The organism is Mycobacterium sp. E3251 (assembly GCF_001666835.1).
GTDB lineage: Bacteria > Actinomycetota > Actinomycetes > Mycobacteriales > Mycobacteriaceae > Mycobacterium.
In genome coordinates, this window is record NZ_LZJF01000064.1 from 56,217 (window position 1) to 113,025 (window position 56,809).

Sequence of the window (56,809 nt, forward strand, 5' to 3'; positions counted from 1 at the left end):
AGCCCAGGGACTGCGCGCGCAGGTATCGCAACGCGTCGGCGGGCGTCAATTCGCCGTCGGGCGAACGGTTATGGGCCGGGATCCACACGACGCCACCCGACACCGCGGTGGTCCCCCCGACGGTCGGCGCCTTCTCGAAGACCTCCACCGAGGCCCCGGATGCGGCGGCGGCGAGGGCGGCGGTGAGCCCGGCGCCGCCACTGCCGAGCACGACGACGTCGACTTGCGTGTCCCACGACATTGATCGTTATCCCTTCAGCCCAGCAGCTCGGACAACTGCTTCGCGGCTTTGACGACCGCATCTTTTCCACGCATCACGACGTCTTCCCGGTGGGAGATGAGGTTGATGCACGTGGGTGGGGAGGGCGGGTGGCGGCGCACCGCCACGGCCAGGCCATAGGTGTTCGGCTCGATCTCCCCGTACGTGCTCACCCAGCCGCTCTCGCGAGCGCGGGTGACCAGGTCTCGTTCCCCGGGGCGCGGCGGCATGCTCGCGAGCAAGGCGATTCCGGCCGCACCCCGTTCGAGCGGGTACCGACTTCCTTCGTGGAAGGACAGTTGGTAGGCGACATGGCTCGGCACGATGACCGCGATCGCAACCTGCTGGTCGCCCTCGGCGATGAGCAACGACACCGTGGTGCCGAGCTCGTCGGCCAGCGCGCGCAGGATCGGCAGGCTGACCTGGCGCACATTGCGGTCGAACGATGCGCCGAGAACGGCGAGCCCGGAAGCCGGCCGGTAGCGCCCGTCCTCTCCCTTTGCCACCAAACGGAATTCGGCCAGCGTGGAAAGCAGCCGATAGGCGATGGTGCGATGCACCCCGACCTGTTCGGCGAGCTGTTGCACGGTGAGCCCACTGGGGGAGTCCGCCACCATCTGCAGCGCGGTCAGCCCCCGGGCCAGCGTCTGTGAACCTGTCACCGAACCTGCCACAGCCTTGACAGACCTCCTTCGCGAGAGCGAAGCTCTATTAATAACGCACGTCAGTGTGCGATATTAGCACACCAAGTTGGTCAAGAACGAGAATACGATTTCCACGAACTGAAGGCCAGAGAGGAACCGTGGCGGAGTTCGAGAGCATCTGGAGCGATCTCCAGGGCGTCGCATTTGAGCAGGGCTACCTCGACGCCGGGGGTGTGCGGACCCGTTACCTGCGGGCCGGCGACCCGGGCAAGCCGGTGCTGGTGCTGTTGCACGGATCCGGTGGCCACGCCGAGGCGTATGTCCGCAACCTCGGGGCGCACGCCGAGCACTTCTGGACCTGGTCGATCGACATGCTGGGCCACGGCTACACCAGCAAGCCGGGCCACCCGCTGGAAGTCCACCACTATGTCGAGCACCTGATGGCCGTCCTGCGCACCATCGGCGTCAATCGCGCCAGCATCAGCGGCGAATCGCTGGGCGGTTGGGTGGCCACCCGCGCCGCCATCGACCATCCCGACGTGGTCGACCGGCTCGTCCTCAACACCGCCGGCGGCTCCCAGGCCGACCCGGTGGTGATGAAGCGGATCGTCACGCTATCCATGGCGGCCGCCGAGGACCCGACCTGGGAAACGGTGCAAGCCCGGATCAAGTGGTTGATGGCCGACAAGTCCAAGGACTACGACGACTTGGTCGCCAGCCGCCAACGCGTCTATCGCCAGCCGGGATTCGTGGACGCCATGCGCGACATCATGGCGTTGCAGGATCCGGAGATCCGGGCGCGCAACATCATCGGCCCCGACGAATACGCTGACATCACGGCGCCGACGCTGGTGCTGTGGACCAGCGACGACCCCACCGCGGACGTGACCGAGGGCCGCCGCATCGCCTCGATGATCCCCGATGCGCGGTTCGAGGTGATGCCCGGCTGTGGTCACTGGCCGCAGTACGAAGACGCCAAGACCTTCAACCGTTTGCACCTGGACTTCCTGCTGGGGCGGTGATGGTCGAGGCGGGGCGCGAGCCGGCGGGGATCGAGACCGATGTCGTCGTGGTCGGCGCGGGGCCGGTCGGCCTGACGTTGGCCAACATCCTTGGGCTGCAGGGCATCCGCACGGTGGTGGTCGACGAGCGCGACACGCTGATCGACTATCCGCGTGGGGTGGGGCTCGACGACGAGGCGCTGCGGACCTTCCAGTCGATCGGGCTGGCCGATCGCATCGTGCCGCACACGGTGCCCAACCAGATCCTGCGATTCGTCGATGCCAAGCGGCGGGTGCTTGCCGAAATGGCGCCGCCCGACGCGCGGTTCGGCTGGCCGAAACGCAACGGTTTCGTGCAACCGCTCGTCGACGCCGAATTGCTGGCCGGGCTGGAACGATTCGAGCACGTCGAGGTGCGGTGGGGGCGTCCGATGGTGGCGTGTCAGGGCGACGCCGACGGGGTGACCGTCGAACTCGGGGGCGCGCGTGACCATGAAACATCAAGCCTACGAGCACGTTACGTGGTGGGTTGCGACGGCGGTCGCAGCATGACCCGCCGCATGATGGGCGTATCTTTCGACGGGACTACTTCGTCGACACGCTGGCTGGTGGTCGACATCGCCAACGACCCGCTCGGTCACCCAAACAGCGAAGTCGGCGCCGACCCCGAACGCCCGTACGCCTCGATCTCGATTGCGCACGGAATTCGCAGGTTCGAGTTCATGATTCACGCCGACGAGACCGACGAGCAGGCTGAGGATCCGGCGTTCCTGACGCGGATGCTGGCGCGGATGGTGCCACACCCGGAGCGCGTCGACGTGATCCGTCGCCGGGTCTACACCCATCACTCGCGGATCGCCGGCGCGTTCCGCAAAGGCCGGCTGTTGCTCGCCGGGGATGCCGCGCATCTAATGCCCGTCTGGCAGGGCCAGGGCTACAACAGCGGCATCCGCGACGCCGCCAATCTGGGTTGGAAGCTCGCCGCGGTCGTGAGCGGGCGTGCCGGCGAAAGCTTGCTGGACACCTACGACATGGAGCGCCGCAAGCACGCGCGGGCCATGATCGACCTTTCCACCATGGTGGGCCGAGTCATCTCGCCCACGAACCGGCGGGTGGCCGGCGCGCGAGACCTCCTCGTTCGGTCGGCGTCAATTGTGCCGTCGCTCAAGCGGTATGTCCTGGAGATGCGGTTCAAGCCGATGCCACGCTACGAACAGGGTGCCGTTGTCCACGACTCCGGCACCGGCCGGGCGGATTCGGCGGTGGGCACGCTGTTCATCCAGCCCCGGGTCGACACCCGGGATCGGCAGAACGTGCTGCTGGACGACGTGCTCGGTGACTGGTTCGCGGTGCTCTGCTGGAACAACAACCCTCGCAAGATTCTGGGTGACGTCGCCTTCGCGAGCTGGAAGGCCCTGGGCGCCCGATTCGTTGCGTTGCGGCCGTTGACCCAGCTGCACTGGACCGGCCACGACGACCCCGACGTCGTCGTCGTGGGCGACCGCGACGGCGCGGTCAAATCCTGGTTCGACGCCCACCAGGAATCGGTGTTGTTCCTGCGTCCCGATCGGTGCATCGCCGGTGCGTGCATCGCTCAGCGCGCCCCCGACCTGAGTGCCGCGCTCATTGATGCACTCGCCCTCACGCCGCGAGGGGGTGATCCGCAAAGTGGCACTGGCTCTGTGCTGTATGTCGCACAGCCCGCTCCTGAATCTTCCGGGGCCGTCGCAGGACCTGCTTGACGACATCGAAGGTGCAATCGCCGGCGCCCGGCAATTCGTCGCCGATTTCGACCCCGAACTCGTCGTCGTCTTCTCCCCGGACCACTACAACGGCTTCTTCTACAAGGTGATGCCGCCCTTCTGTATCGGCACGAGCGCCAACGGAGTTGGTGATTACGGCACCCATGCGGGCCCGCTCGATGTTCCGGAGAAGCTGGCCACCGAGTGCGCGAAAGCCGTGCTCGACGCGGGGGTCGACGTCGCGGTTTCGGCCTGCATGGACGTGGATCACGGGACCGTTCAGCCGCTCGAAAAGCTGCTCGGCGCAGCCACCGCACTACCGGTGATACCGATCTTCATCAACGCGATCGGCGTCCCGCTGGGGCCATTGCATCGTTGCCGGGCGCTCGGTGCCGCCGTCGGCACCTATCTGGCCACGCTGAACAAGCGGGTTCTGGTGCTGGGATCCGGTGGCCTTTCGCACAGCCCGCCGGTGCCGACACTGGCGACCGCACCGCCGCCGGTCCTGGAACGTATCGTGCACGGCCGGCCGATGACGCCCGAGCAGCGGGAGGCCCGGCAGGCGGCCGTGATCGATGCGGCCAAGAGCTTCGCCGCCGGCGACGGCGAGCTGCAGGCACTGAACCCGGTGTGGGACCAGCGATTTCTCGAGATCATCGACGGCGGCTGGCTCCCCGAACTCGACCGGTGGTCGAACTCGTTCGTCGCGCACGAGGGCGGTAGCTCCGCCCAGGAAATCAGAACCTGGATCGCCGCATTCTCCGCGCTGGCGAGCGCCGGGCCGTACGAAACCGTTGGGCGCTACTACAAACCGGCCCCTGAACTCATCGCAGGGTTCGCCATCAGGACGGCGGTGCCGAAATGACGGGCGGGCAGGACGGCTTCGACCACGTCGTCGACGTACTCGTCGTCGGGTCGGGCGGCGGAGGCATGACCGCCGCCCTGACCGCCCAATCCGCCGGGCTGGACGCGCTGGTCGTGGAGAAGTCGTCGTTCTTCGGCGGCTCCACCGCGCTGTCCGGGGGCGGCATCTGGGTGCCGGGGGCGCCCGCACAGCGCAGGGAGGGCTACATGCCCTCACCCGAGAGCGTCGTCGAGTACCTGCAACGGATCACCGACGGATTGGTCAGCGAGGCGCGAATACGGCAGTACGTCGAGTCCGCGCCGAAGATGCTCGAATTTCTCGAACGGCTTTCCGGTTGGTTTGAATTCGTCTGGAAACCCGGTTACGCCGACTACTACCCGGAACTGCCCGGTGGATCCGAACTGGGCAGCACGATCAACGTGCCGCCCATCGACCTGCGGAGGCTGGGCCCCGACGAGCACAAGCTTCTCCAACCTTTGGCGTTGGCCCCGAGGGGAATCTGGCTCGGGCCCAAGGAACTACGGACCTTCTACCGCATCCGGCAATCGTGGGCCGGCAAAGGCGTTCTCCTCAAGCTGATTTCGCGGATGGTCCGGGCGCGGGTGTTCGGCGAACGGATGGCTGCGATCGGGCAGTCGCTGGCCGCGCGGCTGCGGCTGGCCATGCGGGAACGCGGCATCCCGCTGTGGCTGGACTCGCCGATGACCGAGTTGCTCACCGACGCCGACGGAACGGTGACCGGCGTGTCTTTGGAACGGGGTGGTGAAACGCAACGGATCGGGGCACGTCTCGGGGTCATCCTGGCGTCCGGCGGCTTCGACCATGACCTGGCCTGGCGCAAGGAACTGCTGCCCGTGGTAGACCAGGACTGGAGTTTCGGCAACCCCGCCGCCATGGGCGACGGCATCAGGGCAGCGCAGAAGGTCGGTGCGGCAACCGAGTTGCTCGACGAGGCGTGGTGGTTCCCCGCCATCCAATGGCCGGACGGCCGCATGCAATTCATGCTGAACGAACGCATGATGCCCGCACAGTTCATCGTCAACGGCAACGGCAAGCGCTTCATCAACGAGGCGGCGCCCTACATGGACTTCGGTCACGCCATGATCGACGGCCACAAATCCGGAGTCACGCACATCCCCTGTTGGCTGCTCACCGACCACAGGTCGTGGAACCGCTATGTCATCGGCGGCCATCTGCCGATACCCAAGATCCCCGGAGCGCCGGTGCCCACCGGCCGCAAGGTCCCCTCGGCGTGGCTGGAATCGGGAGTGGTCAAGGCGGCGATGACGTGGGAGGAGATGGCGGGCAGGATCGGCGTGCCGGCGCACAACTTGTCCGAAACCGCACGGCGTTTCAACGAACTCGCCCGCAAGGGCCACGACGACGATTTCAACCGCGGCGACAGCGTCTACGACAACTACTACGGCGATCCGACACTGCCCAACCCGAACCTGTACCCGCTGGGCGATCCACCGTACTACGCGTTCCGGATCGTCCTGGGCGACCTCGGGACGTCCGGCGGCCTGCGTACCGACGAATTCGCCCGGGTGCTGCGGGACGACGACACCGTGGTCCCGGGGCTGTATGCGGTGGGCAATACGTCCGCACCGGTGATGGGACGCAGCTATGCCGGTGCTGGGGCGACGATCGGCCCCGCGATGACCTTCGGCTTCGTCGCGGCGAATCACCTTGCCGCACAGGCCGCCAACCGAACCCTTAATTCTCATAGGAGGTAGCAATGAAGATATCGCTGTTCTACGAGTTCGCCCTACCGCGGCCGTGGGCGCCCGACGACGAGCACGTCATGATGCAAGAGTGCCTCGACGAGGTCGAGGCCGCCGACAAGGCGGGCTTCTCCACCGTGTGGCTGACCGAGCACCACTTCCTCGAGGAGTACTGCCACTCGACGGCACCGGAAATCTTCCTTGCCGCGGCCAGTCAGCGCACCAAGAACATCCGGCTCGGCTTTGGCATCATGCACCTGCCACCCGTGGTCAATCACCCCGCCCGGGTCGCCGAACGCATCGCCACGCTCGACCTGCTCTCCAACGGCCGGGTGGAGTTCGGCACCGGGGAGTCGTCCTCCGTCGGTGAACTCGGCGGATTCAACATCGATCCGGCTGACAAACGAGCCCAGTGGGAGGAGGCCCTTGAGGTCTCGATCCGCTGCATGATCGAGGAGCCGTTCGCCGGCTTCAACGGCGAGCACGTCCAGATGCCGGCACGCAACGTCGTCCCCAAGCCGCTCCAAAAGCCGCATCCACCGGTATGGGTCGCCTGCACGCGACCGGCGAGCGTGCAGATGGCCGCCCAAAAATCCATTGGCGCACTGAGTTTCGCCTACACCGGACCCGGACCGCTGACCGAGCGGGTGAACGGGTACTACAAGGAATTCGAAGAGAACGGTGTGCCCGTTACCCCGCGGATCAATCCGAACATCCTGGCCATCGGCGGCGACCTGTCGATGATGGTCGCCAAGTCCGACGAGCAGGCGCTGCAACGGCTGGGGCAGGGCGGTGGCTTCTTCTCGTTCGGGATCATGCACTACTACATGACCGGGGTGCACACCCCCGGCCGGACCGGGGTCTGGCAGCGGTACCTCGAGGAAGTCGAGAAGGACCCGACGCTGGCGTACGGGCCCGGGCGGGGCGCGATCGGTTCACCGGCCACGGTGCGGGAGTTCCTGCGCGGTTACGAAGAAAGCGGCGTGGACGAGATCATTCTGCTGCTCAACCCGCGCAGCCACGAGGGCACTATGGAATCCATCGAGCTGATGGGCTCCGAAGTGCTGCCCGAGTTCATCGAGCGCGACGCTAAAGCGGTGGCCGAAAAGGCCAAGCGGTTGGAGCCCGTCATCGAGAAGGTGGAGGCGCGGCGGCCGGCATCGACCGCACCGCAATTCGACGAGCACTATTCGTTCGGTGGCCTGCCGACCGGTCGGGGCGGTAAGTTCACCGCCAGCGAGATCCCCGAAGCCATGGCGGAGATCAACGAGGGCCGCGTCCAGGCGGCCCAGCGGTTGAAAGAACAGCAAGGCAAGTGACACCGAAAGCCGGTTGAGTCTTGGGACGAATCGACGAGCTGTGGCGTTATGACGGCCGTAGGGCGGTGGTGACCGGCTGCGCCTCGGGCATCGGCGAACACGTGGTGCGCCAGCTCACGGAGTTGGGGGCCGAAGTCGTCGGGCTGGACAAACGTCCGCCCGCGTTCGGAATCAACGACTTCCACCAGGTCGACCTCGCCGATCAAGGATCCATCGACGCTGCGGTCGCCGCCGTCGACGGGCACGTCGATGCGCTCTTCAACGTCGCCGGTGTCTCGTCGGGTATCGGCAACCCGCCACTGGTCGTCACCATCAATTTCCTTGGGCTGCGGCACATCACCGAGGCGCTGATTCCGAAGATGCCGGCGGGGTCGTCCATCGTGAGCGTCTCTTCACTCGCGGCGGCGGCATACCGCGACCATCTCCGGTCGGTGGCGCCGCTACTGAACACCGCGACCATGCGGGAAGGTATCGACTGGTGCCACGCCCACCCCGACGCGCTCGCGGGCGGTGGATATCAGCTGTCCAAGGAAGCGATCATCCTTTACACGATGCGGAGCGCCACCGCCCTTGGCGGACGGGGAATCCGGATCAACTGCACCGGTCCCGGGGTCACCGAAACCCCGATCCTCGACCAGCTTCGGACCGCGTACGGGCAGGCCTTCCTCGACGACATACCCAAACCCCTGGGGCGGGTGTCCGGCCCCGCCGAGCAAGCCTCGGCCCTGGTCTTCCTGAATAGCAATGCCGCCAGTTATATTTCGGGCCAGGTGTTGTGGGTTGACGGCGGGAACGTCGGCGCCGCCATCGCCCGGGAACTCGAGGAGGGAGCGCCGTGGCCAGCGTGACCGACTTCCGCCGCGCCGCCCGCGAAGTCTCCAACTGGGGGCGGTGGGGCGCTGACGACGAGCTGGGTACGTTGAACTTCATCACCGCGGAAAAGGTTGCCCAGGCCGCCGGCCTGGTCCGACGCGGCAAGGTGTTTCCGCTGGGAGTGGATTTCGGCTCCTCAGGCCCGCAGGGTGCCTTCGGGTTCCGGCACAATCCGATACACGTGATGACGGTGGACGGCGGGGACGCCAACTCGCTCCCGCAGTACGGACCGGGCTGGGGACGCAATCCGACGGCGGCGCAGATGGGTCCGTACTTCGTTGACAACCTGTTCCGCTTCAACGACGACATGATCATCATGCCGTTACAGGCCGCCACCCAGTGGGACGCGCTGTCGCACGTGTACTACGAGGACAAGCTCTACAACGGTTTCTCGGCGAGCTCGGTCACCAGCCTGGGGGCCTTTCATCTGGGAATCGAGAAGGTCGACGGCAAAGGCATCACCTCGCGCGGCGTGCTGCTGGACCTGGTCCGCCACCGGGGCGCCGAGGTATTCCTGGAACACGGAAACCCGATCAGCCCCGAGGAATTGGACGACGTCGTGCGCGCGCAACGCGTAACGATCGAACGCGGCGACATTGTGCTCATCCGAACCGGTTGGTGGACAAGGTTTCTCATGACCGGCAACAAGACCGAGCCGTACTCGGGATTGGACTGGCAGTGTGCCTCGTGGCTGCACGATCACGAGGTCGCGGCCGTGGCCTCCGACAACCTGCAGGTCGAAGACCCGGTGTCCGGTGTCGACGGAGTGTTTCTGCCCTTCCACCTGCTGACTCTGCGCGACATGGGAATGATGCTCGGCGAGTACTGGGACCTTGGCGCGCTGGCTGCCGACTGCGCCGAGGACGGGGTGTACGAATTCCAGCTCGTCGCACCGCCCCTGAGATTCGTTGGGGCCGTGGGTTCGCCACTGAATCCAATAGCGATCAAGTGATGCGGATCCAGCGCAGGACCACGACGGTCGACGGGCTGGTCACCAGCTATCTGGAGGCGGGCGAGGGCGAACCGGTGGTGTTGCTGCATGGCGGTGAGTTCGGTGCCAGCGCCGAACTCGGCTGGGAACGCAACATCGCCGCCCTGGCCACGCGATACCGAGTGCTGGCGCCTGACCAGCTGGGCTTCGGACAGTCGGCGAAGGTCATCGACTTCGTTGACGGACGCGGGATGCGGATCCGGCACGTGGCGCGGTTCTGCGAGCTGCTCGGCATCGACTCGGCGCACTTCGTGGGCAACTCGATGGGCGCCATCAACCTGCTGACCGACGCCACCTCGGACACACCGCTGCTGCCCCTCCGCACCCTGACGATCATCTGCGGGGGCGGCGAAATTCAACAGAATCAGCACTTCGAGGCGCTACAGCAATACGACGCAACGTTGCCGGCCATGCGGCGGATCGTCGAGGCTCTGTTCCACGACCCGAGTTATCCCGCCGACGACGACTACGTGCGGCGCCGCTATGAGTCCAGCACCGCGCCCGGAGCGTGGGAGGCCGTCGCCGCGGCCCGGTTCCGTCGCCCGGGGGCGGCGCCGTCCGCCACGCCCTCGAACGCCCGGCCCTACGAGCGCATCACCGCGCCGACGCTGATCGTCGAGGGCGGAGACGACAAGCTCCTTCCGGCCGGCTGGGCCGCGCAGATCGCCAAGGAGATCGACGGCGCCCGTTCGGTCGTGGTCGACAAGGCCGGCCACTGCCCGCAGATCGAGCAGTCGACCGCGGTGAACCGGCTGCTGCTCGACTTCCTCGCCGCCTGAGGTTAGAAGACGTATTCGAGGCGAGTCTCCATGCCGGCCTCCTGGTGATAGGTGTTGTGGCAGTGCAACTGCCACACACCGGGATTGTCGGCCACCAGCACGGCGAGCAACTTCTGCTTGGGCAGCACCATCAGGGTGTCCTTGCGCGCGCCGGGGCTGCCGTCGGGCTTGATCAGTTGGAAGGTGTGGCCGTGCAGGTGCATCGGGTGATACATCATCGTGGCGTTGTCGAACGTGATGGTGGGCCGTTCCCCCTCCCGGATGTGCAACGGCTCCGTCGCGCTGTAGGGCTTTCCATTGATCGTCCAGCTGTATTGGGTCATGTTGCCGCCCAATACGACCGGTAGGTTGAGGCCGGACTGGGGCCGGCCCAGGTTGACGGGCGTTGTCGCCGTGAACATTTCCACCGTGCCCACCCGTCGGTTGAGTTCGGGCGGCTGAAACCCCGGATCGGGCGCGCTGCCCGCCCCGGTCGACAACAGCGCCCGCGCCACGGCATTCTTTCCTTCCGCGAGCGCGACCAGCGGGAAAACGCCGTCGGCCGCCGTCACGATGACGTCGTAGCGCTCCGCCATGCCGATGAGCAGGGCGTCGACCTGGGCCGGTACCACCGGGTAGCCGTCCGTATGGGTGACCGTCATCGAATGGCCGCCCAGCGCCACCCGGAACGTGGTGTCGGAACCGGTATTGATGAAACGGATCCGGATACGCTGCCCGGGCTTCGCGCTGAAGGTTATGGGAGCGGCGGGAATTCGGCCGTTGACCAGATAGTAGGGGTAAGCGATGTCCCCGGCGTCTCCGCCGAGCAGATCACTTTTGCCAACGCTCCCGGGTGTCGGGGCGGGCGGACTGCTCGACGTGCTGGGGCTGGTCGACGTCGTCGACGTTTCACTGGTCGACGAGGTCGTCGAGGTTTCACTGGTTGTCGTGGTTGTCGTGGTTGTCGGCGGGGTTGTTGTGGTCTCGGGGGCGCTTGACGGGGCGGGCTTGTTCGGGCTGGTCAGCTCGGTGTAGAGCTGCTGCGGCGACTTTCCGACGCCATCGGTCCAATCATCAAGCACCACAATCCATTCCGCGTCATAGTTGCCCTCGGTTGGATCATCGACGATGACCGGCAGGTACAGGCCCATGTCGGCGTCCAGGCCGGTGTGCGGATGGGCCCAGTAGGTGCCCGAATTCGGGACCGAGAACCGGTAGGTGAAGTCTTGGCCGGCAGGGATGTTCGGGGTGGCGGGGGCGGCGCCGTCCATGTCGTTGCGCAGCGCGATGCCGTGCCAGTGCACCGACGTCGGACGGTCGAGCCGGTTACTCACAGTCACCACTAGCTCGTCGCCGATCCTGGCGCGGATCGGTGAGCCCGGGATGGTGTTGCCGTAGGCCAGGGTACGCACGACCGGTCCACCCAGGTCGACCTGGACCTGCTGGGCGGTCAGGCTGGCGGTGACGGTGCGGCCACTATGCGGGCGGGCTGCCTCGGCCGCGGCGATGGCAGCCGACATCTGGGCGTTGCCCGATAGCGCGGGCTTGGACTGACTGCACGCCGCCAACGCAAATCCGCCCGCGATGCCGGCGGCCATGAATCCGCGTCTGGTGAGGCGCGATTTGTCGACGGGGGCGCCGGGCGTGGGTAACGCGGGCATTGATCGCTCCTCGTTTTGTCCTCGACTCACCCCATTGTCTTATACCGTGCCGCGGTGTTGGCGGAGCGCAATCGCCAACCCCGAACCCGTGTAGGAATGGCGCCCCCGCTCAGACGGCGGCACCACCGCCGTCGACGTGCAACGTGGAACCGGTGACAAAGCTCGACCGCGGAGAGCTCAAAAAAAGCACCGCCTCGGCGATCTCGGACGCGAACGCGGTGCGTCCGAGCGGCAACGCTCGCCCCAGCTGTTCATTGAGGTCGCCCCATTCCGCAGCGACGCCGGGCGTGCGGGTGGGGCCGGGCGCCACGCTGTTGACCCGCACGCCGGACCCCCCGAACTCAGCGGCCCAGGTGCGGGTGAGTGATTCCAACGCGGCCTTCGAGGCGCTGTAACCCGAGGCTCCAGGGATCCCCTTGAACGCCGCCATGGTGGTGACATTGACGATGCTGCCGCGCCCGCGCTGCAACATCCCCGGAACCAGGCCAGCGACCAGGAAGTAAGCGCCGCGAACGTTGGTGTCGAACATCGTCTCGAAGGACGTCATGCCCTGCTCGACGGTCAAGGCCGACGGGAAGCTGCCGGCGTTGTTGACGATGATGTCGACCTCACCGCACTGCTGCACAAGCGAATCTACGGACTCGGCATCGGCCATGTCGGCCTGGACAAAGCGTGCATTCTCACCAATCGTTGCGACCGCTTGCACACCCCTGGCGTCGTTTCGGCCGGAGATGATGACCCTCGCGCCCTCACTGGCAAGCAACCTTGCGGCTTCAAAGCCGATGCCGGATGTGCCCCCGGTGATCACGGCGCTGTGGTCCAACAGTTCCATCATTGAGATCTCCTACAACCGTTGGGACAGTCGGCCTGCGGATTGGGGATGAGCCGTGCACCGATCTGGGTGATAGATCAACCTGCTTGGTCCCGATCGGGGTGCGCGCCGCACGGGCGCAGCACCATTCGCGCGAAGCAACCGGGTGCCCGCGGCATGTATCGCCGTCGTCGCGCCGGTGCCCCGGTCGGCCAACACGCGGTGGGCTAATGCGCACCGCTGGGCGCCCGAGCGGCCATCCAGTCGCTGAAACGGGTCGGGTAGATCGTCGGATCCTCGCTGTCGAGCGGAACGATGGTGTGTTCGTCGAGCCCGGTGCCGAAGTAGCTGGCCGTGGGGTCTCCCACGACCTGACGCTGGTCGTTGGATGCGGCCAGGGCGGCCCTGATGAATTCGTCCATGCCGCGCTTCTCGGGGCCGGCGATATTGGTGATGCCGTTGGTCGGATCGCCGACTGTCGCCCGGGTAACGGCCGCGGCGACGTCCTTGGCGGCAATGGGCTGGAACGCTGCGACCGGCAGGCGGACCGTGTGACCTTCGGTTGCCGAATCGGCGATGGCCTCGACAAATTCGAAGAACTGAGTCGCGCGCACAATCGAATACGGCTGTCCCGATTCCTCGATCAACTTCTCCTGCGCGACCTTGGCTCGCATGTAGCCACTGTCCGGCGCGCGGTCGGCGCCCACGATCGAGAGTGCGACGTGGTGCTGCACGCCGGCCTCGCGCTCCGCGGCAAGAAGGTTTTTCGTCGATGTGGTGAAGAAGCGCATCACGGGGTCGTCGTCGAAGGAGGGCGAGTTGGACACGTCGACTACCGCGTCAACACCCGCGACTGCCTCGGCGAGGCCTTCGCCGGTCACACTGTCGACACCCGAGCGCGGCGAGGCCGAGACCGCCTCATGTCCGAGCTCCGTCAGATTGGCGACGACCTGCGAACCGATGAGCCCGCTGCCGCCGATAACCAAGACCTTCATAATCCGCGCCCTCCCGATTTGTGCGATGAACTGACGAATTCAGCATTGCGTCGACGCGGGCCACTCGAACCCTTGGAAGTCCGTAGTCAGTGCGTGGTCGCTCCCCGGAGCTGCCGACGCGAGCTGATCCCGAGCTTGGCGAACACCTTCCGCAGGTGCCACTCAACGGTGTGAGTGCTGATGAAGAGTTGGGCGGCGATCTCGGGATTTGTCATGCCCTCGCCGGCCAGCCGGGCGATCTGCGCTTCCTGAGCCGTCAACTCGCCTCCTGATGCGGCCGACCGTTTGCTCACCTTCTCGCCCGTCGCCATAAGCTCCCGGCGGGCGCGCTCGGCGAACCCGTCGGCTCCCATTCGTGCGAACATCTCGTGTGCGGCGTGCAACTCGGCGCGCGCGTCGACACGACGATTGCAACGGCGCAGCCACTCCCCGTAGACCAAGCGAGCTCGGGCGAGATGCACGGTAATCCTGGTGCGCTCAAGCCTCTCGATCGCCTCGCGGTAGTCCGCTTCGGACGCCCGGTCATCGTCCAGCAATGCTCGCGACCGAGCCAACATCCCTGCCGCCCAATCACTTTCGCTGCTGTGCGTGCGGTCGTGGAGCTCTCGCAGGGCGTCTTGCGCCGCGTTGCGCTCACCGCAGCGGACGCCCGCCTCGATCAGTTCGACCAGGCACCAGCCGAATAGGCCCAGATCCTCGTGCTCGCACGCCTGGCGCACGGCCGTAAATGCGTCCCCGTAGCGACCGAGGCCGTTGTACAGCACAGCCGTCGCATATCCGGTCAACCCGATCAACCGCCCCTCGCCCCGGGTCGTCCCGTCTGCAAGCGCAGCCTCCATGAGCTTCAACGCGTCGGCCTCGGCACCACGCCAGGCCGGCAATGTCAGGGAGTGATACTTCATTGGGGCATAGCCTGTTGCCGTGGCAATACCTTCGGCCTCTTCGATAAGCGCTGCGGCCGTAGTGAACTCACCCGCCTGCACGTGTACGCCGGCGCGGTAGGCCAGGGCAAGCGGCAGCACGGCCAGCGCACCCGCGTCCCGGGCCAGTCGGACAGCCTGGGTCGCCAGCTGGTGCCACGCGTCGTCGTCCCAAAGCTCGTGGGCCGCGGATTCCTGGACGATGGGAAAGGCCTGCCAGAACCACCGCATCACGTCAGAACCTCCGCCTTGCGCTTCCGCGCAAATCCGGTCAATTGCCTCGCGGAGCGCTGGAACGCCGGCGGAGTGGCCGTCGGTGGCCCTGATGGCAATGCCGTCGAGCAGGAGATCTACGGGCCGAGCGGGCTCCGGCCGCGGCGGCGCCGCGCGAGCCACCGCCGCCGTCATCCCAATGCCGCCGTGCGGGCACAGCCGTCCGCCGAACATCGCCGCCCCCAGGGCTTCCAAGTACGTTTCGCGCGCCTGCGCGTCATCGAGCGACTCCAGCCTCTTCGCGGCATCCAGAAGCCCGACGGCAGAGTCGGATACGGTCGGCGCGCCGGCGTCACCGCTGCGGCTCCTGGCGAAGGCGATCTGTGCGCGAAGTCGTGTCACTTGCGCCCCTTCCAGTGCCGCCAGCGGCGCCGATTCAGCAATGGTGAGCAGTTCCTCCGCGGCGTCGAACGCGGCTACGTCGCGTTTCGCCTGGGCGGCCGCGAGCGCCCTGGCTCCGCGGCGAATCGGGTCGGGTGTCAATTGGGCGGCCCGCTCCAGGAACGCGGCCGCGGCGGCAACGCCCCCTCTGCTTTGCGCCCTATCCGCCGAACGCTCGAGTTGGACGGCGACGGCCTCATCGGGACCCGGCGCGGCGACCGCCAAGTGCCACGCGTGCCGGTCCGGGTCGATGTCTCGGTCGGTTGCCTCGGCCAGCGCTTGATGAGCGCGTCGCCGCTCCATCACGTCAGCGGAGCGGTATGCGGCCGAACGCACCAACGGATGGTGGAATCGCACCCTGGTCCCGACGTCAATCAATCCCGCCGCCTCGGCGCCCGCGGCCGCATCCGGGGCGAGGCCCAGCTGCTCGGCAGCGCGCAGCAACAGTGCCGTATCGCCGACCGGCTCGGCGGCGGCAGTGAGTAACAACTGCTGGGCGTGTTCGGGCAACGACCGAATCCGCCGCAGAAATGTCTGTTCTATCTGTCCGGCTAGGGGCCAGCTATCTGGCCGGTTGAACCCGCCGGCCAGCTCCGCCGCGGTCAACCCCTTCGGTAGTTCCAGCAACGCGAGGGGGTTGCCGCGCGTCTCGGCGACGATGCGGTCGCGTACCTGATCATCCAAACGCCCGACGATGACCGAATCCAGCAGTGCTCGGGCATCACCGGAATTGAGGCCGCCGATCGTAAGCTCCGGCAGCCCCGCCAGGTCGTCGCGCACGTCGTCGCGCACCGCGAAGATGATCGCGGCCGGCTCGGCGACCAGGCGGCGAGCGACAAACGCCAGCGTTTGTGCCGAGATGTGGTCAATCCATTGCGCGTCGTCAATCAGAACGAGCAGGGGCTGGCTCTCCGTCGCCGCGCCGATCAGGCTCAGCACCGCCAGACCGACCAGGAAACGATCGGGCGCCGGTCCGGCGCTGCGGCCGAAGGCGATGTTCAATGCTTCCCGCTGAGGGGACGGCAAGCGGTCGATGCAGTCGAGCAGTGGCGCGCAGACTTGTTGCAAGGCGGCGAATGCGAGCTCCATTTCGGATTCCACGCCCGCCACCCGGGTCGTGCGGAAGCCTGAGGAGCGCTCGGAGACGAAGTCGAGTAACGCCGTCTTGCCGATGCCGGCTTCGCCGCGCAGCACCAGCACCTGACTTTGGCCGGAGCGCGCAGCGGACGTCACACGATCGAGGGCCGCGCATTCGCTGCGCCGGCCCCGCAAACGTTGTGCCGGGAATGTGTTGGACACGCACACCGCCGCAGGTAAGGGATTGCTCCCTGACCTTACCGACCCCGCCCACCGCTTGGATGACGCGCCGTGGGGTCCGCGCTTTCGTTAAATCAATTGCTTGACTTAACGCGCTCGGCGCCTATTAACTCAGCGGGTGGTCAACGAATTGGACGGCAAGGTCGCCATCGTCACCGGCGGCGCTTCCGGCATCGGTCGCGGGATAGTGGAACGGTTTGTGGCCGAGGGGTCGCGGGTCGTCATCGCTGACATCGAGACCGACCGGGGAGAGGAACTGGCCGCCACGCTAGGCGCCGGCGCCGCGTTTCGGCGGACGGACGTCTCCGATCCCGAACAGGTCGGGGCGCTGATCGCCACCACCGTCGAGAAATTCGGCGGCCTCCACGTCATGGTGAACAACGCCGGCATCTCGAGCCCGCTGCGCCGACTGCTCGACGACGACCTGGCCGACTTCCACCGGGTGATGGGGGTCAACGTCCTGGGAGTGATGGCCGGTACCCGAGATGCCGCCCGCCACATGGCCGAATCCGGTGGCGGATCGATCATCAACCTGACGTCAATCGGCGGCATCCAGGCGGGCGGCGGGGTGATGGTCTACCGAGCATCCAAAGCCGCGGTCATCCAGTTCACCAAGTCGGCGGCAATTGAGTTGGCGCGCCACGACGTTCGGGTGAACGCGATCGCGCCGGGCGGCATCCCCACGCCGATCCTGGCTTCGTCGGCCGTGGACGTGGATCCCGATGAACTCGCGCGGTTCGAAGCGCGGATTCGCCAGGGAATGCGTGACGACCGGCCACTGAAGCGGGAGGGCACGCCCGAGGACGTCGCCGAGGCGGCGTTGTATTTCGCCACCGATCGGTCCCGGTATGTCACCGGGGCCGTGCTGCCGGTAGACGGGGGGACGTCCGCCGGGAAGGTGATTCGCCCCCGCAGCGATTCGCGCAAGGGTGAGTGACGGCTAAGGGGAGGGCTGCCTCAGGGCCCTTCCGCGGGATGTCCGGCGTGGGTTTCCAGCCGTAGCCTGGCCAGTGCCTCCGCGCGCTTGAGGTCTTGTACACCAGCGCTTTCCATGATCACGCTGTGGGAGTGCGCCAGCACACTGAGCACGGCCTCGGTGGGTAGGTCGGGGAACTGGCGCCCCAGCACCTCGGCCGCGCTCCGTAACTCGAACAGTTTCGGATACGCGCGGTCGGCGGGTGCCGGCGGGACGACTCGGGTCACGTCCTGGGCGTGCTGCAGCACGGCCACGGTCTTCTTGCCCTCCTTGATCGGAGAATTCACCGGCGTCCAAACCTTGTAGACGAACTCGCCCGGATTCCGCCAGTCGGGAATGTCATAGCGCTGCACCCCGAGCCAATGCCGGATCCCGCGACGAAGGACCAACTCCAGCGACGCTGAAGCGTTGGCCACGCCGTCGGCCTCCGGATCGCTCGGGTTGTCGGGGAAGACGTCGAACAGCTGCTTGCCGAGCAGGCCCTCCCGCGGGTGTCCCGACACGCGCTCGCAGGCCGGGTTCACCGCCCGGATGCGCAGATCCGCATCGGTCAACAGGTAGGGAGCCCACTTGGACTGAAACCACGCCGACTCCTCGATTGCCGAGACCCGGCTGGCTGACAACATGACTACCCCCGCAATGATTCACCGTTCTGACACCGCCACGTTGCCGCCGCGCAAGAAGCCATCGTCGCCCAGCGGGACTGCTGGCGGCGAGGGACCTTTGTCACCCGTTCCCCGCTATCTGGCACCGACGCGACGGCACACCGGTCGGCAGGGCCCAGAATTAAATCAATCGCTTGACTTAATCAACGGTGCGCGGTTGACTAACCGGGTGACCACCATCGGCCGGACCGTTCGCACGGAGCGGGCCAGCTCAACCCAGGAAGCGATCCTGGTCGCGGCCGAGCGGTTGTACGCCGAGCACGGCATGTTCGCGGTGTCGAATCGGCAGGTGAGCGAGGCCGCCGGTCAGGGCAATAACGCCGCGGTGGGCTACCACTTCGGCACCAAGGCCGACCTGGTCCGCGCGATCGAACAGAAGCACCGCGGTCCGGTCGAACAGCTGCGCGAGCGGATGGTGAGCGAGCTGGTCGAATCGGGTGGTTCGACCGAGATGAGGGACTGGGTGGCGTGCCTGGTGCGCCCGCTCACCGATCATCTCGAAGAGCTCGGCAACCCCACCTGGTACGCCCGTTTCGCGGCGCAGGCCATGACCGATCCCGCGTACTACAACATCATCGTCAAGGGTGCGCTCAGCTCGCCGTCCCTGGTTCAGGTCCTCGAGGGCATCAACGGCTGTCTGCCCGACCTGCCGGCCGAAGTGCACTTCGAACGAAACATCATGGCCCGCAACCTTTTGATGCACACTTGCGCCGATCGGGAACGGGCGCTTGCCGCGGGCGCCTCGCCGCCCCAGCGATCCTGGCGGGCCGCCGCATCCGGTCTCATCGACGCGATCGTGGGCCTGTGGCTGGCGCCCGTGACTCCGTACGAATGAAGGGTCTGCAGATGAAAGTGACTGTCGACCAAGACGTCTGCGCTTCGTCGGGAAACTGCGTGCTGAACGCACCGGAGGTGTTCGACCAGCGCGACGACGACGGCGTGGTCGTCCTGCTCAACCCCAATCCATCGTCCGAACAGGCCGAGGGCGCCCGGCGAGCGGCCGCGGCATGCCCCGCGCTGGCCATTCACATCGAGGAATGACATGTCAGAGACGCTGACGAACACTTCTGCGGCCGAGGCGGCCCCCGAAATCCCCGATTATCCGATGCCGAGGCAGGCGGGCTGCCCCTTCGCCCCGCCGCCGGGCGTCATGGCGCTGGCCGAAGCGCGACCGCTGTCCCGAGTCCGGATCTGGGACGGCAGCACACCGTGGCTCGTCACCGGCTATGAGCAAGTGCGGGAACTGTTCTCGGATTCGCGGGTCAGCGTCGACGACCGGCTGCCCGGGTTCCCGCACTGGAATGCGGGCATGTTGTCCACCGTGCACAAGCGTCCGCGATCGGTCTTCACCGCCGACGGGGAAGAGCACACCCGATTTAGGCGCATGTTGTCGAAACCCTTCACGTTCAAGCGCGTTGAAGGATTGCGTCCGACCATCCAGCGGATCACCGACGAGCACATCGACGCGATGCTGGCCGGCCCCCGCCCGGCCGACCTGGTCACCGCGTTGGCGCTACCCGTCCCGTCCCTGGTGATCAGCCAGCTGCTCGGCGTTCCGTACGAGGACGCCGACATGTTCCAGCACCACGCCAACGTCGGGCTCGCGCGTTATGCGACGGGCGAAGACACCGTCAAGGGCGCCATGAGCCTGCACAAGTATCTCGCCCAGCTGGTCGAGGCCAAGATGGAGAACCCCGCAGAGGACGCGGTTTCCGATCTTGCCGAGCGGGTGAAGGCCGGCGAGCTCAGCGTGAAAGAGGCCGCCCAGCTGGGTATCGGTCTGCTGATTGCCGGGCACGAGACCACCTCGAACATGATCGGACTCGGGGTCCTCGCACTCCTGGTGAACCCGGACCAGTTGGCAGTCATCCGCGATGCCGAGGATCCCAAGGTCGTCGCCAGCGCGGTCGAGGAATTGTTGCGCTACCTGAGCATCATTCAGAACGGCCAGCGCCGCGTCGCACTCGAGGACATCCATATCGCCGGGGAGACGATCCGCGCCGGCGAAGGCATCATCATCGACTTGGCCCCGGCCAACTGGGATCCGCACGCCTTCGCCGAACCCGACCGGCTCTACCTGCACCGCTCGGGGGCCGACCGCAACGTCGCCTTCGGTTATGGCCGGCATCAGTGCGTGGGGCAACAGCTCGCCCGCGCCGAGCTGCAGATCGTCTATCGCACCCTGTTCCGCCGCGTACCCACGCTGCAACTCGCTGTCCCGGTCGAGGACGTGCCCCTCAAGGACGACCGGCTCGCCTACGGCGTCTACGAACTTCCGGTGACCTGGTAGCCCGCAGGTCGCTACTGTGACAATGCCGATCCGAATGGAGGGTCAATGATGACGACTCACACAAGCACCGTTTCGCTTTACCCACCCGAAGGTTTCGGCGCCCCGAAGGACCGGCGCGGTCACGCCTCGGGCGCGGATGTCGGCCTGCCGGCGGGAACCGTGGTGTTCTCCGCGGACAATCACATCTCGTTGGCGGACGACATTTTCTACCAACGCTTTCCGGACGACCTCAAGGACAAGGCGCCGCGAATCTGGTACGAGGATGGCGCCTACCAGGTCGGCCGCAAGGGACAGTCGTTCCTGCCCGGTGACTTCAGCGCGGTGCTGATGCAGTATGACGACCTGCCCGGGGCGGCGAGCACCAACATCGAGGCCCGCATCCAGGAGCTGCATGACGACGGAGTCGACAAGGAGTTGGCCTTCCCCAACGCGATCTTGGCGCTCTTCCACTACCCGGACAAGAATCTGCGTGAGCTCGCGTTCCGCATCTACAACGAGTACATCGCCGAATTGCAGGAACGCTCCAACGGCCACTTCTACGGCGCCGGGCTGATCAACTGGTGGGACCCCCAGGGCACCCGCAAGACCCTGGAAGAACTGAAGTCGCTGGGGCTCAAGACCTTCCTGATGCCGCTGAATCCCGGCAAGGGCGATGACGGTAACCCGATCGACTACTCCAGCACTTCGATGAGGCCGGTCTGGGACGAGATCGAGGCCGCCGGTCTTCCGATCACGCACCACATCGGGGAAACGCCGCCGAAGAGCCCGACCGAGTTCAACAGCGTCGTCGTCGGCATGATGATCAACATCGATGGTTTCCGGGAGACGTTCTCCAAGTACATCTTTGGCGGTATCCTCGATGACCACCCGGGCCTGCGGATCGGTTGGTTCGAGGGCGGCATCGCCTGGGTTCCGTGGGCCCTGCAGGACGCCGAGCATCTGGTGGCCTCATACCAGCACATGTTCAATCGCCCGTTGCAGCACGACGTGCGGTACTACTGGGACAACCACATGAGCGCGTCGTTCATGGTCGACCCGCTCGGACTGCAGCTGATCGACAAGATCGGTGTGGACAAGGTGATGTGGTCCAGCGACTACCCGCACAACGAAAGCACCTACGGCTATTCGGAGAAGTCACTGGCCGCCGTGGTCGATGCTGTCGGGCCCGCGGACGCGGCGAAAATCGTGAGCGGCAACGTCACCAAGTTCCTGGGCTTGTAGGGGCGGGGCCGATGACGACGTTCGCGCAAGCGGGTGCGCGCACCGGTAGCCTACTGATCCCCGAGACGCCCGACCTGGACCGCATGCGCCGCGAGACCGGGGCGCGGCTGCGCTCGGCGATGGCCGAACGCGGCGTCGACGCACTGATCCTGCTGGGCAACAGCGCGGTTGTCTATGCCACCGGAACGAGCTGGCCGCTCGGTGATGCGGGCTTGTCCTATGTGGAACGGCCGGTAGCCGTTGTGCTCGCCGGCGATGAATGGCCGCACCTGTTCCTGCCCTTCCGTGAGGGCGTCGCATCGGAGTCAGACCTGCCCGCCGACCATGTGCACGGCCCGTTGTATCTCGAATTCGACGAGGGCGTGCAGGATTTCGCGCGCGTGCTGGCTGACCTGATTCCGGCGCAGGCGGTGATCGCGGTCGATGAGTGCACCGGCGCCATGTCGCGCGCAGCGAAGGCGTTGTTCCGCGGCGGCGCGCCCGTCGATGCGGCGGCCATCGTCAGCGCCGCCAAAGCGGTGAAGACGCCCGACGAATTGTCCTGCATGCGCACCGCCATCCGGATCACCGACGAGGCGATGGTCGAGGTCCAGAAGCGGCTGGCCCCGGGTATCCGCCAGATCGACTTGTCCGCAAGCTTTTTGCGGCGCGCCTTCGAATTGGGTGCGACGGCCAGCATGCTGGAACCGATCTGGCAGGTGATGCCGCCGAGCAAGGCCGAAGGCGTATGGACCACACACGGCGACCTGGCGCTGCCCCTGCTGAGCACCGAGCGCGAACTGGCCGAAGGCGACGTGCTGTGGACCGACGTCAGCATCACCTACCGCGGTTACTGCTCGGACTTCGGGCGCACGTGGATCGTCGGCCGGGACCCGTCGCCGCGCCAGCAGGCACAGTTCGACAAATGGTTCGAGATCATGTCCGCCGTCCTGGGTGTCGCCAAGGCCGGAGCCACGGCGGCGGATCTGGGCCGGGCCGCCATCGGCGCCAACGGCGGTAGCAAGCCGTGGCTCCCGCACTTCTACCTGGGCCACGGCATCGGCGTGAACGCGGCCGAAATGCCGATGATCGGAACGGATCTCGGGCAGGAATTCGACGAGAATTTCGTCCTGCAGCCGGGCATGGTGCTGGTCCTGGAGCCCGTGGTGTGGGAAGACGGCACCGGTGGCTATCGCAGCGAAGAGGTCCTGGTAATCACCGAGGAGGGCTGGATCCGATTGACCGACTACCCCTATGACCCGTATGGCAACTGAAGTCCTAGCCGACGATCGCGCGCTGCGCTCGGGCCGCCGCCAGCGTGTGCTGGATCAGATGGCGGCGCACGACGTCGACGTCCTGGTCCTCGGCCGCCAAGCCAACGTCCGCTACGTCACCGGCGCGCCACAGTTGTGGGTCGCCGGGACCCGGCCTTTCGGCCCGGCGTGTGTGCTGGTGCGTGCGACGGGGTCGATCCATCTCCTCAGCACCTGGGACGAGGGCATCCCCGACGACATTCCGCACGAGAACCTGTACGGCATCTCGTGGAACCCGATGAACACCATGTCGGCGCTGCAGCGCATCGACGGCGCAGCCACCGCCCGGCGGGTCGGAACCGACGCGATATCACCGACTTTCGCGCAACTGCTGCCCACGGCGTTTCCCAACGCGGAGCTCGTGGACGGCGAACTCGCGATGCGGGCCGCCCGGCGCATCAAGACAACCGAAGAGGTGGTTGCGTTGCGGGAGGCGATCTCGGTCGCCGAATCGGGTTTGGCCGCCGCCGTTTCCGAACTACGGCCCGGGGTGACGGAGCAGGCGCTAGCCGGTGTCCTGCTGGAAGCGGTCGCGGCTGGCGGGGTGAGCACGCCGTCGAACCAGGATGTCGCGTGGGTGACGTCGCCCGATCATCCGTGGCGGCGGGCAAACGGTGCCGGCCGGGTCAATGACGGCGATCTGGTGGCCTTTTCGGCCGGTGTGCTGGCCGGCGGATACATCGGCGAGGTGGGGCGCACGTGGCCGGTGGGCGCCGTCGGCGGCGCGGCCACCTTGTATCGACGCTGGGACGGTCTCTGGGGCAGGTTGCTGGCCGCATGCCGCCCGGGCGCCCCCGCGAGCGAATTGCTGGGCGCCTACCAGGCTGCCGGAGAGGCGCCACCTCCGATGCCGGTGGCCCGCGGGCTGGGCATGGGCTTTGACCCACCGGTGATCTCCACGCACCTGCCGGCGACCGCGGCAGGGGAACGGCTGGAGCCGGGCATGGTGCTGGCCGTGACGGGCTACGTCTGGGAACAGGGAATCGGTGCGATCTTCGGGCGCGAAGCCGTATTGATCACCGCCGAGGGCTCCGAGGTACTGACCACCAGTCCTGCTTGGCGCGAATAGCCATGGCCGGCAAGCCTAAACCTTCGGCGGAGGAGATCGTCAGGTACCACAAGGACGCTGAGACCCGCATCGCCACCATCACGTTCGACCGACCGGGCCAACTCAATGCGCCCACGATCGCCGCCAGGCTGCGCTACGCCGACCTGTTACACCGCGCCTCCGTCGACGACGAGGTCAAGGTGCTGGTTGTCCGCGGGGCCGGTGACGATCTCGGCTCGGGCGCGGATCTGGTCGAGGAAATGGCGGCACAGAATTCCGCGGATCAGAAGGACCGGCTGGCCGAGTATCGGATCGGCGACGACGAAATCAGCTTTCCGCCTGAGGGTTCGTTTCGGCGGGGCGCCACCCTGGGCCAGTGGTACGCGAACCCGAACTCGGGGATAAGGGGCCTGCAGGACTTCAAGAAGATCAGCATCCTGGAGGCCAAGGGCTACTGCTACGGGTGGCATTTCTATCAAGCGGCCGACGCGGACCTGGTGATCTCCAGCGACGACGCGCTCTTCGGGCATCCGTCCTTCCGGTATTACGGCTGGGGACCGCGAATGTGGTGGTGGGCGCAGACGATGGGAATCCGGAAATTCCAGGAAATGGTTTTCACCGGAAGGGCTTTCACCGCCGCGGAGATGTACGACTGCAACTTCCTCAACAGCGTGGTTCCCAGGGAAGAGCTGGAAGGCGAGGTGCACAGGTATGCGCTGGCGTGCGCGCGCAATCGCCCCACCGACATGGTGTTCATGCAGAAGGTGTTCTTCGAGATCATGAAGCAGTTTCAGGGCGAGTACATGGGCAGCATGCTCAGCGGATTCTTCGAGTCGATGGGGGGTGCGGTCCGACCCGACGGTGACGACTTCATGCTCGGCGAGGCCATCGATCGGGGTTTGGGCGCGGCGGTGAAAGACAACGACGACAAGTTCCCCCAGGAATGGCGCCTCAGCAAGAAAGGACGCAAGAGCGGGCGCGCCAAGGAGCCGAATCGAAAGCGGAAGCGGTAGTGGCGGAGTCCACCATCGAACCACCGCTGGCCGGCTATACCGTGGTCGAGCTATCCACCGGAATCGCGGGCGCCTACTGCACCAAGTTGCTGGCAGACGGTGGAGCGGACGTCGTCAAAGTCGAGCCGCCCGGAGGTGATCCACTGCGTTCCTGGTCCGCCTCTGGTGCCGTCATACCGCCCGGCGGCGACGGGGCGTTGTTCAGCTTTCTGGCCGGGTCGAAGCGCAGCATCGTTGCGGATTCACGGCTCGACGTCGACGTCGAGCTGGTCGACCGGTTGCTGGCGGCCGCGGATGCGGTGGTGTGGTCCGCCGGCTCAGAAGTCGCGCAGCGCCCCGAGTTCGCACCCGCGGCCATGCACCGCCGTCATCTGCACCTCACCGTCATGTCGATCACGCCGTTCGGACTGGAGGGGCCCTGGCGCGATAGGGCCGCCACCGAATTCACGTTGCAGGCTTGGTCTGGCGGGATCGTCGGCCTCGGTCGTGGCGAGTCGGACCGCGCACCGGTGTTTGTGGGAGGGCAAGTCGGCGAGTACCTGGCCGGGGCCTTCGCGAGCGCGGCCATGCTGGCATCACGCCATGGCAGCAGCGGTGATGGCCCGGGTGAAATTATCGACCTGTCGATGCTGGAAACGCAGATCCTTTCCCTCACTTACTATCCCGTCACCTATTTCGAGATGCTCGGGCGGCCGTGGCGGGACGCGCGCCGCGTCACCGTACCGGGTGTGGCGTGCGCCAAGGACGGACTGGTGGACGTAGGCTGCGGAACCGCGCAGCAGTGGTTCGACTTGTGCGCGATGGTCGGTCACCCCGAATGGATCGACGAGGACTCAGCGCTGACGATCACCGAGCAGGCCACCCTCAACGCCGACGAAATCTATGCCTGGTTCGAGAGCAACACCGTCGACGAGATACGGGAACTCGCAACCGCCTTCCGGATCCCCAACGCCCCGGTTGCCAACGGTGCCAACATCGCATCCCTCGACCAGTTCCGCGAGCGCGGATCGTTCGTTGAGAACCCGGGCGGCCGGTTCCAGCAGCCGAGCCATCCCTACCGGATGACGCCCGCGCTGCTTCGCCGGCCGCAACCGGCGCCGCGGCTCAGCGAACACACGGCGCAGTACCGGACCGCTGACCTGACACCCCGCCCCCTGCCCTCTGGGGATGGGAGCCAACTGCCCCTGAGTGGGATTCGTGTGCTGGACATGACGACGTTCTGGGCCGGCCCCTGTTGCACCCACCTTCTGGCGATGCTGGGGGCGGAAGTCATCCATGTGGAATCAACACGCCGTCCGGACGGGACCCGGCTGATCGCGGGCGTGCCCGTCACCGAGAACCAGTGGTGGGAGAAGTCGCCGATATTCGCGGCGCTGAACACCAACAAGAAGGGCCTCACGCTGGACCTGCAAAGCCCGCGCGGCCGGGATCTCCTGCGCCGGCTCATCGCGACCTGCGACGTGGTCGTGGAAAATTTCACGCCACGGGTGCTCGACCAGATGGGCCTGGATTTCACCGCGGTCCAGTCGATCAAGCCCGACGTCGTCATGGTGCGGATGCCAGGCTTCGGGCTTGAGGGCCCATGGCGCGACAACCCGGCATTCGCGTATGTCATCGAGGCCGCATCCGGATTGACGTGGCTGACCGGATACGCCGACCGCACACCGTATGACCCGTACTCGATCGGTGACCCGAACGCGGGCGTGCATGCGGTGAATGCGGTGTTGCTGGCGCTGGAACACCGGCGCCGCAGCGGCAAAGGTGTGTTCGTCGAGGCGGCAATGGTGGATGCCGCGCTCAGTATCGCCGCCGAGCAGGTCATCGAATACTCTGCGTACGGGGCGTTGCTGGAACGCGCGGGCAACCGGGGACCGACGGCGGTACCGCAAAACCTCTACCGCAGCAACGACATCGACGAGTTCGGCCGGCTCGACAGCTGGGTCGCGATCGCGGTGAGCACCGACCAGCAGTGGAAGGGCTTGTGCGCCGCGATCGGGTCGCCCTCGTGGGCAAGGGATCCCAAGCTGGCCACCGCGCGGGGCCGGAAAGAGCATGAGGACGCTATCGACGAACGGTTGGCCGCGTGGTGTGCGGGACGCGGTCGCGACGAGATCGTCGCCACTCTTTGGGGCGCCGGGGTCCCGGTCGCCAAGGTCATGCAACCGCACCGCCAAACGGAACTGGAGCAGCTGACGTTTCGCGGCTTCTTCGAGGAAGTCGACCACCCGGTGAACGGCCCGGCTAGGCTCAGCACCGTGCCGATGAGGCTGTCCGCAGGGCCGTCGAATTTCCACACCCAGCACGCGCCGCTGCTGGGGCAGCACAACCATGAATTGCTGGCCGAGCTGGGGTTGAGCGGCTCGGAAATCGCCGCCCTGGAAGCCGACGGCGTTATCGGCTGCACACCGGCGATGTGACCGACGATGGCAATCGATCCCTCGGACATCATGCTCACCGGCCGGGTGGCGGTGGTCACCGGCGGGGGAGCGGGCATCGGTCGTGGTGTCGCGGCCGGTCTCACCGCGTTCGGTGCGACAGTGGCGATCTGGGAGCGTGACCCGCAAACCTGTTCTCAGGCTGCGGAATCCATTGGCGCACTGGGCATCGTGACCGATGTCCGGGACAGCGGCCAGGTGGACGACGCGCTGCAGCGCACGAATGCCGAACTCGGCACGCCGACGATCCTGGTCAACAACGCCGGAGGGGTGTTTTCGTCGCCCCTGTTGGAAACCAGTGAGAACGGTTGGGATGCCCTTTACCGGGCCAACCTGCGTCACGTGCTGCTGTGCACCCAGCGCATCGCGAGGCAGCTGGTCGCAGCCGGCATCGGGGGCAGCGTCATCTCGGTGACATCGATCGAGGGGGTGCGCGCCGCGCCGGGCTACGCCGCGTACGCGGCGGCCAAGGCGGGCGTCATCAACTACACCCAGACCGCCGCGCTGGAACTCGCGCCGCACGGTATCCGGGTCAACGCGATCGCACCCGATATCACGCTCACCGAGGGGCTGGCACAGCTCGGCGGCGAGACGGCGCTGACCCGAGTCGGAGACGTGGTTCCGCTGGGGCGCCCGGGTCACGTCGACGAAATCGCCGGCGTCGCGGTCTTTCTCGCATCCAACATGTCGGCGTACCTGACCGGGCAGACTTTGCACGTCGACGGGGGCACCCACGCGGCGAGCGGTTGGTATCACGACCCGAAAACAGGCGAGTACCGCCTCGGCCCGTCCGCCTAGTGGCTCCACCCCTCGGCGGCCTGGTCTGAGAAGGTGCGGTCGATGCGTTCGAACCTGCGACGGATCGACGCGCGGGCGGCCTCGTGCGGCAGCACGTACAGGCGATTGGCCAGGATCGCGTCCGCCGTCAACCGGGCGACATCTGCCACGCGTACGCCCTCGTCCTGCGTCGGTAGCGTTCCGTCCGCCGCCTTCGGCGAAGACGACAGCCCGTAGTCCGCACCGCGGATCCGTTCCGAGTTGGAGACCAGCTTGGTCTCAACCACCATCGGGCACAGCACCGAAACGCCGATGCCGTTGTCTTTCACCTCGCGGGCGAGCGTCTCGGCCAGGCCGACCACACCGTATTTGGCGACACCGTAGGTACCGAGGCCGGCGTTGGGAACGAGGCCGGCGAAGGACGCCGTGAACGCGAAGTGTCCGCCCGTGCCCTGTTCGAGCAGCCTCGGCAGGAACGCCTCGACGGCGTGGATGTTGCCCCACAGGTCGATATCGATGACCCAGCGCCAGTCCTCGTGCGTCATCTGTGCGATCGGGCCGGCGACCACTATGCCGGCGTTGCTGAAGACGACGTCGACGCGGCCAAGCAGGCGGAAAGACTCCTTCGCGAGGTGAACCATTTCGTGGAGATGCCGTACGTCGCACACCACGCCATGCGCGTCGAATCCCCCTGCGCGCAGATGGTTTACCGCCTGCTCCAGGCCCGGCTGATCGACGTCGGAGAGCACCACGCGGGCGCCCCGGCGGGCGAATTCGGTGGCCGTGGCCAAGCCGATGCCACTCGCACCGCCCGTGACGACCGCTCCACGACCTTCAAATCCGGCAATTCCGTTCACAGACCGGATGCTACTTAAGGCAGCTACCCGCATCGATGGGCAGGGTCACGCCGGTGATGTAGCGGGATTCGTCGGAGGCGAAGAACAGCACCGCATTGCTGACGTCGATCGGCTCCACCCACGGAATCGGCATGGTGTGGAACAGCTGGCAGATCGGCGCCATGTCGTCGGGACCGGGGTTTTCCAGGTCCGGTCGGAACATCTTGAAAGTGCCCTCGTTGTGCAGCATCGGCGTCTTGACATGGGTCGGGTGAACCGAGTTGACCCGAATCATGTGCTGCCCCAACTCAACCCCGAAGGCGCGCATCAACCCGACGACACCGTGTTTGGCGGCGACATAGTGACCGGTGTGAGGGTAGGCCTTCAGGCCGCCGACCGAGCTGGTCAGGATGATGGAACCGCCGCGGCCGCCCGACAGGAGGTGCGGCACACCGGCTTTCACGGTTTTCCATACGCCCGCCAGGTTGATGTCGATCATCTCGGTCCAGTCTTGTTCGCTGGTTTTGTCCAGAGTGTCGCCGCCGTTGCCGATCCCGGCATTCGCCACGATGATGTCGAGCCGGCCGAGTTGCTCGACGCCGCCGTCCAGGGCGGCTTTCAGCGCCTCGTAGTCGCGCACGTCGACCTCGGCGGTGACGATCCTGCGGTTGTGCCCCTTGACCAGGTCGGCCGTCTCCGCGAGATCCTCGGGCGTGGAGGCCGGGATCGCGGTGTCGGTCACGCCCTCGCGGATGGGCTTGCAGATGTCGATGGCGATGATGTCGGCACCCTCTTGGGCCAACCGCACCGCATGGCTGCGGCCCTGACCGCGCGCCGCCCCGGTGACGAAAGCGACTTTGCCCTCAACACGTCCGGTCATGGCTACCTCAACTCCTGACTAGTGATCGCCTGCCTCAGCGCGAAACGTCCGTTACCGCGTCACCGGCCTGCGCACGTCGCCGCCTCTGCACTCTGACACCACCCACTCTTGAGTGTCAACGGCGAATCCATTTTCGCTATTTGTCATTCTAAATATTAGAGAATCTGATTCTCATCAGCAAATGACGTGCGGTATTTGATCAGGTCAGGGATGGCGCCGGCCGCGGGGTTCGCGCTAGCCGACGAAGCCGCGTGAGCAGAAATCCCATACCTCTTCGCTGGTAATGGGATGGACGGTCGCGTCATCCGAGCCGCCGCTGGATTGTGCGATGAACATCACGGTCTGCATGGTCATCGCGGCCATCCGCTTCGCATTGACGCCCGTGCGCAATTCACCGGCGTCATAGGCCGCTTCCATCAATTCGGTGAGCAAAGCCAAAAGGGGGGCGTGCGCAACCTTGACCTCGGCGGGATGCGTGACCAGCAACCGCGGCGCGAAGTCGGTGAACAGCGGCCGCTTGGCAGTCGGATCCGGGCGGGAGGCCTCGTACAGGAGTTGCACGGCGACCTTCAGCCGCTCCAGCGGATCGGTCTGGCTTTCGGTTGCGGCGCGAATCTGGTCGGCGGACCGGCTCAAGGCGTCTTCGAACAACGCCAACAACAACTCGTGCTTGCCGTCGAACTGCAGGTAGAAGCTGCGTAGCGACTGGCGGGAGCGGTCGACGACCTCCTGCACGGTAAAGTCCGTGGAGCCCTTCTCGATGATGATGGCCTGCGCCGCGTCGAGGAAGCGCTGAACACGTTGCGCCGCTCGCAATTTCGCCGTCTTGATCGACCTCTCGACGGCGCGCTGCTTCCAGGCGGGCTCTTCGCTTGGGCTGGTCACGGCCGGCTCAGCCGATTGCCGCGAGGGGAGAACATGATTGGACTGTACCGGAGAACGCCGTGACATCGCTGCGCTCGACCCCCTCACGGATCATGTGTCGGAGATTGTAACTTTCTCGTCACGAGAATAGTATTCTCTTAGACGTGTGTATGGAAGCGTAAGTATAAGAGCGACCCGCGCGGTCGGCGGAAATCGTCATCTACCGACACCCGGCAGTGCTCACGACCGTTCCGGGGAGTCGCGTGCAGCTCACCTTTGACGCCGACGTCGAGGCGTTTCGTTCCGAATTCATCGCCTTCCTCGACGCGCACCTCCCCACCGAGGCCGAGGCATTCGAGCGGCCCCGCTCCAGCTCGCACGTGCCGGACTGGGCGCGACGCTGGCAACGGCTGCTGTTCGACAACGGCTGGCTGCTGCCCGGCAATCCGCCCGAGTTCGGCGGACGCAACGCCACGCTGTTGCAGCAATACGTCTACTTGGAGGAATTGGGGCGGCGGCGCATCTATCAAAGTTTCAATCCGCAAGGCGTCGGCATCATCGCGGCCTCGCTGCTGACCTTCGGCACACCCGAACACAAGCGGAAATGGGCGGTACCGATTTTGCGAGCCGAGATCACCGCGGCACTGGGGATGAGTGAACCCGGGGCGGGCTCCGACCTCGCGTCCCTGAAAACGCGTGCGGTGCTCGACGGCGATCACTTCGTCGTCAATGGGCAAAAGGTGTGGACTTCAGGCGCCCACGATGCCGACGTGCTGCTTACCTTCGTGCGCACCGATCCAAAGGCGCCGAAACACAAGGGCATTAGCGTGTTACTGATCCCGACCGATACACCGGGTGTGGTGCGCCGCCCGTTCGCCTCGATGTGTGACAGCGACGAGGTCGACTTCAACGAGGTGTTTTTCACCGACGCGCGGGTGCCTGCCGAGAATCTGGTGGGCGAGCTCAACGGGGGCTGGCGGGTGGCCACCGGCTCGCTGGGGCACGAACGCGTCATGCTCTGGATGGGATACGTCGACCTATTGCACGAATTGAGCATCGATTTCCGCCCCTCGAGCGCGCTGGAGCGAGATCGCTACGCCACCCTGGTGATGGACGCCCACGCGCTGCGGCTCCTGGGATCCGCGGCGTTGTCGCGGGCAGCTCGCGGTGAAGAGGACGTACCGGCCCAATCGGTGCTCAAGCTGTTGGGATCCGAAGCCCTGCAACGGGCGTCCGAGGACGCGCTGGACGCCGCGCGAACGGACGGGCTGGTGTACCGCGCGGTGACCGCCCCGTTCGCCCCGCTGAACCTCGACAGCCATTACCGCAGCTGGTTCGACCGCTACGCGCGCAGTTTCGCCGCGACGATTGCGGGCGGTACGTCGGAAATTCAGCGGAACATCATTGCCGAGCGCGTGCTGGGGCTGCCCCGCAACTAGCGTGCGTCCAGCCAGGCGTAGTACCCGATCACGACGAGCCCGGCCGCGATCGACAAGCCCCCTAACGCCATGCCGGCCAGGGCGATTCGGAGATTGTTCGCTTCGCCTCGCTGCACGCGTCTGCGCGCGATGTCACCCGTGATCACCGCCGCGACGCCGAAAGGCACCCCGATCAGCATCCAGCATGTCAGGAGCGCGACCAGGCCCACGAGCAGCGAAGCCACGCCCATCTCGTTCCGTGGTTGCTCGGGTTGACTCATCGCATCCCATCGTCTTGGTGGCCAGACGGAGTCTACGCGCAATTAGCCGGTCTTCCGGCGGCTCATGCGAACGCGGCGCGGGCGGGCTAGAGCTCGGCAATCCGCGGCGCAAACCGCTTATCCACCAGAGCTTTTCCGGCTTCCCGGGTAAGTTCCCGCGCGTTGCCCAGCAGCCCATCCAGGATCAGCGACCGTTTGAGGTGGTGATGCAGCGGATGCTCGGCTGTGAAGCCGATCCCGCCGAGCACCTGCTGGCAGTGGCGGGCCGCGGTGAGCGCGGCCTGGCCGGCGGCGGCCTTCGCCAGCAGGGCGGCCAGGCCGTCGTGATCGTGTGCTTGCGCCGCGACGTGCAGCGTCGCCTCGGCGCCCTCGATCGCAACGAGCGTTTCGGCCAGCCGGTGTCGGATCGCCTGGAACGAGCTTATGTGCCGCCCGAACTGGACGCGGTCGAGGGCATGCTGGCGCGCCAGCGCGAGCATGGCCCGGCTGGCGCCGACCAACCACCAACCCAGTGCCCGCCGTCCCGCGTGTAGCGCGGCCGGCGGCAAAGGATCCCCTTGTGGCACACGGTGTATCGGCAGCGACTCGTCAATCGCCGAGTTCGCGCCCGCGTCGCCCCGTTCCCATCTCACCCAGGAGCTACCGGCAAACGGTAGCGGCACCGTGTCGCCCGGCGGTGCGCCGCTCTCGCGTAACACCACGTCGTTGAGCACCGGCGCGTGCGTACCCGTCTCGCCGAGCAGGCGGAACACCAAAGGTGTCGCAATGTCTGGCATTTCGTCCAGCATGTCGCGCCAGCCCAGGTCGGCCAGTGCCGCATCGAGCTTGACCCCCGATGCGGCCGTCATCGCGGTCCGCAGCGAACCTTCGAGCAGTCGCAGCGACTCAGGATCCGTCGGCTCCACGCTTCACTCCTTCCCGAGGCCCAGTAGCCGGCGGGCGATGATGTTGCGCTGGATTTCGGCGGTGCCGCCGTAAATGGTCGCCGCGCGCGAGTACAGGTATTCCGCGCGCCACGGCGTGTCGTCCAGCTCGAGCGCCCCGGGCAGCAGGTCACGGACGGTGTCGTAGAGTCGCTGCTCTGCGCCGGCGAGCAGCACCTTGTCGATGGACGTGTCGGGTCCCAGGCGGGCTCCGTCGCGGAGCCTGTGCTGGGTGTCCCGGGATCGGCAGCGCAGTGTGTGCAGCGCCAGATACGCCGCACCGAGCGAGGATTCGTTCGGCTCAGCGCCGTCCGACACCTGGGCGATGAGTTCGTCGAAGCGGGAGTACAGGTACGCGATGCGCTGCCAGAAGCAGGTGGACCGCTCATAGGGCAGCAGGTCCATGGCGAGTCGCCAGCCGTCGCCCGGCCGCCCAAGCATCCGGCTCCCCGGGATCACCACGTCGTCGTAATAGACCTCGCAGAATTCGTCGACGCCATGCATCGTCCGCAGCGGCCGGATGGTGATGCCCGGGGTGTCGAGGTCGACGAAGAACGCGGTGATCCCGTCGTGTCCGGGCGCGGTGCGGGTGAGCAGGACGCAGCGCGTCGAGAACTGCGCGAAGCTGGTCCAGACCTTCTGCCCGTTGACGATCCAGTCATCGCCTTGCTGCGTCGCCCGGGTGGTCAACGAGGCCAGGTCGCTGCCCGACCCCGGCTCGGAAAAGCCTTGGCACCACTGCTCTTCGCCGCTCAGCAGCCGCGGCACCATCTCCGCGGCCAGCCCGGCCGGGGCGTAATCGATCATCGTCGGCGCGAGCACCTCGAGCATCGAATAGGGTCCGGGTTCCGCGAGGCGGCGACCGACCACTTCCTCGCCGACGATCGCGCGCAGCACCGCGGGACCACCCAACCCGCCGACCTCGGTGGGCCAGCCATAGCGCATCCAATCGGCGTCGTAGAGCGCTCGGCTGACCCGGGCGAACTGCCGCATCTGGCCCTGCAGCGAGTGATCGGTCCCGGGCGTCAGATCGTTGTCGTCGAGCCACCCGCGCAGTCCCGCGCGGAACTCCTCGACATTCACGGCGTGGGACGGCCGACCGCGTGCGGGCGCCCGGAGTCGTGCACGCCGCTGCGGCGGATGAACGTCATGGCACGGGTTTTCAGCCGCCACCCGTCGGCGGTGCGGGAGTAGGTGTCCCGGTAGTAGCCGATCCGCATGTCGTGGGTGGCATGGTCGATGAAGCACAGCGGCTGGGTGCCGCTCGCGGCATCGCCGTCAAGGTTCTCGATCAAGGCAGTTCCGGTGAGGAACAACCCCTTTGGCGCGGCGGCCACCAGCTCGGGAAACCGGTCCAACTTATAGGTGGAGCCGAACGCGCTGTAGGTGCCGTCCGGGGTGAAGACGCCGATCAGCCCGTCGATGTCTTCCTGGGTGATGGTCACTGCGTAGCGGGCGAGCAGCTGCTGGATCTCGACCAGGTCGTCAGTTCGGGTTGGCTGATTTGTCGACATAGACCTTGCCGCCTTTCATGACGAAGCTCACCTGCTGGGTAACGGTGATGTCTTCCAAGGGGTTTCCCGGCACCGCGATGATGTCCGCGAGCTGCCCGGCCGCGAGCCGCCCCCGGTCCGTCGAGTTGATCAGCTCGGCCGCGGTCACCGTCGCCGCCCGCAAAACCGCCAACGGCGGCAGCCCCCAATTGACGAGCGTGACCAACTCGTCGGCGTTGCGGCCGTGCGGGATCGCGGGCGCGTCGGTGCCGACCGCGATCTTCACGCCGGCCTGGTAGGCGGCCAGGATGGAGGTCTTCGCCTTCGGGAACATCTCGGCCGCCTTGGCCTGCAGCTCTGGGGGAGCGTGCGAGACGTCCATCGCATCGCCGTCGGCCAGGCGCCGGGTGCTCACCAGGAACGTGCCATGCTCGACCAGCGACGCGATCGCCTCGTCGTCGATCAGAAAGCCATGCTCGATGCAGTCGATGCCGGCCGCAACGGCGTGCTTGACCGCTTCGGCGCCGTGCGTGTGTGCCGCGACGCGCAGCCCACGCCGGTGGGCCTCGTCGACGATCGCGCACAACTCCTCATCCGAATAGTGTTGCGCGCCGGGCGGACCGGTCAGCGACATCACTCCGCCCGAACAGCAGACCTTGATCAGCTCGGCGCCGTGTTTGATCTGGTAGCGCACCGCCTTGCGGATCTCGTCGATGCCGTTGGCGATCCCTTCTTCGACGGTCAGTTCCAGGGCGTGCGGCGCGAACGCCGCGAACATGGTCGGGTCCAAGTGGCCGCCGGTCGGCGTGATGGCATGGCCCGCCGGCACCACCCGCGGACCGTCGATCCAGCCGGCGTCAATGGCCTTGCCCAGCGCGACGTCCAATAGGTAGCCGCCTGTCTTGACGAACAGGCCGAGGTTGCGCACGGTGGTGAATCCGGCGCGCAACGTGCGCCGCGCATTGCCAACCGCGCGCAGCACCCGCGTCGGCGGATCGTCCTGAACCTGGGACAGGCCGGGTTTCTCCCCGCGGCCGCCCATCAGCAGGTTGACCTCCATGTCCATCAGCCCGGGCAGCAGGATCGCCTCGCCGAGGTCGATGACCGAGTCTTCCGGGCCCTCCGGGCCCGAGCCGCCGACACCCGCGATCCGGTCGCCGTCGATCCGGATGACGCCGGGGGAGACGATCTCGCCGGCGTCGATGTCGAGCAGCCCGGCGGCCTTGAGCGTCAACACCGGTTAAATCACCGGTTCCCTGATGCACTCGACCCAGGCCGCGCCGCTGTCAGGCACCCTCGGTTGTTTCCACGCCTCGATGGGGAACGACACCATGACGAGCGACTGCATCATGTGCATGAGAGCCTTTGCGTCCTCGGGGAGATCGTCCAGCGGGTATTTGTCACAGTAGGCGATCACGTCGTTGAGGCGCGGGAACGCGGCGTCGTAGAACGCCTGCATCTCGGCCATCGTCGAGTTGAGCCGCTTGGCGTAGCGCTCGGGTTCGGTCGCCAGGTCCCAGCCCAAAAAAGGTTCCAGGTCGGCGAATTCAGCGGGCAGCAACGACGTGGCCATTGTTCTGATACTCCTTCACGTAGTCGCCGGTCGTCTTGTGCAGATGGCGGATCAAGACTTCCTGATCGCACAGCAGGAATTCTTTGACGGCCCGGGTGCCGATCATGGTCTGGGTCGCCTCCAGCGTGTTGGCGTCTTGTAGCGCGTACTCCTTGAAGGTTACGGCGGCCAACTCCTGGGCCAGGCGTTCCCGCGCATTGCGCGGCGGGACGAAATACAGGGTGCACTCGAAGATGTGCTTGTCCACGGCGGTCGGCCAGTAGTGGTAGGTCAGGAACCAGCCCGGCTCCCAGATCAGCAGCATGAAGTTGGGGTAAAAGAGCCACGAGTCGATGCCCCACTGCGGCACCCGCTTCACGTTGACACCCGGCGGCAGCTCCAGCTTCTCGATGATCTCGGGCTTGTCCCAGGGACCGAACAGACCGCTGCGCAACACCTGGTCCATCGGCTTGACCATGGACATGTCCGGGGGCGGCGCCTGACCGCCCCAGGTCGACTGCAGGTTGTGCGGTCCGGACAGCTCGTAGTGCAGCGCCTCGTAGCCGTACTTCTGGATCTTGGCGGCTTCTTCCTTGGTGTACTGCCCCTGGTGCAGGATCGGCGCGTGGTAGAACTCGACGAACGCGTCGATGAAGAGTTTCCAGTTGCTCCCGACCTCGGCCCGGTACGAGTACGTCTCTGTCATCTCGCCGAAGGGGTAGCCCTCGATGCTCTTGGCCAGCGGCCCGAGATAGTCGATCAGGGGCGCCGCGTTGTCGTCGAAGTTGATGAAGATGAAGCCTTCCCACACCTCGCAGCGGACCGGCGCCAGCCCGAATCTGCTTTTGTCGAGGTCGAAGAACTCTTCTTCCTGTTGGACAAAGGTCAGGTCACCGTCGAGGCTGTAGCGCCAGGCGTGATACTTGCAGGTGAACTGCCGGCAGGTGCCGGAGGTCTCCTCGTTGGGAAAATCGTTCCACACCAACTTGTTTCCGCGGTGGCGGCAGACGTTGTGATAGGCCTTGACCGATCCGTCCTTGGTCTTGGTGATGATCACCGAGGTGCCCTTGCCCGCCGACGGCAGTTCCCTGGTGAAGTAGCTGCCGGTGCGCGGCAGGCGGTTGACCCGGCCGACGTTGAGCCAGGTCCTCCTGAAGACCGCCTCGCGCTCGGCTTCGAAGAACGCCGGATCGATCGAGTCCGTGTAATCGACCGGCGCGGTCCCCAGTTCGGGATAGTTTTCTGTCCAGCTGCCGGCGGCTGGCTTCGGGAAATGCGGCAACTTTCTTACTCCTCTGTCAGTGCTGATCGGCGTGTTCGGGCTGTACGCCAAAAGTCTTGAAGGCCATGGCCAGCAGGGCGTAGCAGCCGACCGTGAAGACGAAATCCATGCGCTGCTGGTCGTTGAGGTGCTCGCCGAGCGCGGCCCACGTCTCGTCGGACAACTCGGATTTGTCTTCGAGTTCGTCGACGGCGGTGAGCACCGTTTGGTCGAACGTGTCTAGGTGGCCGACGTCCTCGCCGGCACCGCCCAGCACAGCGGCGATCTGGTCGTCGGTGATTCCCTCGGCCTTGGCCATCCTGACGTGGTGAGACCACTCGTAGGCGCATTCGCGACGATGTGCGACGCGCAGGATGGCCAACTCGCGGACGCGCGCCGGCAGCGTCGACGAGGTCAATAGGTGGACGTTGAACCGCAGAAACGCCTTGGCCAGGGCCGGGTGGTGGGCGAGGGTGCTGAGCGCGTTGTTGGCGGCGGGGTCACGCATTGCCGAGAGTGCCTTGTGGGTCGCCTCGTCCCACTGATCAGCCGGCAGCGGCGGCAACCGCATCCGTGCTCTCCTCTCGCCGTCCTCCCGACCACCTCTCAGCCTAGGAGAATCATATTCTCATTTCCAACCAATAGACTTGCACGGATCGAGCGGCCGGTCAATGCCGGCGGCGGGGCATGGGCAGGGCACGATCGCCGATCCGGTCCGCCGGGATGCCCGACTTCGAGCGGACATGGGGCGGCGGACGGGCTGCGGGGCGGCGCAGGCATTTACCTCAGCGCATGGTCGCCGGGAACCCGGCAATTTAGCGGCCGCGCTCCGCCCCTGGTCAGGCGGCCACCACCGGCCGTGGCCTCCGCTGGATGTTGATTCTCGCTTGGCGAGAAGATAGTTTTCAATTTAGTGATCTTGGCACGGGACAGCTATTCGCCGAGGCTGCGTGGGAGCGGAATCGAACAGACGGATTCGATGGAAGGGCAACGGCCATGAACAAAGAAGACATGATCCTGATCAGCGTTGACGACCACACCGTCGAGCCACCGGACATGTTCAAGAACCACCTGCCGAAGAAGTACCAGGACGACGCGCCGCGGCTGGTGCACAACGCCGACGGCTCGGACATGTGGAAGTTCCGCGACACCGTGATCCCCAACGTCGCGCTCAACGCGGTCGCCGGCCGGCCCAAGGAGGAGTACGGCATCGAGCCGACGGGGCTCGACGAGATCCGGCCGGGTTGTTACAACGTCGACGAGCGCGTCAAGGACATGAACGCCGGCGGCATCCTGGCCTCGATCTGCTTCCCGTCTTTCCCGGGCTTCGCCGGGCGGCTGTTCGCCACCGACGACAACGACTTCTCGATTGCGCTGGTGCAGGCCTACAACGACTGGCACATCGACGAGTGGTGCGGCGCCTACCCCGCGCGCTTCATTCCGATGGCGATCCCGGTGATATGGGATGCCGAGGCGTGTGCCGCCGAGGTGCGTCGAGTGTCGAAGAAGGGCGTGCACGCGCTGACCTTTACCGAAAACCCCGCCGCGATGGGCTATCCCAGCTTCCACGACGAGTACTGGAACCCGCTGTGGAAAGCGTTGGTGGAAACCGACACCGTGATGAACGTGCACATCGGCTCCTCGGGCCGGCTGGCCATCACCGCCCCGGATGCGCCGATGGACGTGATGATCACGCTGCAGCCGATGAACATCGTGCAGGCCGCCGCCGACTTGCTGTGGTCGCGGCCGATCAAGGAGTACCCGGACCTGAAAATCGCGCTCTCCGAGGGTGGAACAGGCTGGATTCCCTACTTCCTGGAGCGCGCGGACCGGACCTATGAGATGCACTCCGCGTGGACGCACCAGAACTTCCAGGGCAAGCTGCCGAGCGAGGTCTTCCGCGACCACTTCCTGACCTGCTTCATCAGCGACAAGGTCGGCGTGGCGCTGCGCAACATGATCGGCATCGACAACATCTGCTGGGAGGCCGACTACCCACACAGCGACTCGATGTGGCCGGGGGCGCCCGAAGAGCTCTGGGATGTGTTGTCCCTCAACAATGTTCCCGACGACGAGATCAACAAGATGACGCACGAGAACGCCATGCGCTGGTACTCGTTCGACCCGTTCACCCACATCTCGCGCGAACAGGCCACGGTCGGCGCGCTGCGCAAGGCCGCCGAGGGCCACGACGTGTCGATCAAGGCGAAGGGCCACGACAAGGACAGCCGGGGCGGCTCGTCCTTCGCGGACTTCGCGGCCAACGCGAAGGCTCTCACCGGCAACACGGACTGAGGCCACCGGCTCGGGCTGGGTGCGCTGCGTCGAGATTGCGGTGGGGGTCGCGATTTTCGACAACCCACGACCACTACGGCAATCTCGCCGTCCGCAACGAATGAGGAGACCCAGCAGTGCCCGGCGCCGGAATGAACTTTGAGCTGACCGACGACCAGGAGCTGATCCGCCGGTCGGTCGCCGAGTTGGCGCGCAAGTTCGACGACCAGTACTGGATGGAGAAGGACCAGGCGCACGAGTTTCCGACCGAGTTCTACGACGCCATCGCACAGGGTGGCTGGCTGGGTATGACGATTCCCCCGGAGTACGGCGGCCATGGCCTCGGAATCACCGAAGCCACCATCCTGCTCGAGGAGGTCGCCAAATCCGGCGGCGCCATGAACGCCGCCAGTTCGATCCACTTGTCCATCTTCGGCATGCAACCGGTGGTGGTGCACGGCTCCGACGAACTCAAGGCGCGCACACTGCCCAAGGTCGCGACCGGCGAAGTGCACGTCTGCTTCGGCGTGACCGAACCCGGTGCCGGCCTGGACACCTCGCGCATCACCACCTTCGCCAAGCGCGACGGTGATCGCTACATCGTCAACGGTCGGAAGGTGTGGATCTCCAAAGCCATGGAGTCCGACAAGATCCTGCTGCTGACGCGCACCCAGTCATATGAAGAAGTGACTAAGAAGACTGACGGGATGACGTTGTTCATCACCGATCTCGACCGCAGCCGCGTCGACGTCCGCCCCATCCGCAAGATGGGCCGTAACGCCGTCAGCTCCAACGAGTTGTTCATCGACAATCTCGAGGTACCGGTCGAGGACCGAATCGGCGAGGAAGGCAAGGGCTTTCAGTACATCCTGGACGGTCTGAATCCGGAGCGGATGCTGATCGCCGCCGAGGCGCTCGGCATCGGCCGGGTGGCGCTGGAAAAGGCGGTGAAATACGGCAACGAACGTGAGGTGTTCGGCCGGCCCATCGGCATGAACCAGGGACTGCAGTTCCCGCTTGCCGACTCGCTGGCACGCCTTGACGCCGCCGAGCTGATGTTGCGCAAGGCAACCTGGTTATACGACAACGGCAAACCCTGTGGGCGCGAGGCGAATACGGCAAAATATCTGTGTGCCGATGCCGGCTTCACCGCCGCGGACCGGGCGTTGCAAACGCACGGCGGCATGGGATACGCCGAGGAGTACCACATCACGCGCTACTTCCGGGAGGCCCGGCTGATGAAGATCGCGCCCGTGAGCCAGGAGATGATTCTCAACTTCCTGGGAGCCAACGTCCTGAAGTTGCCGAGGAGCTATTGACCGCGCTCGGCGAACCCGTGCTCGCCGACAGCACCTTGCGCGATGCGCTGGCCAACGAGGCCCGCGCCCAGGTGGGCAATTTCGCGACGGCGGACGCGGCCGCCGCGTATGCCGCTTTCGCGGAGCGGCGGGAGCCGTCGTTTACTGGCCGGTGGACGCTGTCGAAATCGGAGAAGGAAGCGGAGTAGGGATATGCGGGAAACAGTCATCGTCGAAGCCGTACGTACAGCGGTGGGAAAGCGCAACGGCGGCCTGTCCGGGATGCACGCCGCCGACCTGTCCGCCGTCGTCCTCAACGAGCTGCTGGAACGCACGGGTGTCGACCCGGAGATCGTCGATGACGTGGTCTGGGGATGTGTGTCCCAGGTGGGGGATCAGTCCAGCAACATCGGCCGCTACGCCGTGCTGGCCGCCGGATGGCCCGAGACCATCCCCGGGACGACCGTCAACCGGGCGTGCGGTTCCAGTCAGCAGGCGCTCGATTTCGCCGTGCAGGCCGTGATGTCCGGCCAGCAGGATGTCGTCGTAGCCGGCGGTGTCGAGGTCATGAGCCGCGTTCCGCTCGGTTCGGCCAGGGCGACCGGCATGCCGTACGGCCCAAAGGTCCTCGCCCGCTACGACGGCTTTTCCTTCAACCAGGGCCTGTCGGCGGAGATGATCGCCAAGAAGTGGGGATTCTCCCGCACCCGGCTCGACGAATACTCCGCCCAGTCCCACGAACGGGCCGCCGCGGCCCAGGACGCCGGCGCGTTCACCGACCAGATCGTGCCGGTGTTCACCGAGGACGAAACGGTCGCCGCCGACGAAGGGATCCGGCGGGGGACCACGGTCGAGAAACTCAGCGGACTCAAACCGGCCTTCACCGAAGACGGGGTGATCCACGCCGGCAATTCCTCGCAGATTTCCGACGGCGCGGCCGCGCTGCTGGTGACGACGGCGGAGATGGCGGTCGAGTTGGGGCTGACCCCGCTGGTTCGCTACCTGGCCGGGGCGGTGACCGGGGCGGACCCTGTCCTGATGCTCACCGGGCCCATCCCGGCGACCGAGAAGGTGCTGAAGAAGGCCGGCATACCCCTCCCGGAGGTGGGCGCGTTCGAGGTGAACGAGGCCTTCGCGCCGGTGCCGCTGGCATGGCTCACCGAAACGGGGGCGGACCCCGAGCGGGTCAACCCGCTCGGCGGTGCCATCGCCCTGGGCCACCCGCTGGGCGCTTCCGGTGCGGTGTTGATGACGCGAATGGCCCACCACATGCGCGACAACGGGATTCGGTACGGGCTGCAGACCATGTGCGAGGGCGGCGGCACCGCCAACGCCACCCTGGTCGAGCTCGTGCGGTAGTCCGCGGCACGGCCGCGGGCGAAACAGGCACCCCCGCGTGACGCTTGTCACAGCGGCCAAACTAACCTACTGTGTGTTCACTAGGTTGGTTCATGCCCGCCGATCGGCCAAAGGAGTCCGGTGCCCGACGCACGGCGATACGACACGTTGCTCGCCAAAGGCGAGGACCGCAAGCAGCGGATACTCGACGTCGCGCAACGGCTGCTCACCCACAATGGCTGGCGCAGCACCACCCTCGCCCAGATCGCCGGCGAGGCCGGGGTCACCCCCGCAGGGTTGCTGCATCACTTCGAGTCCAAAGAGCAACTGCTGCACGCCGTCCTCGACGCGCGTGATCTCGACGACGACCTCCATGCCGACCGGACCGGGGACCTCTTCGCCCAGATCGCCCAGGTCGCCGACCGGTTCAACCGGGCCCCCGAACTCGTCGGAACGTTCACCGTGCTGCTGGTCGAAAACATCCTTCCCGACGCTCCGCTGCACGACCGGATGCTGGCCAGGCATCGCGCCGCGACCGACATCGTCGCCGACCTGATCCGCCGCGGGCAGGCGGATGGCCGGTACCGCACGGACATAGACCCTGCCGTCAAGGCAGTGGAAATACTCGCCTTCGTCCACGGAATGGAAACCACATGGTTGCTCGATCCATCGATACCGCTAACCGAGGTGTTCAAGCAGTACGCCGAGACCCTGGCGCGGGACTTCGCCCCTTAGAAGAGCGGCGCGAAGACATGAGATACCGGCTCGACGTGGTCGCCGCCACCGTCGTCGACGTGGTGCGGTTCGCCGGCGGCTGGCTTTTCGATCGGGCGATGGCCGGGTGGGACGTCACCGTGCTCCTGGCGGACTTGGCCGATAACGCCGACGACCGGCCCCTGCAGATCCTTGGCGCCCGGGTGGTCGACCTCGAAGGCGCGTTGGCGTCGGTGCAATCTCGTCCTCGTCCGCAGGCCCTGGCGGCGGCGGCGGACTTGTTCGGCTGCGACCCTCGGGTGCGGCAAGGGGTGTTGCAGGCCCTTGATCACGGCGTCACCGAGGTCACCCTGTGGGGCGAGAGCTGGCCGGCGGAGCTCGACGACAGCGTCGGCCTGGTGCAGCACCGGCTGAGCATGGCCGCCCACACCTTCAAAGCCCAGGCCCTGGCCGCGGCCGCGGTGCCGCACGGCTCGATCGGCCAGGTGGAGACCTTCCGCAGCGGGCTGCTGGCCTGGCCATCCGTCGCCGCCGATCTGGTCCCCGCCAGCTAACGCCGCGCCCTCACACCGTCGGCGACGGCCGACCCCTCGTTGACGGCCAACCACGCCGTGTGGAAATGTAATGCTCATCTGCGAGAGGCACATTCTCACTAGCCGAGATTCAAGGAGCGGGAGATGGCGAACGAATTCTCCGAGTTGGACTTCTTTCGCGGCAGCGAGCTCATCGAAGACCCGTACCCCTATTACGAGGCGCTGCGCCGGCAGTGCCCCGTCACGCGGGAGACCCATCACAACGTCACCATGATCACCGGTTGGGACGAGGCGTGCGCGGTGCTCAACGACGCCGAGACGTGGTCCTCATGCATCTCCGTCACCGGTCCGTTTCCTGGTTTTCCGGTACCGCTGGAAGGCGACGACATCACCGACCTGATCGAGAAACACCGCGACGAATTGCCGTTCAGCGATCAGCTGCCGACCCTCGACCCTCCGACCCACACCAACCACCGCTCGCTGCTCATGCGGTTGATCACCCCGAAGCGCCTCAAGGAGAACGAGGACGCCATGTGGGTGCTCGCCGACCAGGTGCTCGACACGTTCCTGGCGCCCGGCCGCGGCGACTGGATCAAGGGCTTCGCCGGCCCGTTCACCTTGCTGGTCATCGCCGATCTGCTCGGCGTGCCCGAGGAGGATCGCGACAAGTTCGTCAAGGGCATCCGCGACCACTCGGGTGGCGGCGTCGGGGGCACCAAGGGCTCGCTGGCGCACAGCCCGCTGGAATTCCTCTACGGTCTGTTCTCCGATTACGTCATCGACCGCCGGCGCGAGCCCCGCGACGATGTGCTGACCGGCCTGGCCACTGCCACCTACCCGGACGGCTCGACCCCTGACGTGGAAGACGTGGCGCGGGTGGCCAGCAATGTCTTTTCGGCGGGCCAGGAGACCACCGTGCGGCTGCTGGGTGCGGCGTTGCAGACGCTGGGGGAGCGGCCCGACATCCAGGCGCAGTTGCGCAAGGACCGCAGCCTGATCCCCAACTTCATCGAAGAGTCGTTGCGCCACGAGAGCCCGGTCAAGGGCGACTTCCGATTGAATCGGGTGCCCGCCAACGTCGGTGGCGTCGACCTGCCCGCGGGAACCACCGTCATGGTTGTCCAAGCGGCCGCCAACCGTGACCCCCGCCGGTTCGACGACCCCGCCACTTTCGACCCGGCCCGCAAGAACGCCCGCCAGCACATCTCGTTCGGGCGCGGTATCCACAGCTGCCCCGGCGCGCCGCTGGCGCGCGCCGAGACCCGGGTGGCGATCGAGCGCCTGCTCGACCGGACGTCGGACATCAGGATCAACGAGGACGTGCACGGCCCGGCGAATGCCCGCCGCTACCAATACGTTCCGACGTACATCCTGCGCGGCCTGACAGAGCTGCACCTGGAGTTCACGCCGGCATGAAAGTCACAGTCGACGACCAGCGCTGTCGCGGCCACGGCGTCTGCACGACGCTGTGCCCGCAGGTATTCAGCCTCACTGACGACGGATACGCGGAGGCGATACCGTCCGACGTCCCAACGGAATTCGAGGCCGCCACGCAAGAGGCCATCGAGTGCTGTCCCGAACAGGCCATCAGCAAGATCTAAGGAGATTCAGTGGCGAAAGGGTACGTCATCCTCACGGAGGCCATCAAGGATCCCGAGGGCATGAAGGCCTATGCCCAGGCGGCAGGTTCGGCGATGGCGGGTGCCACCATTCTCGCGGTGGACACCGCCCCCAAAGTGATCGAAGGCGACTGGCACGGCGACCAGACCGTCGTGCTGGAATTCGAATCGGTCGATGCGGCCCGCGCGTGGTACGAGTCCGAGGCTTATCAGAAGGCGGCGAAACTGCGGCAGGCCGCGGCCGACTGCAACGCCGTCATCATCGCCGGTTTCTGATCGCTACTCGCCCACGATCGAGATGGCCTGCCGGGGGCACTGACGCACGGCCTCGCGCACGTCGTGTTCGTTCTCCGGGGTGACCTCCTCCTGTAAGACGGTCAACATGTCGTCGTCGCCGAGGAGAAAGATCTCCGGATTGATGCCCATGCAGACACCGTTGCTCTCGCAGAGCCCCCAATCGACTTCGATCTTCTTCGTCACGGCAACAACCCCCTTACCGAAGCACCTTGACGGGCACGTTCTTCCAGCCCGCGACGTTTTGCATGTTCACCCGTTTGCACCCCGCCCAGTCCACCTCATAGCGGGGCATGAAGTCGAGGAGCCGCTCCAGCGCGATCCTGCTTTCCAGGCGGGCCAGCGCGGCGCCGAGGCAGCTGTGGATTCCGTACCCGAGACCGAGATGCTGCGCCTCGGTCTGGTCACGCTCGATGTCGAACGTGTCGGCGTCGGTGAAGGCCTCCGGATCGCGGTTCGCCGCTGCGCCGCAGAGGAACACCGGCTTGCCCGCGGGAATCACGCCACCGCTGACGTGCGCCTCTTTAAGGGTGTAGCGGACGTTGTATTGCACCGGACCCTCATAGCGCAGTAGTTCTTCCACCGCCCCCGGGATCTTGTCGCGGTCGTCCTGCAGCTTTTGCCATTGGTCGGGATGACGGGCGAAGATCACCGCCGCGTTGCCCATCAGTTTGGTGACGGTCTCGGCGCCCGCGCCGCCCAGAAGGGTTGCGAACCCGCAGATCTCGATGTCGTCGAGCTTGCGCAGCTGGCCGTCGGGGCCCGGGATCTCGGCCGCGATCAGCCGGCTGATCATGTCGTCCTGTGGTTCCTGGCGCCGCTCCTGAACCAGGCTGAAGTAGTACATCGCCGCATCGATGTTGGCCTGCATGCCCGCTTCGCTGACCTCGATCTGGCCCGGTTCGTGGGACAGGCTGGTGTCGATCCAGTGGCGCACCTGCTGGCGGTATTCCTCCGGCACCCCGGCCATTCGGGTGATGACTTCCACCGGGAACGGCCCGGAGAAGTCCTGCACGACGTCGAAGTTGTCGGGGTCGGCGGCGCCCAGATACTTGTCGATCACTTCGATGATCGTCTCGCGCTGCGACTGGATCGCCCGCGGGGTGAACGCCTTGTTGAGCAGGCTGCGCATGTGCCGGTGCTCGGGCGGGTCCATGAAGATGATCGATTTGTTCTCGGCGGGTACGCCCTTGCGCACCATCGCCAGGTCGCAACCGCGCGCCGAGGAATAGGTCTCGAAGTCCTTGAACGCGGCCGCGACGTCCTCGTGCCGGGTCAGCGCGTAGAAGTCCTCTTTTTCGTCGTAGTACAGCGGCGCTTCCTCGCGCATCCGTCGATAAGTGTCGAACGGGTTTTTGAAGTAGTCCTCGGAGTACGGATCGAAGACGACCTTCGGTTTTGTCACTGAATCCTCCTCAGCGGCGAGGGCGGGCTGAACCCGTTACAGCGGAGTCGTTCACTGTAACGGTAACGGTAATACCTTCGTGACGAACCGGGAAGACCGAAACGCGGGCATCTCAAACCCTCCTGGCGGGTGCAGTCTCAGATTCGGGGGCTTTGATGACGCCGTCCAGGGCACCCAGATCGGCGCCGAGCTCTTCGCTGATGCCACGGACCAGGGAAACGTCTTTGTCGACGAATTCGCCGGCAATCTCCATGAACGACGCGACGGAACCGCTCGCCGCCACCAGGCTCAGGACGCGGCTGCCCGCGCTGCCGTGCGCGAGCGCGGCCAGCAGCGTCGACTCCGGCACGCCAAGCCGCTCGCCCAGCCCGATCGATTCCGCGAGCAGCCCGATATGCCCCGCGAACAAGGCGTTGTTGACCAGCTTCACCTTTTGCCCGGTTCCGGTGGGCCCGACGTGCAAGACGGGGTCGCCGTAGCAGCTCAGCAGTGGCCGTACCCGCCTCACCGCTTCGTCGGTGCCACCGACGAAGAGGGTGAGCCGGCCGGCGGCGATGTCGTGCGGACCCCCGCTGACCGCTGCATCGATTGTCTTCGGACTGGCGGTGGTGTGCACCACCAGCGCCGCACCCGGCTGCATGGCGGAGAGCAACCCGCCGTCCAGGCATACCTCCCGCACCTGTTCGTCACTGAACACGCTGAGCACCACGACATCGGCGCGCGCCCCTGCCCCGGCCGCGTCGTGGACCGCGCGGGCGCCGAGCTGCTCGAGATCGCTCCGCTTGTCCGCGGTCCGGCCCACGGCCCAGACGTCGTGCCCCGCGGCTATCAGGCGGGTCACCATAGGGCGGCCCATCCGCCCCGCGCCGATGAAACCGACTCTCACCGCGGATGGCCCATGAGGATCAAGGCGGCGTCGGCCGCATCGAGCACGGCACCGCCGTCTGCCCCGGCCCGGCCGGCCAAGTCGACCACCAGGCGGACATCCTTTTGCAGCAGCGTGCCCGCGACGCCGGCGAGCCGGTCCAGGCCGCCGATGCCGCCAAGGGCGTTGAGCGCAAAGCTGTTTCCGCTGCTGCGGGACACGACCTCGGTGAGGCGGTCCGGGTCGACCCCGAGGGCACGGGCCAGTGACAGCGCGGTGGCCGCGGTGGCCAGGTGGGCGGTGAAAAGCAGATTGTTGAGCAGCTTGGTGGTCTGACCCGAACCCAGCTCACCGAGGTGGACGATGGGGTCGGCGTACGTCGCGAAGACGGGACGGCAACGCTCGACCACGTCGGCGTCACCGCCGGCCATCACCAGCAGCCGTCCTTCGGCGGCCGCCGGGCCGCCACCGCTCACCGGCGCATCGATCACCGAAATACCCTTGGCAGCAGCGGCATTCGCGAGCTCGCGGCAAGTGTTGGGATGCACGGTACTGTGCACGGCGATCACGCCACCCGGCTCCATCGCCGCCAACAGCCCGCCCTCGCCGCGGGTGATCTCGTCGATGTCGGCGTCGCCCACGACGCAAAGGCAGACCAGGTCACTGGCCGCGGCGAGCTCGACCGGTGACCCGGCGACCTTGGCCGGGGTGTCGGCGAACGGCTCGAGGGTTGCGGGTCGGCGCGCCCACAGCGTGGTGTCGTAGCCGCCCTCGACGATCCGTCGCGCCATGGGGCCGCCCTGACTGCCCAGCCCGATGAATCCGACTCTCATCAACCGGCCTCCAAATCGGATTCCGTCTCCGTTGAACGCCCGGCCACGCACTCATGGACGAACTCCACGACCGTCGCGTGGTAGTCGGGCGCAGTGTGGCCGAGACTGATGTTGTGCCCGGCGCCGGATTGTCGATGCACGGCGAATCGCGGCGCGGCGGAAAACAGGCCGGTAATCTCCGTGACCGCTGAATCATCAGCCTGCCAAACCTTTTCGTGTTCGGCGATGCTGAAATGCACCGGGACGCGCACGGCCGGCGCGAGGGCGGGGAAGGTTTGTCGCGCCCAGTCCGACACCATTTGATCCTCATAGGCGGGCGCCGACGGGGAAACCGTCGCGCCGCCGAGGACCTCGGGCGGGTACAGCTCTTCGGGGCTCCACAGCAGGTCGCGCATGCCCGCGGGACGGCGTTCGCGGGTCGCCGTTTTGAGTATTTCCCGGGCCGCCGGGTGATAGCGCCGGCCCGTGCCCGCCAATTCGATGCCGAGCAGATCGGCGCCGCGCTCGTCGGCCGCCATCCGCATCGTCAACTCACACCCGCCCGAATGCCCCAGCACGAACAAGCCTGCGCCACGGGGTCGTTCGCCGAGAATCCGATCGACCGCACCGTAAGCGAGGTTGACGCGCTGCTCTCCCTGTTCCATCGCCTCGGGATACGGTGCCGAGCTACCGTAGCCCGGCCGGTCCAGGGCCACCACGGTGAATCCCGCTGCCGCACCGGTCCGTAACAGCGAGTACGACGGATGGCCCGGGCAATCGAAATAGATCGCGGTGGTGCCCCCGCCGTGGATGGCCACGATGACGGCCTTGGGATCGGGGGATTCGGCGGTCAGCGCCGACATCGGCACCCCGTCGACGATCACCAGCCTCGGCTTGGGCGCGGGCAGGTTCATGAGTCCGCCCGCAACAGCAGCACGCCGCTGGGTGTGAGGCCACCGCTGCTGACCACGCCAACCCGGGCGCCGGCGACCTGGCGGTCGCCGGCCTCCCCTCGCAGTTGGCTGACGGCCTCGTGGACCAGGCCCATGCCATGGGTGCGGCCGTGAGAAAGCTGGCCGCCGTGCGTGTTGAGCGGCAGCTGGCCGTCGCGGGCGATGTTCTTGCCGCCGTCGAGGAAGTCTTTGGCCTCGCCGATCCCGCAGAACCCCAACGCCTCGATCCAAGACAGGCAGTTCATGGTGAAGCCGTCGTAGAGCTCGGCGACGTCGACGTCGGCCGGCCGCAGTGCGGTGCGGGTCCATACGTGCGCGGCCTGTCCCAGCACCTGCGGCTCATGGGTCAAAGTGCTTTGGTCCCAGTCGATTCGCTCGACGATCTGCGTACCCACCGCCTCCACCAGCACCGGTCGCTTGGCGAGGTCGCGGGCGGCGTCGATGGCGGAGACGATCACCGCTATCGCGCCGTCACACGGTACGTCGCAGTCGTAGAGACCGAAGGGCGTGGTGATCGGTCGGGCGTTCAGATAGTCGTCCATCGTCATCGGCGACCGGTAGATGGCGGTCGGGTTCAGCTCGGCGTTGGCCCGCTGGTTCAACGCGATCCAGCCAAGGGTCTCCTTGGTGGTGCCGTAACGGTGAAAGTGCCGCTGCGCGTTCATGGCCAGCGTGTGGGCCGCCGACATGGCGCCGAACGGCATCTGCCAGCCCGACATCCGGCCACCCGACGGGCGGATCTTGCCCTGCTTCATCAGTTCGCCGTTGGTGGCCTCCCAAAGTGTGCGGAAGCACAGCACGTGACGCGCCAGACCGCCGGCGACCGCAAGCATCGCCGCGATCAACGATCCCCCTGGGCCGAACGTCTCCATGGCGCCGTTGTGCCATGTCGGCCGAATGCCGAGTGCCGCTTCGAGAGCGGTGACGCCGCCCTCCCCGAATCCGCCGACATTGATCGCGCCGGGGTAGGTGGACAGTCCGTCGATGTCCGCGTACGTCAGGCCGGCGTCGGCCATCGCCGCTTCGCAGGCTTGCACCGTCAGCGCCATCGGCAGCTGCATCAATCGGCGTCCGATCGGCGACATGCCGATCCCGGTGAGCGCGACCTTGTCTTCGAACTTCTCGGCGGTCAGCATCGGCCGGACGTGTTCGCCGAACCGTTCGGGCGCGATTTCGTCGTCCGGCAAGGAGGCGCGTTGAGAGTTCGCGGCCGGTCGAAACAGCGGAAACCACACATCCTCGGCCTGCTCGAAGACGACCTCCACCTGTTGGCCGAGCTCGAGCTGATCGGGTTCGCACTCCACGATGTTGGTGGTCAGTCGCACGCGGGGGTCCTCGGCAATTGCGACCTGGGCGACCACGTAGGGCGCCGGCAGGCCGGGCAGACTGAACCTCTCATTGATGGTGAAGCCGGCCAGCGTCCCCTTGCCGGAGACCACCCGCACGCCCATGTCGCGGGATCGGCAATACCGGCACACCGGTGCGGGCGGATGGATCAGCGACTGGCAACCATTGCAGTTCTGCAGGCGCAGGTTCCCGTCGGCGCCCGAGGTCCAGAAGAACTCGTTGTCTTGAGTGATCAGGGGCAGCGGGCGTCCCGGTGCAGACACGTCACCTCCGCGAGTCGAACGGTCCCCGGATGCAGTCTGGTAGGCCCGTTATACGAATCGGAGAATTACGTTATCACCCGCGGGCAAGGTCGATCGAGATGGTGACCGTCGAGCGCGCCTGCCTGACCCGTCAGAGCGGCACCCAGACGCCGCCCACGTAAATGCCCCACTGGTGAAAGCCGACACTCCACATCGGGGCCTCCGACGTCCACCATGGCTGCGGGGGAGGCGGCGGCACATCCTGCCCGGCGAATGACGGCGCGTATGCCGGCGGGGACACGTACCACGCCGGCGCCGCCGGTGGCGGTTTGCACTCGAAGGTCGCCGGATTGAACGACATGTTGTGATCGCACTGCGCCGAGCTGATTCCCGGAGTCGCTATCGCCGCGACCGCCATCGCCATGAAGCCGACCGCGACGACGGCGGTCAGACGAAGGACAAACCATCTCATGGTGGGCCTCCAGTGGGGCCGTCCTGACCTTGGCGGGTCTCAGCTTATTCCCTTGAAACCGCCATGACCAGGCAAGCAACGCGATACCGAATTTACCCTCGTGACGTCCGGCTCTGTGAAAAGCGCGACGGGGTCAACGGGTGAAGCCCCACTCCGCCTCGTTCTCTTCGGTTTTGAGGCGCTCGGCCGGATCGTCCGCATCGGCGAGGGGAGGGTGTGCGGAAGGCGAGGTGCGCTCACCGATCTCGGCGATGGCGTGCACCGGGCAGTCCATCAGGGCGCGCATGACGGCGTCACGGTCCGCCTCCGCCACGGTGCCATCACCGATCAGGGACGCGTAGCCCCAGTCATCGAGCGAGAAGTATCCGGGCGCGTATTTGGCGCAGATGCCGAAGCCGTCGCAGACGGTGCGGTCCAAGCGGATTTTCATGCGAGCCTCATAGCTTCCGCCTCGTAGGGACGGTCTGCGCGGAAAGGCCCGCGGGCGCAGCCTTGGCACGTGCCCTCGAGATGTGCGCTGACTTCGTCCGGGAACTGACTGAGCAGGCTGGCGGCCATGTTGGTGGCGGCGTCCAGCGTTGCGCACGCGCCGCGCCCGCGCAGCAGCACCGACCAGCGACGCAACCGGTTGACGTCTTCGGTCGTCGCCGCTCCATCGCGCAGCGCCCCGGCAGCGGCGGCCATCGCCGCCGTCCCGTTGAAGCACGAGCCGCACTGCCCTGCGTTTTCGCGGTCGAAGTAGGCCAGCACCGACGCGGCGACCGCGACCGGGCAATCGTCGGTGAGCACCGCGATGGCGCCGGCCCCCAACCCGCTGCCGAGCCGCCGCATCGTCTCGTGGTCCAAAGTTGTTTCGAGCACGGCACGGTTGAGCAGGCCGGCGAAATAGCCGCCCATCAACGCCCCGCGGACCTGGTCAGGTGAAACGCCGTGCAGGGCAAGCATTTCGGTGAACGGCAAGCCCTGCGGAAGTTCGTAGAGCACGGCCGGACGGTCCGCCCCGGTAATGGTGGCCAGGAAGGTGCCCGGGGACAGCGACGTGCCCTGCGAGCGGAACGCCGCCGAGCCGTGGCATTGCAGGAAAGGCAGGTTGGCCAGGGTCTCGACATTGCTCACCAGTGTCGGGCGATCATCGACGCCGGATTCGAATGGGCGTGGCGGCTTGTCCGTCGGCTTGGCCGGGCCGCCGTTGATCGCGCGGACGGCGGCGGTTTCCTCCCCGGCCACGTATCCGGGCCGCACCGTCAGCATGCCGACCGTGATGCCGCCGAGTGCGTCGGAATCTAGTTCGCCGAGCGCGGTTTCGACGCTGTGGGCCGATTCCTGGTCGGACACGTAGACGTATGCGCGGTCGGTGCTCACGATCGCGGCGCCCAGCCTCAGCCCGTCCAGGATGAGGTGGGGGCGGTTGCGCAGCAGCCAGCGGTCCTTGATCGAAGCCGGTTCGCCCTCTTCGCCATTGGCGACGACGACGGCGCCGCCGGCAATGCGCCCGTTGTCGCGCACCGTGCGCAATTTGATCGCGAGCGGGAAGGCCGCACCACCGCGGCCGACCAGCCCGCTGGCCTCGACCTCGCTCAGCAATGCATCGGCGTCGGCAAGGGGACGATACCCACCGACCCTTCGATACGCCGTGAAGTCCTCGCGGGTTTGGCCGGCTCGTTCGAAGAGCAGCCGGGGTTCCACACCGGGGAACGTCACGGTGGTGATCGTGGTGGATGGGGCGGTGTTCACGGCTGGCCCGTCATCGTCTTAGTTAGGCTTGGGCACATGCGAACTGCGGTGGTGCGCGTCAATGTCGACCCGGAGAGCGTTTGCACGGTCTCGCAGCTACGCGACGGCATGGCGGCGCTCCTCGGGCTCGCGCGTGATGCGGGTGCAGACGTCGTCGAGAACGATCTCGCGGCGATGCCCGCGGCGCGCCGCGAAGTCGAATTGCTGATCGCGGCCGAAGCCGTAGACGAGGCGCGAGATTTGGCGATCCGCCTGTGCGGCAGCGTGTTCGCCGCCGAACCGGTTCCAGGAGTCGTCACCTTCATCAGCCGGGGGACTGACGACGACGCCCACGGTGTGTTGTCCGGCTTCGGGCTCACCGGTGACATCGAGCGGACGCCCGGGGACGACGGTTTCGACATCGTGTACGTGACGCTGCGTGAGAGGGACCTCGAACGCATACCGGAGAGCCGGGTTCACACGGCCCTCGAGGCGTCGCTCAACTGCGAGGTCCACATTCGTACCGTGTAGGGACATCACGAACCCAGGAACTCGAGGATCGCGGGCGCCGCCTGCACCCAGGTGTCGAACATGTTGAAGTGCTGCACCCGCCCCGCCGCGCGGTCCTCGGAGGCCCGTTCCCACGCGTCCTCCGGCCACGGTGGATCGATGAGCTTCGATCCCTTGATCAAGCAGCTGACCTCCAGCGACGTCCGCTTCGGGTGATCCATGTCGTTCTCGCCGCCGCGAATGATCAAGGTGGGCACCTTGATTCGGTCGAACATTTCGTCCTCAACGCCCGGGATGGTCTGTCCCGGTTTGGAAACGAACGCGTTGAGCCAGCGCAGCATCACGTTCAGAAACTCGTCTTTGTCGAAGTCGAGGAAGCGCTGCTTGTTGTTCGGGTTCTCCTCGATGCGATCGCGCCACTCCTGTACCTTCACCACGCCGTCCATTCCGGTGCCGCGCACAGCGAGAATGCTCGGGATGATATAGAAGGAGCCGAGCACGAAGGTGCCGTAGATGCCACCGACAATGTTCCACACGACAAGCTTGGTGACCATCTCGGGGTAGAGCATCGTGGTCAGCATGGAATCCCTTGCGCCACCGGAGCCGCCGGCCAGAATGCAGCGCTCGAAGCCCAGCCCGGTCACCAGCTTGTGCAGCGTCTCGGCGCGCATGTGCGATTCGCTCTGACCGTAGAACTGCACATCGGAAGCACCGCAGTTCGGCCGGTCCCACAGCAGCACGCGATAGCCGCCGGCGGCGAGCGCGTCGGCAAGCGGACGCAAACCCTCGATCTCCTTGCTGAATCGGCCGCCTGGCGTCAGGGCAATGAGATCGCCCGATTCGCCGAGGATTTCGTAGACGACATTTCCCCCGTTGATCTCGATTGAAGGCACCCGATTCTCCTGTAGTTAGGCCTGCACCACAACGTCGTTACCGACGACACGCACCGGATAGGTACGGATACTCCATTCGGGCTTGACGGCGGTTGTGCCGGTCGCCAGCTCGAAACCCCATTGGTGCCAAGGGCAATAGATGTACTCCAGGTCGCGCACCATGACCGAGTCGCCCGGCGCGGTTTCGTCCACGATCGTGCGTCCCCTTGCGCGGCCCGAACAGAGCGGACCGCCTTGGTGCGGGCAGTAATTCGCGATCGCGTAGAAGCTGCCGTTGACGTTGTACACGCCGACGCCGTGCCGCCCGATGGGCACCAGCTTGTGCTTGCCCGGCGGGATCTCGTCCACGGTCGCAACAACATGCTCACGGCCCTGGGCGAGACGGGGCTCGGGCAGCTTGGCTGCCCCCTGTTCTTCGCGGGTCAACTCAGAGCACCCGGGTCTGACCCTCGAGGACCGGAACGGTCTCGGGCAGGTGGTAGGTCGCGATGCCGTTCTTGTACATCACCGCGTCGCGGGCGTGCTTTGGCAGGTGCTTCACCAACCAGCGCGGGTCATCGAACGTCCAGTGCGGGTAGTCCGAGGAGAAGAGCAAGATCTTCTCGCACTCCATCCATTCCAGCGCGCGGGTCAACTCGGTCTTGTCCTCGGGATAGTCCAGCGGCTGGGTGGTGAACTTGATGTGGTCCTTGACGTACTCCGACGGCTTGCGTTTGATGTCGACCCACGACTTGCGTGCTTCGTAGATCGCATCCATCCGCCACATCAGCGGCAGGATCCAAGTGAACGCGTGCTCGACGAACACGATCCGCAGCGTCGGGAACCGGTCGAACACGCCGTCGAAGATCAGGCTCATCACCTGGTTGGCGGCCAGCAGCGAGTAGGTCACCATGAAGTCGTGGTTGTAGCTGGGGAAGCCCACCGGCGGGATCGGTAGCTCGTCGAACTGGCTGCGTGACAGGTGACAGCTCACGGTGATGTCGTGCTTGGTGGCGGCCGCCCAGATCGGGTCGTATTTCGGGTTTCCCCAGGACGGCCGCGGCTCGGCCTTGATCAGAATCTGGGCCATGTAGGGATGCCCGGCCCACTTCTCGATCTCGCGCACGGACTCTTGCGGTTCCTCGATGGCGCAACAAATCGAACCGCGCCAGCGCTGGTGCCAGTTGTTGTGGCTGTCCAGCCAGTGATTGGCCTGCCAGTCGTTCAACGCGCTCGACATCGCGTGCTGTGCTGCGGGCAGCCGGGCCGGGTACGCGGCCGGTTCGAGAATCGCGATGTCGGAGCCGGCCTCCATGATCAGCTGACGAAACGCCATATCCGGGTCGCTGCAAGGGAATTCGCCGTTGGCGGGGAAAGAGTCCACCCGCATCGCGTACGAGTGGGCGTAGTCGGGGGCGTCGTAGTAAATCTGCTCACCCACGGTGCGAGTGAGGAAGTATTTGCTGCGCCATGGTTCGGGGATGTAGGGCACGAGTTCCCCGCGCTTGGGAGCCGGGTGGACATCTGAGTCGACGCACCGGACGGCTATGCGCTCGGCAGCGGGAACCCGCTCCTGCGAATGGGTCAACGTCATCTGAAACTCCTCGGTATCACGTCGTACTTCTACTGTGCGCCCACCCCGGCGGGAATGTCTATGTTGTAGAGCTGCGCCGCGTTGCGCCAGCACAACTTCTCGCGTTGTTCGGCGGAGAGGGCGCGGGGAAGCTTTTTGATATCGCCGCACTGCCAGTGCGGGTAGCTGGAGCCGAACATCACCATGTCGTCCTTG

59 protein-coding genes and 1 pseudogene (2 of these 60 only partly in view) are annotated in these 56,809 nt (G+C 66.2%); 29 read left to right on the forward strand and 31 right to left on the reverse strand.

Annotated elements, in window-relative coordinates:
* A protein-coding gene (locus tag A5697_RS09200; protein ID WP_068009882.1) for an FAD-dependent oxidoreductase crosses the window boundary here: on the reverse strand, positions 1-241 show its 5' portion. Its footprint begins 1,376 nt before the window's first position; 241 of the gene's 1,617 nt are visible here — the first part of the coding sequence; it begins with the start codon at positions 239-241; its stop codon lies off the left edge, out of view.
* Between the two features lie 14 nt (positions 242-255).
* Positions 256-933 (reverse strand): IclR family transcriptional regulator, encoded by a 678-nt coding sequence (locus A5697_RS09205; protein WP_068009887.1) that lies wholly within the window; start codon positions 931-933, stop codon positions 256-258.
* Between the two features lie 128 nt (positions 934-1,061).
* On the opposite strand from A5697_RS09205, the gene A5697_RS09210 reads away from it, so the two are divergent.
* Genes A5697_RS09210 through A5697_RS09245 form a run of 8 tightly spaced genes read left to right on the forward strand, consistent with a single transcriptional unit; the run spans position 1,062 to position 10,197 of the window.
* The gene (locus A5697_RS09210; RefSeq protein ID WP_068009888.1) at positions 1,062-1,925 is read left to right on the forward strand and encodes an alpha/beta fold hydrolase; all 864 of its coding nucleotides are present in this window, start codon (positions 1,062-1,064) and stop codon (positions 1,923-1,925) included.
* Positions 1,925-3,646 carry a bifunctional 3-(3-hydroxy-phenyl)propionate/3-hydroxycinnamic acid hydroxylase gene (locus A5697_RS09215; protein WP_068009891.1) on the forward strand — a complete coding sequence of 574 codons (1,722 nt, stop codon included), beginning with the start codon at positions 1,925-1,927 and terminating at the stop codon, positions 3,644-3,646. Before A5697_RS09210 ends, A5697_RS09215 begins: the two co-directional genes overlap by 1 nt.
* On the forward strand, positions 3,594-4,511 hold the full coding sequence (locus tag A5697_RS09220; protein WP_068009894.1) for a 3-carboxyethylcatechol 2,3-dioxygenase: 918 nt from the start codon (positions 3,594-3,596) through the stop codon (positions 4,509-4,511). Before A5697_RS09215 ends, A5697_RS09220 begins: the two co-directional genes overlap by 53 nt.
* Positions 4,508-6,247: an FAD-binding protein gene (locus A5697_RS09225; protein WP_068009897.1), complete on the forward strand. Its 1,740-nt coding sequence runs from the start codon at positions 4,508-4,510 to the stop codon at positions 6,245-6,247. Before A5697_RS09220 ends, A5697_RS09225 begins: the two co-directional genes overlap by 4 nt.
* A gap of 2 nt (positions 6,248-6,249) precedes the next feature.
* Positions 6,250-7,554, forward strand: a complete 1,305-nt coding sequence (locus A5697_RS09230; protein ID WP_068009899.1) for an LLM class flavin-dependent oxidoreductase — start codon at positions 6,250-6,252, stop codon at positions 7,552-7,554.
* A 20-nt stretch (positions 7,555-7,574) separates the two neighbouring features.
* Positions 7,575-8,402: a coniferyl-alcohol dehydrogenase gene (locus A5697_RS09235; RefSeq protein ID WP_068009904.1), complete on the forward strand. Its 828-nt coding sequence runs from the start codon at positions 7,575-7,577 to the stop codon at positions 8,400-8,402.
* Entirely contained in the window at positions 8,390-9,379 is a 990-nt protein-coding gene (locus A5697_RS09240) for a cyclase family protein (RefSeq protein ID WP_068009906.1), read from the forward strand. Before A5697_RS09235 ends, A5697_RS09240 begins: the two co-directional genes overlap by 13 nt.
* Entirely contained in the window at positions 9,379-10,197 is an 819-nt protein-coding gene (locus A5697_RS09245; RefSeq protein WP_068009907.1) for an alpha/beta fold hydrolase, read from the forward strand. Before A5697_RS09240 ends, A5697_RS09245 begins: the two co-directional genes overlap by 1 nt.
* A gap of 2 nt (positions 10,198-10,199) precedes the next feature.
* Here A5697_RS09245 and A5697_RS09250 read toward each other — a convergent pair whose 3' ends face one another.
* The 4 genes from A5697_RS09250 to A5697_RS09265 form a co-directional block, all read right to left on the reverse strand.
* Positions 10,200-11,837 carry a multicopper oxidase family protein gene (locus A5697_RS09250; RefSeq protein WP_068009909.1) on the reverse strand — a complete coding sequence of 546 codons (1,638 nt, stop codon included), beginning with the start codon at positions 11,835-11,837 and terminating at the stop codon, positions 10,200-10,202.
* A gap of 109 nt (positions 11,838-11,946) precedes the next feature.
* Positions 11,947-12,669: an SDR family NAD(P)-dependent oxidoreductase gene (locus A5697_RS09255; protein ID WP_067948661.1), complete on the reverse strand. Its 723-nt coding sequence runs from the start codon at positions 12,667-12,669 to the stop codon at positions 11,947-11,949.
* A 206-nt stretch (positions 12,670-12,875) separates the two neighbouring features.
* Complete coding sequence (locus A5697_RS09260) at positions 12,876-13,643, reverse strand: SDR family oxidoreductase (protein WP_068009911.1); 768 nt, start codon at positions 13,641-13,643, stop codon at positions 12,876-12,878.
* A gap of 86 nt (positions 13,644-13,729) precedes the next feature.
* A complete protein-coding gene (locus A5697_RS09265) occupies positions 13,730-16,522 on the reverse strand; it encodes an AAA family ATPase (RefSeq protein ID WP_369806098.1) in 2,793 nt (930 codons plus the stop codon).
* 130 nt (positions 16,523-16,652) lie between these two features.
* Here A5697_RS09265 and A5697_RS09270 point away from each other — a divergent pair, with 130 nt between their 5' ends.
* Positions 16,653-17,471 (forward strand): SDR family NAD(P)-dependent oxidoreductase, encoded by an 819-nt coding sequence (locus tag A5697_RS09270; protein WP_068009916.1) that lies wholly within the window; start codon positions 16,653-16,655, stop codon positions 17,469-17,471.
* A 20-nt stretch (positions 17,472-17,491) separates the two neighbouring features.
* Here the strand turns inward: A5697_RS09270 and A5697_RS09275 are convergent, their stop codons facing one another.
* Positions 17,492-18,136, reverse strand: a complete 645-nt coding sequence (locus tag A5697_RS09275) for a PAS domain-containing protein (RefSeq protein ID WP_067945349.1) — start codon at positions 18,134-18,136, stop codon at positions 17,492-17,494.
* 208 nt (positions 18,137-18,344) lie between these two features.
* Between A5697_RS09275 and A5697_RS09280 the strand changes: the two genes are divergently transcribed.
* The 9 genes from A5697_RS09280 to A5697_RS09320 all read left to right on the forward strand — a co-directional run bounded on the left by A5697_RS09280 (position 18,345) and on the right by A5697_RS09320 (position 28,272).
* Positions 18,345-19,010 carry a TetR/AcrR family transcriptional regulator gene (locus A5697_RS09280; protein ID WP_068009918.1) on the forward strand — a complete coding sequence of 222 codons (666 nt, stop codon included), beginning with the start codon at positions 18,345-18,347 and terminating at the stop codon, positions 19,008-19,010.
* An 11-nt stretch (positions 19,011-19,021) separates the two neighbouring features.
* Positions 19,022-19,216: a ferredoxin gene (locus A5697_RS09285; protein WP_068010037.1), complete on the forward strand. Its 195-nt coding sequence runs from the start codon at positions 19,022-19,024 to the stop codon at positions 19,214-19,216.
* Position 19,217: 1 nt separating this feature from the next.
* Positions 19,218-20,465 carry a cytochrome P450 gene (locus tag A5697_RS09290; RefSeq protein WP_068009921.1) on the forward strand — a complete coding sequence of 416 codons (1,248 nt, stop codon included), beginning with the start codon at positions 19,218-19,220 and terminating at the stop codon, positions 20,463-20,465.
* A gap of 159 nt (positions 20,466-20,624) precedes the next feature.
* Positions 20,625-21,686, forward strand: coding sequence for an amidohydrolase family protein (locus tag A5697_RS09295; RefSeq protein ID WP_197500964.1), 1,062 nt, complete (start codon positions 20,625-20,627; stop codon positions 21,684-21,686).
* Between the two features lie 11 nt (positions 21,687-21,697).
* Positions 21,698-22,939, forward strand: a complete 1,242-nt coding sequence (locus A5697_RS09300) for a Xaa-Pro peptidase family protein (protein WP_068009923.1) — start codon at positions 21,698-21,700, stop codon at positions 22,937-22,939.
* Positions 22,929-24,047 carry a Xaa-Pro peptidase family protein gene (locus A5697_RS09305; RefSeq protein WP_068009925.1) on the forward strand — a complete coding sequence of 373 codons (1,119 nt, stop codon included), beginning with the start codon at positions 22,929-22,931 and terminating at the stop codon, positions 24,045-24,047. Before A5697_RS09300 ends, A5697_RS09305 begins: the two co-directional genes overlap by 11 nt.
* Positions 24,048-24,049: 2 nt before the next feature.
* On the forward strand, positions 24,050-25,039 hold the full coding sequence (locus A5697_RS09310) for an enoyl-CoA hydratase/isomerase family protein (protein WP_068009928.1): 990 nt from the start codon (positions 24,050-24,052) through the stop codon (positions 25,037-25,039).
* On the forward strand, positions 25,039-27,456 hold the full coding sequence (locus tag A5697_RS09315) for a CaiB/BaiF CoA-transferase family protein (RefSeq protein ID WP_231972026.1): 2,418 nt from the start codon (positions 25,039-25,041) through the stop codon (positions 27,454-27,456). Before A5697_RS09310 ends, A5697_RS09315 begins: the two co-directional genes overlap by 1 nt.
* Before the next feature lie 6 nt (positions 27,457-27,462).
* On the forward strand, positions 27,463-28,272 hold the full coding sequence (locus A5697_RS09320; RefSeq protein ID WP_067945337.1) for an SDR family NAD(P)-dependent oxidoreductase: 810 nt from the start codon (positions 27,463-27,465) through the stop codon (positions 28,270-28,272).
* Here A5697_RS09320 and A5697_RS09325 read toward each other — a convergent pair.
* The 3 genes from A5697_RS09325 to A5697_RS09335 form a co-directional block, all read right to left on the reverse strand.
* On the reverse strand, positions 28,269-29,099 hold the full coding sequence (locus A5697_RS09325; protein WP_156673229.1) for an SDR family NAD(P)-dependent oxidoreductase: 831 nt from the start codon (positions 29,097-29,099) through the stop codon (positions 28,269-28,271). The genes A5697_RS09320 and A5697_RS09325 overlap by 4 nt on opposite strands.
* Before the next feature lie 19 nt (positions 29,100-29,118).
* Complete coding sequence (locus A5697_RS09330) at positions 29,119-29,967, reverse strand: mycofactocin-coupled SDR family oxidoreductase (RefSeq protein WP_067945332.1); 849 nt, start codon at positions 29,965-29,967, stop codon at positions 29,119-29,121.
* Between the two features lie 234 nt (positions 29,968-30,201).
* A complete protein-coding gene (locus A5697_RS09335) occupies positions 30,202-30,852 on the reverse strand; it encodes a TetR/AcrR family transcriptional regulator (RefSeq protein ID WP_067945330.1) in 651 nt (216 codons plus the stop codon).
* A 242-nt stretch (positions 30,853-31,094) separates the two neighbouring features.
* On the opposite strand from A5697_RS09335, the gene A5697_RS09340 reads away from it, so the two are divergent.
* A complete protein-coding gene (locus A5697_RS09340) occupies positions 31,095-32,270 on the forward strand; it encodes an acyl-CoA dehydrogenase family protein (protein ID WP_068010041.1) in 1,176 nt (391 codons plus the stop codon).
* Here A5697_RS09340 and A5697_RS09345 read toward each other — a convergent pair.
* The 8 genes from A5697_RS09345 to A5697_RS09380 form a co-directional block, all read right to left on the reverse strand.
* The gene (locus A5697_RS09345; RefSeq protein WP_068009931.1) at positions 32,267-32,530 is read right to left on the reverse strand and encodes a DUF4190 domain-containing protein; all 264 of its coding nucleotides are present in this window, start codon (positions 32,528-32,530) and stop codon (positions 32,267-32,269) included. The genes A5697_RS09340 and A5697_RS09345 overlap by 4 nt on opposite strands.
* 86 nt (positions 32,531-32,616) lie before the next feature.
* Entirely contained in the window at positions 32,617-33,378 is a 762-nt protein-coding gene (locus tag A5697_RS09350; protein WP_082953315.1) for an acyl-CoA dehydrogenase family protein, read from the reverse strand.
* 60 nt (positions 33,379-33,438) lie between these two features.
* A complete protein-coding gene (locus A5697_RS09355; protein ID WP_068009936.1) occupies positions 33,439-34,536 on the reverse strand; it encodes an acyl-CoA dehydrogenase family protein in 1,098 nt (365 codons plus the stop codon).
* Positions 34,533-34,967: a nuclear transport factor 2 family protein gene (locus A5697_RS09360; RefSeq protein ID WP_068009939.1), complete on the reverse strand. Its 435-nt coding sequence runs from the start codon at positions 34,965-34,967 to the stop codon at positions 34,533-34,535. The genes A5697_RS09355 and A5697_RS09360 overlap by 4 nt, the downstream gene beginning before the upstream one ends.
* On the reverse strand, positions 34,939-36,183 hold the full coding sequence (locus A5697_RS09365; protein WP_068009941.1) for an amidohydrolase family protein: 1,245 nt from the start codon (positions 36,181-36,183) through the stop codon (positions 34,939-34,941). Before A5697_RS09365 ends, A5697_RS09360 begins: the two co-directional genes overlap by 29 nt.
* A 3-nt stretch (positions 36,184-36,186) precedes the next feature.
* Positions 36,187-36,519 (reverse strand): hypothetical protein, encoded by a 333-nt coding sequence (locus A5697_RS09370; protein WP_068009943.1) that lies wholly within the window; start codon positions 36,517-36,519, stop codon positions 36,187-36,189.
* Positions 36,494-37,780 (reverse strand): aromatic ring-hydroxylating dioxygenase subunit alpha, encoded by a 1,287-nt coding sequence (locus A5697_RS09375; RefSeq protein ID WP_068009946.1) that lies wholly within the window; start codon positions 37,778-37,780, stop codon positions 36,494-36,496. Before A5697_RS09375 ends, A5697_RS09370 begins: the two co-directional genes overlap by 26 nt.
* A gap of 16 nt (positions 37,781-37,796) precedes the next feature.
* Positions 37,797-38,330, reverse strand: a complete 534-nt coding sequence (locus tag A5697_RS09380) for a carboxymuconolactone decarboxylase family protein (protein WP_068009948.1) — start codon at positions 38,328-38,330, stop codon at positions 37,797-37,799.
* Positions 38,331-38,755: 425 nt separating this feature from the next.
* On the opposite strand from A5697_RS09380, the gene A5697_RS09385 reads away from it, so the two are divergent.
* The 9 genes and pseudogenes from A5697_RS09385 (at position 38,756) to A5697_RS09425 (ending at position 45,811) form a co-directional block, all read left to right on the forward strand.
* Positions 38,756-40,054, forward strand: coding sequence for an amidohydrolase family protein (locus A5697_RS09385; protein ID WP_067945310.1), 1,299 nt, complete (start codon positions 38,756-38,758; stop codon positions 40,052-40,054).
* A 131-nt stretch (positions 40,055-40,185) separates the two neighbouring features.
* Positions 40,186-41,352, forward strand: a complete 1,167-nt coding sequence (locus A5697_RS09390) for an acyl-CoA dehydrogenase family protein (RefSeq protein ID WP_068009951.1) — start codon at positions 40,186-40,188, stop codon at positions 41,350-41,352.
* Between the two features lie 23 nt (positions 41,353-41,375).
* Positions 41,376-41,540 (forward strand): annotated as a pseudogene (locus A5697_RS09395) (enoyl-CoA hydratase); the annotation flags it as partial.
* 4 nt (positions 41,541-41,544) lie between these two features.
* Positions 41,545-42,690, forward strand: a complete 1,146-nt coding sequence (locus tag A5697_RS09400; protein WP_067945304.1) for a thiolase family protein — start codon at positions 41,545-41,547, stop codon at positions 42,688-42,690.
* Positions 42,691-42,810: 120 nt separating this feature from the next.
* Entirely contained in the window at positions 42,811-43,404 is a 594-nt protein-coding gene (locus tag A5697_RS09405; protein ID WP_067945302.1) for a TetR/AcrR family transcriptional regulator, read from the forward strand.
* A gap of 17 nt (positions 43,405-43,421) precedes the next feature.
* A complete protein-coding gene (locus A5697_RS09410; RefSeq protein WP_067945300.1) occupies positions 43,422-43,937 on the forward strand; it encodes a hypothetical protein in 516 nt (171 codons plus the stop codon).
* A gap of 123 nt (positions 43,938-44,060) precedes the next feature.
* The gene (locus A5697_RS09415) at positions 44,061-45,332 is read left to right on the forward strand and encodes a cytochrome P450 (protein WP_067945298.1); all 1,272 of its coding nucleotides are present in this window, start codon (positions 44,061-44,063) and stop codon (positions 45,330-45,332) included.
* On the forward strand, positions 45,329-45,517 hold the full coding sequence (locus tag A5697_RS09420) for a ferredoxin (RefSeq protein WP_067945296.1): 189 nt from the start codon (positions 45,329-45,331) through the stop codon (positions 45,515-45,517). The genes A5697_RS09415 and A5697_RS09420 overlap by 4 nt, the downstream gene beginning before the upstream one ends.
* Positions 45,518-45,577: 60 nt before the next feature.
* Positions 45,578-45,811 (forward strand): DUF1330 domain-containing protein, encoded by a 234-nt coding sequence (locus A5697_RS09425; RefSeq protein WP_231972029.1) that lies wholly within the window; start codon positions 45,578-45,580, stop codon positions 45,809-45,811.
* 3 nt (positions 45,812-45,814) lie between these two features.
* Here A5697_RS09425 and A5697_RS09430 read toward each other — a convergent pair whose 3' ends face one another.
* From A5697_RS09430 to A5697_RS09470, 9 genes are all read right to left on the reverse strand, one after another.
* Entirely contained in the window at positions 45,815-46,015 is a 201-nt protein-coding gene (locus A5697_RS09430) for a ferredoxin (RefSeq protein ID WP_007168596.1), read from the reverse strand.
* Positions 46,016-46,028: 13 nt separating this feature from the next.
* Positions 46,029-47,234: a cytochrome P450 gene (locus A5697_RS09435; RefSeq protein WP_067945290.1), complete on the reverse strand. Its 1,206-nt coding sequence runs from the start codon at positions 47,232-47,234 to the stop codon at positions 46,029-46,031.
* Positions 47,235-47,346: 112 nt separating this feature from the next.
* On the reverse strand, positions 47,347-48,120 hold the full coding sequence (locus tag A5697_RS09440) for an NAD(P)-dependent oxidoreductase (protein ID WP_082953313.1): 774 nt from the start codon (positions 48,118-48,120) through the stop codon (positions 47,347-47,349).
* The gene (locus A5697_RS09445; protein WP_068009960.1) at positions 48,117-48,932 is read right to left on the reverse strand and encodes an NAD(P)-dependent oxidoreductase; all 816 of its coding nucleotides are present in this window, start codon (positions 48,930-48,932) and stop codon (positions 48,117-48,119) included. The genes A5697_RS09440 and A5697_RS09445 overlap by 4 nt, the downstream gene beginning before the upstream one ends.
* Positions 48,932-49,825 (reverse strand): alpha/beta hydrolase, encoded by an 894-nt coding sequence (locus A5697_RS09450; RefSeq protein ID WP_067945284.1) that lies wholly within the window; start codon positions 49,823-49,825, stop codon positions 48,932-48,934. The genes A5697_RS09445 and A5697_RS09450 overlap by 1 nt, the downstream gene beginning before the upstream one ends.
* Positions 49,822-51,474, reverse strand: coding sequence for an OB-fold domain-containing protein (locus A5697_RS09455; RefSeq protein ID WP_068009963.1), 1,653 nt, complete (start codon positions 51,472-51,474; stop codon positions 49,822-49,824). The genes A5697_RS09450 and A5697_RS09455 overlap by 4 nt, the downstream gene beginning before the upstream one ends.
* 130 nt (positions 51,475-51,604) lie before the next feature.
* Positions 51,605-51,925 carry a hypothetical protein gene (locus A5697_RS09460; protein WP_067945280.1) on the reverse strand — a complete coding sequence of 107 codons (321 nt, stop codon included), beginning with the start codon at positions 51,923-51,925 and terminating at the stop codon, positions 51,605-51,607.
* A 133-nt stretch (positions 51,926-52,058) separates the two neighbouring features.
* Entirely contained in the window at positions 52,059-52,355 is a 297-nt protein-coding gene (locus A5697_RS09465; protein ID WP_068009970.1) for a ferredoxin, read from the reverse strand.
* A complete protein-coding gene (locus A5697_RS09470; RefSeq protein ID WP_068009976.1) occupies positions 52,352-53,659 on the reverse strand; it encodes an NADH-ubiquinone oxidoreductase-F iron-sulfur binding region domain-containing protein in 1,308 nt (435 codons plus the stop codon). The genes A5697_RS09465 and A5697_RS09470 overlap by 4 nt, the downstream gene beginning before the upstream one ends.
* Before the next feature lie 36 nt (positions 53,660-53,695).
* Here A5697_RS09470 and A5697_RS09475 point away from each other — a divergent pair, with 36 nt between their 5' ends.
* Positions 53,696-54,169, forward strand: coding sequence for a hypothetical protein (locus A5697_RS09475; RefSeq protein ID WP_067945274.1), 474 nt, complete (start codon positions 53,696-53,698; stop codon positions 54,167-54,169).
* 5 nt (positions 54,170-54,174) lie between these two features.
* Here A5697_RS09475 and A5697_RS09480 read toward each other — a convergent pair whose 3' ends face one another.
* The 4 genes in view from A5697_RS09480 to A5697_RS09495 are tightly spaced (at most 29 nt apart) and all read right to left on the reverse strand, a layout consistent with a single transcriptional unit that may run on beyond the window.
* Positions 54,175-55,041 carry an alpha/beta fold hydrolase gene (locus A5697_RS09480; RefSeq protein WP_068009983.1) on the reverse strand — a complete coding sequence of 289 codons (867 nt, stop codon included), beginning with the start codon at positions 55,039-55,041 and terminating at the stop codon, positions 54,175-54,177.
* A 15-nt stretch (positions 55,042-55,056) separates the two neighbouring features.
* Complete coding sequence (locus tag A5697_RS09485) at positions 55,057-55,467, reverse strand: Rieske (2Fe-2S) protein (RefSeq protein WP_068119597.1); 411 nt, start codon at positions 55,465-55,467, stop codon at positions 55,057-55,059.
* Position 55,468: 1 nt separating this feature from the next.
* On the reverse strand, positions 55,469-56,614 hold the full coding sequence (locus A5697_RS09490; RefSeq protein ID WP_068009984.1) for an amidohydrolase family protein: 1,146 nt from the start codon (positions 56,612-56,614) through the stop codon (positions 55,469-55,471).
* A gap of 29 nt (positions 56,615-56,643) precedes the next feature.
* On the reverse strand, positions 56,644-56,809 hold the 3' portion of the coding sequence (locus A5697_RS09495; RefSeq protein WP_068010044.1) for an amidohydrolase family protein. 926 nt of this gene lie beyond the right edge of the window; the window shows 166 of its 1,092 coding nt (coding positions 927-1,092); its start codon lies beyond the right edge, outside the window; its stop codon occupies positions 56,644-56,646.

What these genes read in the sequence shown, in the direction of transcription:
- A5697_RS09215 (WP_068009891.1), top strand. Translation starts at nt 1,925, where the DNA reads ATGGTCGAGGCGGGGCGCGAGCCGGCGGGGATCGAGACCGATGTCGTC.
- A5697_RS09220 (WP_068009894.1), top strand. Translation starts at nt 3,594, where the DNA reads ATGTCGCACAGCCCGCTCCTGAATCTTCCGGGGCCGTCGCAGGACCTG.
- A5697_RS09225 (WP_068009897.1), top strand. Translation starts at nt 4,508, where the DNA reads ATGACGGGCGGGCAGGACGGCTTCGACCACGTCGTCGACGTACTCGTC.
- A5697_RS09230 (WP_068009899.1), top strand. Translation starts at nt 6,250, where the DNA reads ATGAAGATATCGCTGTTCTACGAGTTCGCCCTACCGCGGCCGTGGGCG.
- A5697_RS09245 (WP_068009907.1), top strand. Translation starts at nt 9,379, where the DNA reads ATGCGGATCCAGCGCAGGACCACGACGGTCGACGGGCTGGTCACCAGC.
- A5697_RS09250 (WP_068009909.1), bottom strand. Translation starts at nt 11,837, where the DNA reads ATGCCCGCGTTACCCACGCCCGGCGCCCCCGTCGACAAATCGCGCCTC.
- A5697_RS09255 (WP_067948661.1), bottom strand. Translation starts at nt 12,669, where the DNA reads ATGGAACTGTTGGACCACAGCGCCGTGATCACCGGGGGCACATCCGGC.
- A5697_RS09260 (WP_068009911.1), bottom strand. Translation starts at nt 13,643, where the DNA reads ATGAAGGTCTTGGTTATCGGCGGCAGCGGGCTCATCGGTTCGCAGGTC.
- A5697_RS09275 (WP_067945349.1), bottom strand. Translation starts at nt 18,136, where the DNA reads ATGTTGTCAGCCAGCCGGGTCTCGGCAATCGAGGAGTCGGCGTGGTTT.
- A5697_RS09285 (WP_068010037.1), top strand. Translation starts at nt 19,022, where the DNA reads ATGAAAGTGACTGTCGACCAAGACGTCTGCGCTTCGTCGGGAAACTGC.
- A5697_RS09290 (WP_068009921.1), top strand. Translation starts at nt 19,218, where the DNA reads ATGTCAGAGACGCTGACGAACACTTCTGCGGCCGAGGCGGCCCCCGAA.
- A5697_RS09300 (WP_068009923.1), top strand. Translation starts at nt 21,698, where the DNA reads ATGACGACGTTCGCGCAAGCGGGTGCGCGCACCGGTAGCCTACTGATC.
- A5697_RS09305 (WP_068009925.1), top strand. Translation starts at nt 22,929, where the DNA reads ATGGCAACTGAAGTCCTAGCCGACGATCGCGCGCTGCGCTCGGGCCGC.
- A5697_RS09310 (WP_068009928.1), top strand. Translation starts at nt 24,050, where the DNA reads ATGGCCGGCAAGCCTAAACCTTCGGCGGAGGAGATCGTCAGGTACCAC.
- A5697_RS09320 (WP_067945337.1), top strand. Translation starts at nt 27,463, where the DNA reads ATGGCAATCGATCCCTCGGACATCATGCTCACCGGCCGGGTGGCGGTG.
- A5697_RS09330 (WP_067945332.1), bottom strand. Translation starts at nt 29,967, where the DNA reads ATGACCGGACGTGTTGAGGGCAAAGTCGCTTTCGTCACCGGGGCGGCG.
- A5697_RS09345 (WP_068009931.1), bottom strand. Translation starts at nt 32,530, where the DNA reads ATGAGTCAACCCGAGCAACCACGGAACGAGATGGGCGTGGCTTCGCTG.
- A5697_RS09350 (WP_082953315.1), bottom strand. Translation starts at nt 33,378, where the DNA reads ATGACGGCCGCATCGGGGGTCAAGCTCGATGCGGCACTGGCCGACCTG.
- A5697_RS09360 (WP_068009939.1), bottom strand. Translation starts at nt 34,967, where the DNA reads ATGTCGACAAATCAGCCAACCCGAACTGACGACCTGGTCGAGATCCAG.
- A5697_RS09370 (WP_068009943.1), bottom strand. Translation starts at nt 36,519, where the DNA reads ATGGCCACGTCGTTGCTGCCCGCTGAATTCGCCGACCTGGAACCTTTT.
- A5697_RS09380 (WP_068009948.1), bottom strand. Translation starts at nt 38,330, where the DNA reads ATGCGGTTGCCGCCGCTGCCGGCTGATCAGTGGGACGAGGCGACCCAC.
- A5697_RS09385 (WP_067945310.1), top strand. Translation starts at nt 38,756, where the DNA reads ATGAACAAAGAAGACATGATCCTGATCAGCGTTGACGACCACACCGTC.
- A5697_RS09390 (WP_068009951.1), top strand. Translation starts at nt 40,186, where the DNA reads ATGAACTTTGAGCTGACCGACGACCAGGAGCTGATCCGCCGGTCGGTC.
- A5697_RS09400 (WP_067945304.1), top strand. Translation starts at nt 41,545, where the DNA reads ATGCGGGAAACAGTCATCGTCGAAGCCGTACGTACAGCGGTGGGAAAG.
- A5697_RS09410 (WP_067945300.1), top strand. Translation starts at nt 43,422, where the DNA reads ATGAGATACCGGCTCGACGTGGTCGCCGCCACCGTCGTCGACGTGGTG.
- A5697_RS09415 (WP_067945298.1), top strand. Translation starts at nt 44,061, where the DNA reads ATGGCGAACGAATTCTCCGAGTTGGACTTCTTTCGCGGCAGCGAGCTC.
- A5697_RS09420 (WP_067945296.1), top strand. Translation starts at nt 45,329, where the DNA reads ATGAAAGTCACAGTCGACGACCAGCGCTGTCGCGGCCACGGCGTCTGC.
- A5697_RS09425 (WP_231972029.1), top strand. Translation starts at nt 45,578, where the DNA reads ATGAAGGCCTATGCCCAGGCGGCAGGTTCGGCGATGGCGGGTGCCACC.
- A5697_RS09445 (WP_068009960.1), bottom strand. Translation starts at nt 48,932, where the DNA reads ATGAGAGTCGGATTCATCGGGCTGGGCAGTCAGGGCGGCCCCATGGCG.
- A5697_RS09450 (WP_067945284.1), bottom strand. Translation starts at nt 49,825, where the DNA reads ATGAACCTGCCCGCGCCCAAGCCGAGGCTGGTGATCGTCGACGGGGTG.
- A5697_RS09460 (WP_067945280.1), bottom strand. Translation starts at nt 51,925, where the DNA reads ATGAGATGGTTTGTCCTTCGTCTGACCGCCGTCGTCGCGGTCGGCTTC.
- A5697_RS09465 (WP_068009970.1), bottom strand. Translation starts at nt 52,355, where the DNA reads ATGAAAATCCGCTTGGACCGCACCGTCTGCGACGGCTTCGGCATCTGC.
- A5697_RS09475 (WP_067945274.1), top strand. Translation starts at nt 53,696, where the DNA reads ATGCGAACTGCGGTGGTGCGCGTCAATGTCGACCCGGAGAGCGTTTGC.
- A5697_RS09490 (WP_068009984.1), bottom strand. Translation starts at nt 56,614, where the DNA reads ATGACGTTGACCCATTCGCAGGAGCGGGTTCCCGCTGCCGAGCGCATA.